At 63.2% G+C, this 57,671-nt stretch carries 36 protein-coding genes and 1 pseudogene (2 of these 37 cut by a window edge); 11 read left to right on the top strand and 26 right to left on the bottom strand.

Annotation, left to right across the window (positions count from 1 at the left end):
* Both EKO19_RS24880 and EKO19_RS24875 read right to left on the bottom strand, forming a co-directional pair.
* Positions 1–605, bottom strand: partial view of an efflux RND transporter periplasmic adaptor subunit gene (locus tag EKO19_RS24880; RefSeq protein ID WP_129779621.1) — the 5' portion only. 541 nt of this gene lie to the left of the window's left edge; the window shows 605 of its 1,146 coding nt (coding positions 1–605); it begins with the start codon at positions 603–605; its stop codon lies off the left edge, out of view.
* Complete coding sequence (locus EKO19_RS24875; protein WP_246038953.1) at positions 602–3,469, bottom strand: TonB-dependent receptor plug domain-containing protein; 2,868 nt, start codon at positions 3,467–3,469, stop codon at positions 602–604. Before EKO19_RS24875 ends, EKO19_RS24880 begins: the two co-directional genes overlap by 4 nt.
* Positions 3,470–3,833: 364 nt before the next feature.
* Between EKO19_RS24875 and EKO19_RS24870 the strand changes: the two genes are divergently transcribed.
* Genes EKO19_RS24870 through EKO19_RS24855 form a run of 4 tightly spaced genes read left to right on the top strand, consistent with a single transcriptional unit; the run spans position 3,834 to position 9,118 of the window.
* Positions 3,834–4,817: a LysR family transcriptional regulator gene (locus EKO19_RS24870; protein WP_175597178.1), complete on the top strand. Its 984-nt coding sequence runs from the start codon at positions 3,834–3,836 to the stop codon at positions 4,815–4,817.
* Positions 4,814–5,920: a HupE/UreJ family protein gene (locus tag EKO19_RS24865; RefSeq protein ID WP_129779615.1), complete on the top strand. Its 1,107-nt coding sequence runs from the start codon at positions 4,814–4,816 to the stop codon at positions 5,918–5,920. Before EKO19_RS24870 ends, EKO19_RS24865 begins: the two co-directional genes overlap by 4 nt.
* A gap of 22 nt (positions 5,921–5,942) precedes the next feature.
* Entirely contained in the window at positions 5,943–7,760 is a 1,818-nt protein-coding gene (locus tag EKO19_RS24860; RefSeq protein WP_157995427.1) for a VWA domain-containing protein, read from the top strand.
* 11 nt (positions 7,761–7,771) lie between these two features.
* Complete coding sequence (locus EKO19_RS24855; protein WP_129779611.1) at positions 7,772–9,118, top strand: hypothetical protein; 1,347 nt, start codon at positions 7,772–7,774, stop codon at positions 9,116–9,118.
* A gap of 43 nt (positions 9,119–9,161) precedes the next feature.
* On the opposite strand, the gene EKO19_RS24850 is transcribed toward EKO19_RS24855, so the two are convergent.
* From EKO19_RS24850 to EKO19_RS24805, 11 genes and pseudogenes are all read right to left on the bottom strand, one after another.
* Positions 9,162–10,724: a M81 family metallopeptidase gene (locus tag EKO19_RS24850; RefSeq protein WP_407676664.1), complete on the bottom strand. Its 1,563-nt coding sequence runs from the start codon at positions 10,722–10,724 to the stop codon at positions 9,162–9,164.
* Between the two features lie 62 nt (positions 10,725–10,786).
* Complete coding sequence (locus EKO19_RS24845; protein ID WP_246038952.1) at positions 10,787–11,830, bottom strand: VWA domain-containing protein; 1,044 nt, start codon at positions 11,828–11,830, stop codon at positions 10,787–10,789.
* Positions 11,831–11,840: 10 nt separating this feature from the next.
* Positions 11,841–12,734 (bottom strand): DUF58 domain-containing protein, encoded by an 894-nt coding sequence (locus EKO19_RS24840; RefSeq protein WP_129779607.1) that lies wholly within the window; start codon positions 12,732–12,734, stop codon positions 11,841–11,843.
* A gap of 13 nt (positions 12,735–12,747) precedes the next feature.
* Positions 12,748–13,758, bottom strand: a complete 1,011-nt coding sequence (locus tag EKO19_RS24835; RefSeq protein WP_129779605.1) for an AAA family ATPase — start codon at positions 13,756–13,758, stop codon at positions 12,748–12,750.
* The gene (locus tag EKO19_RS24830; RefSeq protein ID WP_129779603.1) at positions 13,751–15,007 is read right to left on the bottom strand and encodes a dicarboxylate/amino acid:cation symporter; all 1,257 of its coding nucleotides are present in this window, start codon (positions 15,005–15,007) and stop codon (positions 13,751–13,753) included. Before EKO19_RS24830 ends, EKO19_RS24835 begins: the two co-directional genes overlap by 8 nt.
* The gene (gene cuyB, locus EKO19_RS24825; RefSeq protein ID WP_129779601.1) at positions 15,007–16,464 is read right to left on the bottom strand and encodes a cysteate racemase; all 1,458 of its coding nucleotides are present in this window, start codon (positions 16,462–16,464) and stop codon (positions 15,007–15,009) included. The genes EKO19_RS24830 and cuyB overlap by 1 nt, the downstream gene beginning before the upstream one ends.
* Positions 16,465–16,477: 13 nt before the next feature.
* Positions 16,478–17,878, bottom strand: a complete 1,401-nt coding sequence (locus EKO19_RS24820) for a CapA family protein (RefSeq protein WP_129779599.1) — start codon at positions 17,876–17,878, stop codon at positions 16,478–16,480.
* The gene (locus EKO19_RS24815) at positions 17,879–20,959 is read right to left on the bottom strand and encodes a TonB-dependent receptor domain-containing protein (RefSeq protein WP_129779597.1); all 3,081 of its coding nucleotides are present in this window, start codon (positions 20,957–20,959) and stop codon (positions 17,879–17,881) included. It lies immediately after the preceding gene.
* Between the two features lie 165 nt (positions 20,960–21,124).
* Complete coding sequence (locus EKO19_RS40175; RefSeq protein WP_456107272.1) at positions 21,125–21,790, bottom strand: RluA family pseudouridine synthase; 666 nt, start codon at positions 21,788–21,790, stop codon at positions 21,125–21,127.
* A gap of 303 nt (positions 21,791–22,093) precedes the next feature.
* Positions 22,094–22,918 (bottom strand): annotated as a pseudogene (locus EKO19_RS40170) (sulfurtransferase); the annotation flags it as partial.
* 155 nt (positions 22,919–23,073) lie between these two features.
* The gene (locus EKO19_RS24805) at positions 23,074–23,337 is read right to left on the bottom strand and encodes a hypothetical protein (RefSeq protein ID WP_129779593.1); all 264 of its coding nucleotides are present in this window, start codon (positions 23,335–23,337) and stop codon (positions 23,074–23,076) included.
* Between the two features lie 144 nt (positions 23,338–23,481).
* Between EKO19_RS24805 and EKO19_RS24800 the strand changes: the two genes are divergently transcribed.
* A complete protein-coding gene (locus EKO19_RS24800) occupies positions 23,482–25,437 on the top strand; it encodes a rhomboid family intramembrane serine protease (protein WP_129779591.1) in 1,956 nt (651 codons plus the stop codon).
* A 150-nt stretch (positions 25,438–25,587) separates the two neighbouring features.
* Here EKO19_RS24800 and EKO19_RS24795 read toward each other — a convergent pair whose 3' ends face one another.
* The 3 genes from EKO19_RS24795 to EKO19_RS24785 all read right to left on the bottom strand — a co-directional run bounded on the left by EKO19_RS24795 (position 25,588) and on the right by EKO19_RS24785 (position 30,132).
* Positions 25,588–26,271 (bottom strand): TerC family protein, encoded by a 684-nt coding sequence (locus tag EKO19_RS24795; RefSeq protein ID WP_129779589.1) that lies wholly within the window; start codon positions 26,269–26,271, stop codon positions 25,588–25,590.
* A gap of 85 nt (positions 26,272–26,356) precedes the next feature.
* Complete coding sequence (locus tag EKO19_RS24790; protein ID WP_217705560.1) at positions 26,357–28,936, bottom strand: M14 family metallopeptidase; 2,580 nt, start codon at positions 28,934–28,936, stop codon at positions 26,357–26,359.
* A gap of 83 nt (positions 28,937–29,019) precedes the next feature.
* Entirely contained in the window at positions 29,020–30,132 is a 1,113-nt protein-coding gene (locus EKO19_RS24785; protein WP_217705559.1) for an acyltransferase family protein, read from the bottom strand.
* Between the two features lie 243 nt (positions 30,133–30,375).
* Here EKO19_RS24785 and EKO19_RS24780 point away from each other — a divergent pair, with 243 nt between their 5' ends.
* The 4 genes from EKO19_RS24780 to EKO19_RS24765 all read left to right on the top strand — a co-directional run bounded on the left by EKO19_RS24780 (position 30,376) and on the right by EKO19_RS24765 (position 37,562).
* Complete coding sequence (locus EKO19_RS24780) at positions 30,376–30,930, top strand: RNA polymerase sigma factor (RefSeq protein ID WP_129779585.1); 555 nt, start codon at positions 30,376–30,378, stop codon at positions 30,928–30,930.
* On the top strand, positions 30,923–31,981 hold the full coding sequence (locus tag EKO19_RS24775; protein WP_129779583.1) for a FecR family protein: 1,059 nt from the start codon (positions 30,923–30,925) through the stop codon (positions 31,979–31,981). Before EKO19_RS24780 ends, EKO19_RS24775 begins: the two co-directional genes overlap by 8 nt.
* Before the next feature lie 88 nt (positions 31,982–32,069).
* Positions 32,070–35,225 carry a TonB-dependent receptor gene (locus EKO19_RS24770; RefSeq protein ID WP_129779581.1) on the top strand — a complete coding sequence of 1,052 codons (3,156 nt, stop codon included), beginning with the start codon at positions 32,070–32,072 and terminating at the stop codon, positions 35,223–35,225.
* 9 nt (positions 35,226–35,234) lie between these two features.
* Positions 35,235–37,562, top strand: a complete 2,328-nt coding sequence (locus EKO19_RS24765) for a S9 family peptidase (protein ID WP_129779579.1) — start codon at positions 35,235–35,237, stop codon at positions 37,560–37,562.
* Here EKO19_RS24765 and EKO19_RS24760 read toward each other — a convergent pair.
* Both EKO19_RS24760 and EKO19_RS38410 read right to left on the bottom strand, forming a co-directional pair.
* Positions 37,544–39,907: a serine/threonine-protein kinase gene (locus tag EKO19_RS24760; protein WP_129779577.1), complete on the bottom strand. Its 2,364-nt coding sequence runs from the start codon at positions 39,905–39,907 to the stop codon at positions 37,544–37,546. The two genes, EKO19_RS24765 and EKO19_RS24760, sit on opposite strands and share 19 nt — an antisense overlap.
* Positions 39,908–39,919: 12 nt before the next feature.
* Complete coding sequence (locus EKO19_RS38410; RefSeq protein WP_157995426.1) at positions 39,920–40,504, bottom strand: ECF-type sigma factor; 585 nt, start codon at positions 40,502–40,504, stop codon at positions 39,920–39,922.
* Between the two features lie 214 nt (positions 40,505–40,718).
* Here EKO19_RS38410 and EKO19_RS38405 point away from each other — a divergent pair, with 214 nt between their 5' ends.
* The gene (locus tag EKO19_RS38405) at positions 40,719–41,597 is read left to right on the top strand and encodes an aspartyl protease family protein (protein ID WP_175597176.1); all 879 of its coding nucleotides are present in this window, start codon (positions 40,719–40,721) and stop codon (positions 41,595–41,597) included.
* Here the strand turns inward: EKO19_RS38405 and EKO19_RS24745 are convergent.
* The 8 genes from EKO19_RS24745 to EKO19_RS24710 form a co-directional block, all read right to left on the bottom strand.
* Positions 41,571–48,164, bottom strand: a complete 6,594-nt coding sequence (locus EKO19_RS24745; protein ID WP_129779573.1) for an Ig-like domain-containing protein — start codon at positions 48,162–48,164, stop codon at positions 41,571–41,573. The genes EKO19_RS38405 and EKO19_RS24745 overlap by 27 nt on opposite strands.
* Positions 48,157–48,750, bottom strand: coding sequence for a PEP-CTERM sorting domain-containing protein (locus EKO19_RS24740; RefSeq protein ID WP_129779571.1), 594 nt, complete (start codon positions 48,748–48,750; stop codon positions 48,157–48,159). Before EKO19_RS24740 ends, EKO19_RS24745 begins: the two co-directional genes overlap by 8 nt.
* A gap of 352 nt (positions 48,751–49,102) precedes the next feature.
* Positions 49,103–50,686: a serine hydrolase gene (locus tag EKO19_RS24735; RefSeq protein ID WP_217705558.1), complete on the bottom strand. Its 1,584-nt coding sequence runs from the start codon at positions 50,684–50,686 to the stop codon at positions 49,103–49,105.
* Position 50,687: 1 nt separating this feature from the next.
* A complete protein-coding gene (locus tag EKO19_RS24730) occupies positions 50,688–52,679 on the bottom strand; it encodes a serine hydrolase domain-containing protein (RefSeq protein ID WP_217705557.1) in 1,992 nt (663 codons plus the stop codon).
* 147 nt (positions 52,680–52,826) lie between these two features.
* The gene (locus EKO19_RS24725; protein WP_129779569.1) at positions 52,827–53,081 is read right to left on the bottom strand and encodes a hypothetical protein; all 255 of its coding nucleotides are present in this window, start codon (positions 53,079–53,081) and stop codon (positions 52,827–52,829) included.
* 2 nt (positions 53,082–53,083) lie between these two features.
* A complete protein-coding gene (locus EKO19_RS24720; protein WP_129779567.1) occupies positions 53,084–55,018 on the bottom strand; it encodes a serine hydrolase domain-containing protein in 1,935 nt (644 codons plus the stop codon).
* A 98-nt stretch (positions 55,019–55,116) separates the two neighbouring features.
* A complete protein-coding gene (locus EKO19_RS24715) occupies positions 55,117–55,827 on the bottom strand; it encodes a LytR/AlgR family response regulator transcription factor (RefSeq protein ID WP_129779565.1) in 711 nt (236 codons plus the stop codon).
* Complete coding sequence (locus EKO19_RS24710; protein ID WP_157995424.1) at positions 55,824–56,906, bottom strand: sensor histidine kinase; 1,083 nt, start codon at positions 56,904–56,906, stop codon at positions 55,824–55,826. Before EKO19_RS24710 ends, EKO19_RS24715 begins: the two co-directional genes overlap by 4 nt.
* A gap of 225 nt (positions 56,907–57,131) precedes the next feature.
* On the opposite strand from EKO19_RS24710, the gene EKO19_RS24705 reads away from it, so the two are divergent.
* Positions 57,132–57,671 carry the beginning of a CocE/NonD family hydrolase gene (locus EKO19_RS24705; protein WP_129779561.1) on the top strand. Its footprint extends 1,371 nt past the window's final position, so the window shows 540 of its 1,911 coding nt (coding positions 1–540); the start codon lies at positions 57,132–57,134; its stop codon lies beyond the right edge, outside the window.

Here is a 57,671-nt window from a genome sequence, read left to right as displayed (position 1 = left end):
TCGTCGCCGACTTGCACCAGATTGCCGGGATCGATCCGGCGAATGCCGACCCGACCGCGCACCGGTGAGCGAATCTCGGTGAATGAGAGCTGCACCCGTTGCGCCTCGATACGCGCTTCACTCGCGCGAATCGCCGCTTTGAGTTTCTCGACCAGCGCCGCCTGCTGCTCGAGCGTCTGGCGCGGCACGATACTGCGATCGTTCAGGCCGTTGTATCGCGCCAGATCCAGCTCCGCGATGCGCAGGTCCGCCTCACCGCTCGCCTTCTCCGCCTGTGCCTGTGCCAGCGCCGCCCTGATGGTGCGATCGTCGATCCGTGCCAGCAAAGCACCGCGCTCGACCAATTCGCCCTCGTTGAACAGCACCTCGGTGATCGTGCCGGTGACCTGCGGTCGAAGCACGACGGTGTGCAGCGACTGAACCGTGCCGATCGCCGCAATGCGCTGAGGCACATCCCGCCGCTCGACCTCGGCCACGGTCACGGGCACGCCGGAGCCGCCCGCCGGTGCGGCGGCGGGCTTTGCAGGCGTTCGTGCGTAGAACCAGATGCCAGCGGCGAGCAGTACGACCGCACTGATCGCCGCCGTCCGAGATCCGTTCGTCATGAGCCCCAGTCGATACGAAAGCCGATGCGGAAGGTGCGACCGAGATAGTCGTAGAGCGCGCGATTGATGCCCGGCTCGACGTTGCTGCTGTCGCCAGGTCCGAGCCCGACCACGACCGGATCCTTGTCGGTGACGTTGTTCACCTTGAAGAAGATCTGGTTGCGCAGGCTCTCGGTTTGCAGGGTCCACGCGATGAAGGCATCCAGATAGAACGCGCCGTCGATGTGATTGGTGTTGATGGTGCGAGCCAATGCCGTCGACTGCGGACACCCCGAGGTGCACTCGATGTATGTATTGTCGTACGTGCCCGAGCTGATGCCACGTCCGGTGAGCTGCACCGTCAGCTGATCCAGCGTGTACGCCGCCGACAATCGATACTGCCAATCCGGCGGGCCGCCGTTGGTGTTCTGCCCGGCGCGGTCGGTCTCCGGATCGACGCCGTTGTTCGAGGACATCTCGATGTAATGTGTGGCCAGCGAACGCAACGTGACATTGCCCGGCAACGAGCTGCCCAGATCCGACAGCGCGAAGCGATAGCTGGCCTCCAGATCGAGGCCGCGCGCACGCTCGGAAACGAAGTTGAACGGGCTATTGGTGATGATCAGCTCGTTACCCGTTTGCGAGGTCGGATCGCGCGTGAAGGCGCCGCAGAAGGTTGGATTGCCGTCATAGCAGCGATCGACGATGTCCTGCGCCGTCACCATGCTGATCGCGTCGTCGATCTTGATGTCGTAGTAATCCACCGACAGCGCCAGGCCGGGCGCGAACGACGGCTGATAAACGACACCGAGCGTCAGTGCATCCGCCTTCTCCGGCTGCAGCCCGGTATTGCCGATCGTCGTTTCAGTAAAGCGTTGCGCGATACCGCCGAAGAACGGATCCGACAGCGAGTTGGTACGCCGCCGCCCCGCCTGGTACAGCTCTTCCAGGTTCGGCGCGCGAATGTCGCGAGACAGTGTCACTCGCGTACGCAAGTCCGCAAGCGGCGACCACGCGAGGCCCGCTTTCCAGGTCGTCACGAAACCGGACGTGCTGTAATCCGTGCCGCGCGCCGCACCGTTGAACTCCAGGTGCCACGGCAGCGAAACGAGTGTTTCGAGGTAGGCCTCGCGCACGTTGTAGTCGCCGAAGGTGGGCAGGAAGTTACCGACGATCCAGCCTTCCTGATATTCCGGCGCGACGTAGCCCGAGATTTCTTCGCGTCGATATTCGACACCGAAAGCCACGCCGATGGGATCGAGCCAGGGATTGCTCACCTTGGTGCTGAAGTTCAGCGCCGCCACGTCCTGCTCGAACTTCTGCGTGCGTTCCGGATGGCCCATGAAATAGGCCAGCGCCTCGGGACTGTTGACGCCGATGCCCATGCGATTGAAGGGCACGCAGCCATTGCCAGGATTGGCGATCGAGGAACGACAGACGATCTCGCCCGTGACGGGATGGAACACCGCGTCCTGCGCCAGACGCAGCCGTGCGGTGTTGGCCGAGTACAAGCGCTCATCGGCGTCGGTGACGCCATGCTGATAATAAGTATCCCACTTCCAATCGCTGCCCAGCAGGAACGAGCCCTCCGCACCCAGCACGAAGCGCTTCACCGTGCGCTCATTGTCGCTCTCGCGAGTCGGGATGTCGGCGTTCGAGGAGCCTAGATTGAATTGAGTGATGTCCGCGGACGGCAACGCGTTGTATTCGGCGATCCGCTGGCGCACGGACGCCGGGATGAACGCATTGTCCGCCATGATGACGATCGTGCCCTTATCCGATTGCACGCCACCCCACTGCTTGGCGCTGTTCCGATTCCACGATGCCTCGGCGAACACAGAGGTGCTCTCGGTCAGCTCCCACGATAGACGAGTGAACACGCCGTCGCGATTGCTCTCCGGTTCGAGCGACGTGAGCTGGTTCGATTGTCCGAGCTCCCAGTCCCCGCCCACCGTCCATGGGTCGCGTGTGGCGCCGTACGCGAATTGATTCACCGAGCCGCCCACGCCGAAATACGTGCCACGCAAAGCGGTGTTCGTGATGATGCCGCCGGGAGTCATGACGCTCTGGCCGGCATGGTTGGTCACGAAGTACTCAGGCGCGCCGTTGCCGGCCTGGTAAGCCGGATTGTTCACCATGTACCAGCCGTCGTCCGCCCACTCGCGATGCATGCCGTAGACGCCGTCGCGACGCGCGGACTCCGCATTGAATAAGAGATGCCCGCGGCCGTCGGCGAACGGCACGCCCGCCGTCACCGTCGCCTGCCAGTTCTGATCGTCGCCATACGAGGTCTCGCCCCCCTCGATGTTGAATTTCACGCCCGTGTAATTCTTGTCGAGAATGAAGTTCACGACGCCGGAGACTGCGTCGGAGCCGTAGGTCGCCGACGCACCGCCGGTGACGATCTCGATGTTCTTGATCAAGCCCTGCGGAAACGTGTTGATGTCCACCGTGCCCTGGGCGAGAGAGCCCACCGAGCGACGGCCATCCAGCAACACCAGCGTGCGTGCATTGCCGAGCGAGCGCAGGTTCACGGAGCTGATGCCGGCCGCGCCATTGCTCAAGCTGCGATTCGCAGTGGAAGGAGCGCTGCTGCCCGCCACGGACGGCAACTCATTGACGAAGTCGGCGATGTTCGGCTGGCCGGAGGACAGAATGTCCACCTCGCCGATCACCGTCACCGGTGTGGGCGTTTCGTAGCCGGTGCGCGCGAGGCGGCTGCCGGTGACGACTACATCTTCGATAGCGCCCTGCTCATCGGTCACCGGCGGAGTCGTCGTGACTTCCTGAGCGGCGAGCGGCGACGCGAGGGCCAATGCAAATAAAACATTCAGTCCTTGGATGGGGCGACCGATCGTCCTGATCTTTGGAACTGAGTCGAGCAACGGCGCAATCCTCTGGTGCAAGTGGTACAGCTACAACGCTAGCAACACTCGCGCCAGAGCGGCATGAAAAGGCAGGTCGAGTGCATAACGATGGGTTATACGCACCGTGCTTGCGCTTGCCGCGCGCGCCACGCACTGTTTGGTCGCAATTTCGCGCGACGCCAGGACTCCAAACAGTGCACGATCCGGCGCGCCACGAATTTTTCGGGGCACGTTCAAAAAATCATGCATGCCGCGATGTTGTGACAATGTACGGACCTCTTTAGCGCGAGCCTCGACGCACGATCTCACCGCCACCTTGCTGCGTGGCATGAAAGCTGCAACTTCGCTCGCCGTTCCCACTCGCGGCAATTCGGGGAGTTGCATGCAATCGACATTGCGCGATACCAACGCCGACCTCGCTCCATTGGGGGTCATGCATCTGCGCTACATCGAAATGTTCCAGGCCATCCTGCAGGCGGGAACGCTGACCGATGCGGCTTCGCTGTTGAATATTTCTCAGCCGGCGGCCACCAAGCTGCTGAAGCAGGCGGAGCGCCGGCTCGGCTTTCCTTTGTTCGTGCGTTTGAAGGGCCAGTGGCACCTCACGCCCGAAGGCCGGCTGTTGCAGGGACAAATGGAGCGAATCTTCGAAGAGCTGCGCGATCTGCAGCGGCTCGTGTCCAACATCGCTCGCGCGGACAAGTATCCGTTGCGCGCCATCAGCACGCCGACGCTGGCGAACGCCATCGTTCCCAAGTCGCTGGCCCGGCTGCGTCAGACGCTCGGGCAAACCTCGATCGAGCTGTCGACGCAGCACTCGCCCGAGATGCTCAAATCCATCATTCTTCGCGAGGCCGATGTCGGCATCACGCTGCAAGAGCTGTCGCATCCGGACATTCGCTGCGAACATCTGTGCGAAGGACCGCTGGTGCTGATCGCACCGAAGGACACCTGGTCGCGAACGGCCGCCGTACAGCCGATCTCGATCGACTCGCTGGCGAACTCCACGCTGTTGGGCATTACGCGCGCCGATCAACTCGGCCGCCAGTTGCAGGCCTATCTGGAGCAACTCGACCCGCCGGCACGCATCTCGACCTGGGTGCAGACCTATCAGATCGCCAAGGACATCGTATGCAGCGGCGAAGGCCTGGCACTGGTCGATCCGTTCACTGCCGTGTCGGCAGGCGCGGAACTGCAAACTCGGGTCGTCGAGCCCATCATGAACATCAACCTGTATGCGGTCTATCGCGCCGAGGGGCCGCTCAACAGCGTGCAGAAGGCGTTCGTACAGTCGGTCAAGACGATCGCCACGGAGCTGATCGGCTTTCTAAGGAACAGAGAGCGTCGCCTGCACTCCGTGCAATGAGTCGTCTGTTCGCGATTCTGCTGCTGTCGCTGACGGCGGCTGTCGTGCACGCCCAGTCGTCGCACGAGTCCTTGCTCACGTTGCACGTCGATCAGGCGCGCATTCGCGGCGAGTGGCAGGTGCCGTTGCTCGATCTCGACGCGGCCCTCAGCCTCGATAGCAATCGCGATGGCGACATCGCCTGGCCGGAGATCGAGAATCGCCGCAAGGATATCGAAGAGGCCCTGGACGCGAACCTGCGCGTCCTGGCGGACGGCGCCAACCCTGGCGTGCATTTCGACAAGCTCACCTTCGGCACGCGCCAGGGCGAACCGTTCGTGATGTCCGAATTCTCCGCCATCGCGCCCCGCCCCATCGAAGCCCTCGATGTCGACTACACACTGCTATTCGAGCAACGGCCCGAGCACCGCGCGTCGTTGAAAGTCATCTGGGAAGGCTCCGGCTCGCAGCGCGTCGAGACCACCGCCCCCGGCGGCGCCACGATCTTCTCGCGCGCCAACGTGACCCGGACGCCATTCCCCGCTCTGCTCAAATCCGGCGTCTGGCACATCTGGATCGGCTACGACCATGTGCTGTTCCTGCTGGTGCTGCTGATTCCCGCCGTGCTCAGGCGCACTCCGAACGGGCGCGAAGCCGCCACGGATTTCTCCGGATCGTTTCTGCGCGTGATCGTCATCGTGTCTGCGTTCACCGTCGCCCACTCGATCACGCTGAGCTGCGCGGCCTTGGGTTGGATCGTGCTACCCGCCCGGCTGGTCGAGTCGGCGATTGCCGCATCGGTATTCGTCGCCGCGCTCGTCAATCTCCTGCCACGGACTGCCGGCGCGAGCGGCGTCTGGATCGCCTTCGGATTCGGGCTGTTGCACGGCTTCGGCTTCGCCAATGTGTTGAGCGAAGTCGGTGCGGAAGGCGAACCGATCCTGCGCACGCTGCTCGGGTTCAACCTCGGCGTGGAGCTCGGGCAGCTCGCGATCGTCGCGGTCTTTCTGCCCATCGCTTACCTGCTGCGCGGGACTCGTTTTTACCGGACCGGCGTGGTGTATGGCGGCTCGTCCGCGGCCGCGGCTTGCGCGATGTTCTGGCTGTGGCAACGCGCGTTGTAACGATCGATAGAGGATGAGTGCGATGAGCTGGGGAAATCCCTGGATGCTGCTGACGCTGGTCGTGCCGGTGCTCGGATTCATCCTGCTGCGCCGGGCGACACGAAGCGGCTCTGCGATGCGCTGGCCTGCCATGCGACGCGTGGCAATCTCAGGCAATACCGTGCGCCCTGCTCCGCCTGAGAAAACTCGAGTCACCGTGTTCGTGATACTCGCGATTGCCTTCGCTCTGCTGGCCATCGCGCGGCCCCGCTGGGGCGAAGACTCATCGCAGTCCTTCAGCCAGACGCGCGAAGTGATGATCGCCGTCGACCTGTCGCGGAGCATGCTGGCTGAGGATCTGCCGCCTTCCCGTCTCGATCGTGCCAAACAGCTCACCGAGAACCTGCTCGACAGCTTGCAAGGCGAGAGCGTCGGCTTGGTGGTCTTCGCCGGCACCGCGTTCGTGCAGGTGCCGCTCAGCCCGGACTATCGAATCATTCGCGAGTTCCTTCCCAGTCTCGACACCGACTACCTGCCCCGCGGCGGCTCGGACTATTCGAAGATGCTCGATGCGGCGCTGGACGGCTTCAGTGAAGCGGCGGACCGCGATCGTTATCTCATCGTGCTCAGCGATGGCGAGAGCAGCACCGAAGGCTGGGAGCAACGGCTCGGACGCATGGCGGAGCGCGAGATTCACGTGGTCGCCATCGGCCTCGGTACCGCAAACGGCGCGTTCGTCCCCGACTTGCAGAACGGCGGCTATCTCGCCGATGCCAACGGCGATGCCGTGCACTCGAAGCTGATGCCAGCAACCTTGGAGGCACTCGCGCGCAGGACGACAGGCAAATATGTCGATGCGACCTCACTGACCGACAGCGACGATGTGAAAGCACTGTTGAAGCAGACCGTCGAGACTGGCCGCAAGGGCCGCGTCGCCAATGCGGCGGGCAGCGCCGGAATCGAGCGCTTTCAGTGGTTGCTGGTGCCGGCGATTCTTTTCGGGCTCCTCAGTCTATTGCGCGAGTTCCAGCAGCGTCCGCAGCCGCGTCAGATCCGCAAAGACAACGCCGATCGCGAAGAGCCGCCGTCCGAGGTGCCCAATCGCCTCGCCGCCTGTCTCGCGTTCGCCGTGGCGCTGAGCCTCGCGATCCCTCCGTCCGCCCGCGCTCACTTCGATTCCGAGGCGGAGTTTCAGGTGCGCGAAGAGTTCGACAGCAATCCCACGCAGCGGCTGCGCGCGATTGCGGACCACCTGGCGCAGCGTGGCTACGATGCGTTCGATCTGCGCTTGATGGTCGAGGCGACCCTGCGTTATGGCATCGATGCACAACGCACCGGCACCGCGGTCGCCGAAGGCGTGATTCGCGATGCCATCGAGGCCACACAACAAGGTGAACGGCTCAACACCTCGATCGCGGACTGGTCGTACTATCGAGGTCAGCTCACCGCGATGCTCGAACCGCCGGCGTCGGAAGCCACGGAAGACAAGTCGCAGGCACCCGACGCGGTGATGGACGAAGAGAACGAGCGGCCGGTCGTGACTGGCGACAGCAGTCAGCAATCGGCGAACGACTCCTTCGGCGAAGGCGCCTCCGCGAAAACAGATGCGACGCTGGGCGATCTCACCGCCGAAGGCCAGCCCGAAGCACAGCGTGGCAAGAAGCCGAAGCCTCCCAGCAATGTCCGAGCCGCGGCCGTCAGACCGGCGCGCTCCAGCAGCCCCGGCGACGCGGAAGATCCGATTCTCAAGCTCACTAAAAAGAATCTGGACGAAGCCGCGCGCCGGGATTCTCCCGGTCGACTGCATCAGCTGATGTCGGCCGAAGAGTCGCAGGCGGATCCGAATCAGTTCGATTGGTAAGAGGTTTTCACATGCAACCGCTGCCCGTGGGCGAGATCGCCGCGACGCCCTGGTCGCTCAATCCGTTCTGGTTCATCGCATTGGCGCTCGCCGTTCCCGCGCTGCTCTGGCTGGGGCTCGCGTGGCGGCGCGCATTGCTGGAGTGCCCGAATCGCGTCCGGCGAGCCGGCATCAAGGAACTGCGACGCTTGTTGAAATCGCTGGGGCGCATCGACACGCCGCCTCGTCCAGCACACTTGCACGCATGGCTGCGCGCGACCGCTCGCGTCTGGGACATTCGCACCTCGGCCCCGTGCGTCGGCGAAGTATCACAAGCGGCACATACGCTCAGCGGCGACTCGACAGTGAGCTCCCGCTGGCGCGAGCTGTGGCAAACGACAGAGCGCGGCTTGTACGGCCCGGATGCCGACCCAACGCGTGAATGGCTACAGCATGCAACGACCGTCGCGGCCACCGTCGACATGCCGAAGCGTGAACGGCTCTTTCCGAATCGTCTCGGACATTGGCTGCCGTCCGTGGCAATCGCGACGTTCGTCGTGATAATCGGATCGCAGGCGATCGCCGACGTGCCGTGGTCGGCGCCGCCGGAGTCAGGCAGTCCCGCTCCGGCCTCCGGATTGGGCGTTCCTCCGGCGCCGACGTCCGAAATAGCGATACCGGCCGAGCCATTGGCCCCAGAAGTCGCGGAGCACGCGCAGGCCGCGCTGGTAAACAATTGGAACGACTGGGCCGCGCATCGCAACCTCGCGGCCTATCAAACCGAACAGGGCGAATTGAATCTCGCCATCGCCCACGCGGCCGCAGCTTTCGTTCAGCATCCAACCGGCTCGGATACTCGCGACGCCTTGCTCGCCGCGCTCGGAGAGACGGAAACGATCGATAGAAGCTTGCGTCGGTTGCTATCCGGCGCCTGGTATCAGCGCGCGCCGACACTGCTCTCGCCCGCCGGCTGGCAGCGTCTGGCACTGTTCGCCGCGCTCATCACGGCGGCCGGATTCTGTGTCATGGTGGTCTCGCTGTACTCACCGGCCCACCGACAGCAAGCGTCACGAGATCTCGTCGTGTGGACCGGTCGCAGTGTCACCGCGCTTGGTGCGATCGTTCTGGTCGCATCGGTCGCGAGCTGGAACGCCTATGGCGCGTTCAACCAACCCGAAGCGGCGATGCTCGTGCAGAACGCGAATGTGAGTCCGGTGCCAACGGATCTGGTGCCGACGGAAGAAACGTCGCCACTGTCGGCCGGCTCGGTGGTGATCGCCGGCCGCAGCTTCCTGGGCTGGCGCAAGGTGGAAGGAGATCGGGAGATTTCCGGCTGGGTTCGCGGCAATGCTTTGATGCCGCTCTACGCGAGCCGCTGACGAGAGAGTGCCGCGGTGAGACCCACCGCGGCACCCTTCAAACTCAAGTCTTCGACAGCGGATAAGTCACGTTCTTGCCGTACGGATAGAACTTGTCGAGCTTCAGATACTTGTAGTTCAGCGCCTCCAGGCGCACGGTGCCGACGAACGGCTCGTCCGGTTCGACCAGCAGGATGGTCTTCGCATAGCCGCTGTCGTAGAAGCCACGACGGAAATGCACGCGCGACTTGATCGCGAATCCCTTGAACGTATTTGGATCGATGCCGAGCTGCGTGAACGACTGTGGCTGCACGATCTGGCTCAGATACGGGCTGATCACGACCACGTTGCCGTCGCCGAACTTCACGCTGACCCACAGCTGTGAACCGCCGGCCTGACTGCTGCCTCGGCTCAAGCCGCCGCTGACCGTGTGCACCTTGCCAACGACGCGCACCGGCTTGCCGGCGGACACATCGAGCTTGCCGCCGATCTCCATGTCGAAATCGTCGCCGACCTTCACGCCCTTCTTACGCAACGCATTGATCGCATCTTCATCGGCGATGGTGCCGATCAAACAACCGCTGAGTTTCTGATCGATGATCTCCTGGAGCAGCCAGGTCGCGGCCCCGGTGCGGTCGCTGTGGTCGGCGAGCACGTACGGCACGGCGCCCTTCTGCAGCGCCTGCTTGGCGAGCGCCACGCCTTCCTTGTGACGATACACCTTGGTGCCGTGAACCAGTTCGTCGCGCAGCCGCCAGGCGGTCTGTGCCAGATCGTTGGCGACGTGCTTCGCCAATTCCGGATCGCCGTTGGTCATGACCTGGAAGGTCATGCCCGCATCGGCCGCGTCCATGAACGCGAAACCGTAGTAGAAACTCACATACACGTCGGTCTCACGCGCTTCCCATACCAACGCGCGCTGAACCAGATCCATCCAGGGCGATTGGCCGGTCCATTGCAGTACCGACGGCGTAATGATGGGCGGTTTGGCAGTCGCGGTGGTCGGTTTGTAATCACCCCGAATGCAGCGAATGAGCGTACGGGCCGCGCGCTCGCCCTGCAGGGCACCGTCGTAGTGCGGGTAGTATTTGATACAGAACGCGAGATTCGCGTAGCGCAGGAACTCGTCGTCCTCGTTGCCATGCGGATCGAACGTGCCGGCGATGAAGCCTTTCGGTCCAATGACCTCCCGCACCCGCCGGGCCAGCGTCGCCTCGGGTTTGGCGACGTCACGAACGCCCATCGCGCCGTGCAGGGACAGATAAGCACCATCGAACGGGCCTTGCGCCTTCAGATCGGCGATCATGCGCTCGGTGAAATGCTCGAAGGCTTCCTTGGTGATCCAGCCTGAGCCTGACCCCTTCTTCGAACCCAGCGGCGACTCGATGCCCACCAGCTCGACGTTCGCATGCTCGCGCGCGACCTTCACGAAACCGCCCATGTACCCATCCGGCGAAGAGGACAACAGCGCCTCACCGCGTGCAGGCGAGCCTTCGTAAATGAAATCTTCCGTCGTGGTTTCATACGGGAGGAACGTCACCGTCTCGTGCGAAAAATGCATGCACGCGATGCGGATCTTGCGCGTGGCCGCGTTGGAGCGGGCAGCGTTCTGCGCGCCCACGGCCATCGGCAGCGCCGCGGCGGCCGACCCCAAACCGAGGCCCGCCAGGACCTCGCGTCTCGAAATCTTCATGGTTCGATTCCTGTATGAGTGGTTGTGGTGGAAGAAGTGACGCGGAAGTGCGCCTCGTACGACGCCAGCGCAAGCAACACGACGCCAATCAGTGCAAACACGTGGAACAGCTCGCGGCTGACCAGCGGCGGCGACGCCGCGAATTGAATCTTTTGCGCCTCATCGATGCGGGCGAAAGCATCGCGAACGGCATTGGCATCGGTCGCGCGAAAGAACAATCCGCCAGTGCTCTCGGCGACATCTCGTAACAGCAGCGAATCGATCTCCGACTCACGCATCTCAGTGCCGGTGCGATTGCCGGCGTAGTCGAAGATGGGCGTGGGCACCAACCCTTCGGCGCCGGCACCGATCGTGTAGATCACCACGTCTTCATCCGCCGCGAGCTGCGCCGCCTGACGTGGATCGAGCGACCCCTTGTTGCTCGAGCCGTCCGTGAGCAGCACGATGAACGATCCCGTTCGCGGCTGATCTTCCGACCTGCCCTCGCGCAAGCGGCGCAGCGATACGCCAATCGCATCGCCGATCGCCGTGCCGTCTTCGATCAGACCAATGGACAGCCTTGCGCTCTGCTTGCGCAGCCATTCGTGATCGAACGTCAGCGGCGCGAAGGTGTAGGCACGCCCGCCGAACACGACGATGCCGATGCGATCGTCGGGGCGTTCGTTGATGAACGCGGAGATGATCGGCTTGACCGCCTGCAGTCGATTGACCGTCGCGGCGCCACGCTGGAAATCTTCCGCATACATGCTGGTGGACAGATCGATGGCAACCATGAAGTCGTAGCCGCGTCGCTGATGGTCGTCCAGCGGAACCAGCACTTGCGGCCGCGCCAATGCGAGCGTGAGCAAGACGATGCCGAAATAAGCGCAAGCAATCGGCCAGAGCGCTGAGGTAGTCGCGCCTGGCGAATGCCATTCATGCGCGCCGGGCACGACCAGCGCGGGCACACTGCGTCGCCGGCGCAGCCAGGCGACGACGGGCAACAGTAACAACAGCAGCAGCCAGAGCGGATCGTGAAACGTTGCACTGGATATATTCACGTCCGCTGCCTCAGGCCCGAGCGCCGCCGTGACGATGACGATGGAACCAAGAGATCAGGCTTTGCAGCGGATCGGCCATGTTGTCGACGATCAATCGATCGTCGCTGCGCGGAAACATTTCCGTGAAATAGGCTTCGCGCCGCTCGCGCCAGGCGGCGTGCGCCTCGCGCTCCGCGCTCGACGCCGTATTCAGCAGAGTCAGCCGACCCGCTAGCGGATCATAGGCAGAGAACTTCGCGTTCCTCGGCAATTCCACATCCCAGGGATCGTCAGCTCGCACGCCGACGGCTTGGTATCGTTGCTGGAGCTCACGCCACGACTCCGGCATGCCTTGCGGTGCGAACGGTCCGAACCAGAGCAGTACACTGCCTCGCGTCGCGCTCTTCTTCACAAAGGGCCACGGCAGTGAACATGCGGTCGGCCCGTCGAGCGAGGGCGCCGGCTGATCGAGCAACGTCGCGGCAATTCGATTGATGCCTTTGCGCCCCGGCAACGCGCGCTGAAACCATGATTTGCCCGGCGCGCTATATAACAAGCCGACGCGATCACGATTGATCGCACTGATCATCATCAACAGCGCCGCGGTCTCCAGCAGCGTCTCGCGCCGCGTGCGTCCGTCGGAGCCAAATTGCAACGCGGGTGAGTCCTCGAAAATGAACATGATCGTGAGATCACGCTCTTCGACGAATCGTTTGCGATAGGGCTCGCCGAGGCGAGCGGTGACGTTCCAGTCGATGTCTCGTGGATCGTCGCCCCACTGGTACTTGACGACTTGATCGAACTCCATGCCGCGGCCACGAAAGGCCGAGCGATACTCGCCGCTCACTGTCGTGTTGACGGCATGCCGTGCGCGCCACTCCAGCCGCTGCAGTAACGCAGTCGGCGCCGTCGGCATTGAAGTCATTTGCGCCGACATCTCAGGCACCGCGCGCCGCGCTCTCCGGTACCGCCGTCTGATCCAGAATTTCCCTGAGAATGCCGTCGGCAGTAAGTCCCCGCGACTCGGCCTCGTAGCTCAACCCGACTCGATGCCGCATCACATCCGCGAAGACTTCTTGCACCAACGCCGGCGTCACGTAATTCGCATCACGCAGCCAGGCCAATGCCTTGCTGGCTTGGAACAAACCGAGACAGGCTCGGGGCGAGGCACCGTACGAGAGGGTCTTTTGTGAGCCCGCCGCGATGGCGCGCGTCGCGCGCACCAGCTTGACGACATAGGCCTGCACCGACTCCGCCACGTGAACGCGATCGACTTCCTGCCGCAAGCGCAGCAGCTCATCGCCGCTCGACACTGCGAACAATTCCGGATGCGAGGTGACCGAGCCCCAACGCTGCACCATCTGCAACTCGTCGAGCTCGCTCGGATAATCGAGCAGCAGCTTGAACAGGAAACGATCGAGCTGCGCCTCAGGCAATGGATACGTCCCCTCCTGCTCCACCGGATTCTGCGTGGCCATCACCAGGAACGGGCTCGGCAATGGATAGGTCGCGCCGCCGAGCGTCACCTGCCGTTCCTGCATGGCTTCCAGCAGCGCGCTTTGCACTTTCGCGGGCGCGCGATTGATTTCGTCGGCCAGCACCAGATTCGCAAAGATCGGACCGTGATGGGGCGAGAACCGGCCGTCGCCGGGCGAGTAGACCATCGTGCCCACGATGTCGCTCGGTAGCAGGTCCGGCGTGAACTGGATGCGCTCGAACTGCATGCCCAGCGCCTGGGACAGCGACTTCACCAGCAGCGTCTTCGCCAGCCCCGGCATGCCTTCGAGCAGCACGTGCCCGCCGGTCAGCAGCGCGATCTGCAGTCGCTCGACGATGGTGAGTTGGCCGAGCACCGCCTTGCCGATCTCCGTGGCGACCCGGCTCGACCATTGCGCTCCGCTCTGCTGTCCGACTTCGACGTGCACGTGACTGACTCTTTCGCTACGCATTGGTGGGTCTCACATCAGCTTCGAAGTTCCGCAACTCACCCTCCCACTTGGAGACCACGGCGGTTGCGATGCTGTTGCCGACGACGTTGGTGGCCGAACGGCCCATGTCCAGGAAATGATCGATGCCCAGGAGCAGCAGCATGCCGGCCTCGGGCAGATTGAATTGAGTGAGCGCGGCGGCAACGACGACCAGCGAAGCACGCGGCACGCCGGCGATGCCCTTGGAGGTGAGCATCAGCACCGCGATCATGGTGACCTGCTGCGCGAGGCTCACCTCGATGCCGTAGGCCTGCGCGATGAACATGATCGCGAACGTGCAATACATCATCGAGCCGTCGAGATTGAACGAATACCCGACCGGCAGCACGAAGCTCGCCACGCGATTGCTACAACCGAAGCGCTCGAGCTCTTCGAGCGTGCGTGGATAGGCAGCCTCGGAGCTCGCAGTGGAGAACGCGAGCAACACCGGGCCGCGAATCCCCCGCACCAGACGCAGCACGCTCGGACCGACGAACACCACGCCGAGCGTTACCAGAATTCCCCACAGCACCGCGAGCCCCAGATAGAACTCGCCGATGAACAGACCGTAGACGCCGATGATTCCCAACCCCTCTTTCGCCACCGTGCTGGCCAGCGCGCCGAGCACAGCCAGTGGCGCGAAGATCATCACGTACCCGGTGACCTTGAGCATGATTTGGGCCAACGCATCCAGGCCCTCCAGCACGACCCGGGCACGCTCGCCCAGCGCCGCCATCGCTGTGCCAAAAAATAGCGAGAACACCACGATTTGCAGAATTTCATTGCGCGCCATGGCGTCGATGGCGCTGGTTGGCAGCGTGTGCTCGATGAAGCCCTTGAGCGACATGCCGCTGGCCTGCATGCCCGAGCTTGCCCCGACATCGGGCAAAGGCAGGTTCAAGGCCCGACCCGGCTCGAAAATCTGCACAATAATGAGGCCGAGCAGCAGCGAGATCAGCGAGGCGCCGACGAACCACGCCAGCGCCTTGCCACCGACGCGGCCCACCGTTGCGATGTCGCCCATCTTCGCGATGCCGACCACCAGCGTCGCAAACACCAGCGGAGCGATGATCATTTTGATGAGTCGCAGGAATGCGAAAGGCAGTAGCCCGATGCCGTCCGCGAAACGGGTGGCTGTCGCCTCGGAGGCGCCAACGTGCACGCCATAGCCAAGCACGATCCCAAGCGCCAGACTAGCGACGATCAGTGTAGTGAGCCGCTTGGAGGTCATCAGCGTCTCGACCACATCATCGCCGCGGATACGCAGCGCTTGGCGAGGATGTCGGTCGGATCGACCAAGGTGACGCGGTTGCCCTTGGCAGTGACACGCTCGGGCTCGGACATCAGCAACGGCAACTCGGTGCAACCGAGCACGATGACCTCGACGCCTTGCACCGCCAGCTCATCGATCGCCGCATCGACATCCGCCACGCTCTCGGCACTGGTGAAACCCGCCTTGACACCTTGCGGACCGTAGATCGCATTCATCACCCGCCCTTGCAGCGGCGGCGAAGGCACGACTTCCTGCAGACCGTGATCTTCCAGCGCCCTTCGGTACACGCCGCTGGAGATCGTTCCGCTGGTAGCGAGCAAACCGACCTTGCGCAACGCTGGAAACATTTCCCGGATGTGCTTCACCGTGACGGTGAGCATGTTCATGATGGGGATGTCGAGCTCGGATTGAATCGCCTCGACGAAGGCGTGCGCCGTGTTACAGGGAATCGCGATCAGATCCGCCTCGCCCGCCTGCAGCTTCTTGCAGGTCGCATACAGCGCAAGTGTCGGATCCATGCCGTCGCCGACCAGATGCTCGGTGCGATCCGGGATCTGAGGATTCTGCTCGACCAGCAGCCGCAGATGATCCTGGTCTCGCGTGGCCGGCGTGTTGCGCACGACCTTGTCGAGAAAATCCACCGTCGCCGCCGGCCCGACGCCACCCACGACGCCCAGCTTGAACGGCCGCTCCACCTCGGCCGCGGGATCGGCAACGAGATGCTGTGCATACACCCGATGTGGATCGAGCAGCGGCACAGCTCCCTGCGCCAACTCGTTCACCACCAGCGCGAGCTCGGTCACGCCAGGCAATAGCAATTGCGCGCCCTGCCCGATCAGATCGGCACAGGCCTCGCGCAGCAGCTCGATGGAATAGCCGCTGCGACTGCCGCTCTTGATACCGTTCTTGCCGTAGACGGCCTCGGTGACCAGATCCAACCCGTCGCGAGGACGCGCGTAGAGCAGCTCGAACTCGTCGGGTCCGAAGTAACGTTCGAACAAGGCGCTCTCACGCAGCGGCGCGGACGTGAGCACACCGATGCGCCGTCGCTTCGGTACCATGCTGCGTACGTGACCGCGCAATACTTCGATCATGTCGGCGATCGGCAGCGGCGAGTTCTCCTTCAGCTCCTCCATGAATGTGTGACTCAGGAAGCACGGCAGAACCACGGTGCCGATGCCTCGCGCCTTGAAGCTGTCGATCCGGTTGAAGATGTACAGCATGCGGGCCGTGTCCGCGGCGCTCGGCCCATGGGACCGCGCGAACGGTCGTTGTTCGAACACGATCTCGAACTGCCCCGCATCGGGATGTCGTTCGGTCGCCTCGATCAGCTTCGACAGCAGATCCGCATCCGCGATGGGCGACAGGCCGCCGATGATGCCGAACGACCGTTCGCGCCTCACTGGTAAACTCATGGAACTGTTCGCGTCACTTCTTCCAGGAGATCGTCCCGACACCGTTCTTGTAATTGACGGTGGTCCCGAACGGAGCGCTGACTTCCGAGAGGTCCTTGAAGATCTGCTCGGCCTCGGCCGCCGGCGACGGATACGGTTGACCACGCTTGCTGCGTGGCTGACCGAAACCCATCGACACCGGATGCAAACGCACCTCCTGCAGCGTGCGGTCGTTGTCGTAGACCACTTGCGCGACCACCGACTGCCAGTACTTGCGATCCGCCGGGAAGCCGACCGTGTCGTTCTTGGAACGTTTGCTGAAGTAGTCGCTGGGCAACGAGTCGTTGCTCAGTCCGGTCTTCTCGTAATTGTCGGCCGGCTGCAGCTCGACCAGATCGTTCTCGAAAATGAAATTGGCGAGCGAATAGAAGATCGGCTTGCCCTTGTACACCTCGATGCCGCGCAGGATGTGAGGTCCGTGGCCCACGACCATGTCGGCGCCGGCATCGATCATCGCGTGCGCGAACTCGACGACGAACTCGGCGGGCATCCACTGGTCCTTCGGATTCGCCGCCTCGTGCGCATGGATGCTCACGACCACCCAGTCCGCCTGCTGATCCGCGTCGCGCACGCTCGCCTGCAGCTCGGCCAGATCGGTCTTGTTCGCCTTCGAGCTGATCTTGATCTCATCGCCGACCACATATTCGGCGCCGCCGAAGACCAGCTTGTCGCCGCCGCCCTCGCCCATGTTCGACCGCTGCGGGCCGCGCAGAGTCATGAGCGTGTCGTAGGCGGCCTGCGGCACGGTGTAGGTCACTGTGTGACGCAACGGGTTCAAGCCCGGTCGCCCAGGCATGTCCTTGCGCTGCGCGCCGGCGACGATCGGCGCGGGAAAGCTCGAAGACGTCGAGATCAGCGCCACCCGGCCCTTGGGCGTGTCCAGAAAGCCCGGCTTGCGGGCCAGCGCCAGATTCTCGCCGACGCCGGCATACACGAAGTTGGTTTTCGCCAGGGCGGCAACGGTGCTGCGCATGCCGTCGACGCCATAGTCGTTGACGTGATTGTTCGCCAGACCGAGCAGATCGAAGCCCGCCCACGCCAGCTCATCGGTGATGAAGCGCGGCGAGCCCATGTAGGTACCGCCGCTCTGCTGCGCGCCCGGGATGGTGAAGTCGTGAATCAACGTTTCGAAGTTGGTGAACGCGACGTCGGCCTGCCGGATCACGCCGAACATGTCGTCGACGCCCGGCGCACGGAACGTCGACAAGCGTCGATTGATGATCGCATCGCCGGTCAGCGCGAACACGGTTTTGGTTTCCTGGCCGGCGGCCGATTCCCACCCCTTGGCCGGACGCGACGGCGACGCCGCGTCCGCCGCTTGAGCGGCCAGCAACCCCAGCACCACAGCCTTGGCAATTCGAGTCGTGTGTTTCATTTAGAAGTTCTTCGTGAGTCTCAAGGTCCAGACGCGTCCCATGGCGACGCTGTTGTAGACGGCCGCGTCGTAACCGGCGGGATCCGTGGTCAACGGCGCATCTTCATTGGTGAGATTCTTCACACCGACGCGCACGTTCAGATCGCTGAGCCAGCTCTCGCCCGCGGGCTGGAATGTGTAGGCGCCGAACGCGTTGAACGTGACCGAGTCCTCGACACGCCAGAAGTACACGCCGTCGATCGGATAGACGTAGCTCGGCCGTCCCAACGATTCGTAAGTGGCCGCGTTGATGCTGGCGCCGGTGTCGGCGTACGCGCCGATGTAGTACGCGCTCAGACCTGCCGACCAGACGTCGTCTTTCGACCAGAACAGGTTGAGCGCCCCTCGCCACTTGGTGGCGCCGCTCTTACCCAAGCGCGTTTCGACCGCCGCGTTCGGTCCCGCCTGCCGTTCGTACTTGCTCAGATAAGTCGCATCCGCCGTCACGCCCAGCCGACCCCACGACAGGTTCGGCGAGTTGTAAGTGACGTTGAAGTCATAGCCCTCGATCGTGGCCGACGCCAGGTTCGAGTACGGCGTGTATGTGATTTCGAGAACACCGACCGGCGCGACCCACTGAGATTGCGGACGGCTGGCGTTGTATGTGTCGAACAGCGCGCGCTCCTCGGGCGTGATGGTCGCCGAACGCTTGATCAGCGGATCGCCGGCATAAGCGCCCTCGATGCCGCTGCCGAGATCGATCTGATCGTAAGGAATGCCACGAGCCAACGCGGCCTGGGTCGCAGCCAGCAACATGGCGGCATCGTTGTTGCGAATCTCCTCCGCGTTCGGACTGGCGATCAGGTTTTCCTGATCGATCTTCCAATAGTCGACCGAGACGCGCAGGCCTTCGACGAACGGTACGTCGAGCACGAAGCCGAGCGTACGGCCCTCGGAGGTTTCCGGCACCAGGTCCGGGTTGCCTTCGATACCGGTCTGGCGCTGGAACTGACCGTCGACCGGCAGGTTCGTGACCGGACCGCGATAAGGATCGAAGCTCGAGCCCACGGTGAAGCGCGTGGGATAGTTCATCACGCTCAGGTTCGGCGCGCGGAAGCCTTCGTTGTACGAGGCGCGAATCATCAACGGCTCGAACGGCCGCCAGTCGAGCGTGAACTTGGGATTGGTCGTGGAGCCGAAATCGCTGTATTCCTCGTAGCGAATCGACGCGCCGAACTGCAGACGCTGCGACCCCGGCAGCGCATTGGCCGAACCGAAGATCGGCACCACCGTTTCGGCGAACGCCGCGACCACCGTGCGATCGCCGATCACATCGCCTGCCGCCGAGGCCTGCACGAAGTCGTTATTGGTCGGATTGAGGCCGAGATTGTTGGCTCCGTTGACGCCGGCGAACTGCGGACGCACCAGCTCGTAATCGTCCCAGCGATGCTCGGCACCCACCGCGATGGCGATCGGGCCGGCGCCCAGATCCCACAGCTCACCGTTCACCCGCGCATCGATGCTGCCGAGAATGTTCCGACCTTCCTGATGGAACTTCTGGACGAACGCCGACGTGACCGATTGCGGATTCGTGTACGGCGTGGTCGCGACCACCGCGCCGTTCTGAACAGCGAAGTTATAACCAAACGGATTGTAGGCACTGCTGTCGGTACGCAGCGCCTGTGCCAGCAATGCGCTTTCGCGCACGGCATTCAGCGAGTCGTCTTTGGTCTGAGCCCGCGAGTACACCGCACCGGTTTCCCACGTCCAGCCAGGGACGATGTCACCTCGCAGCCCGGCGGTTGCCGTGATCGACGTCGTCTCGATGTCGATGGTCTCGGCGCCGATGTCGGTAAAACGTTTGGAAAGGATGGTGACGGATTGCGGCGTTCCCGTCAGACGTGCGGTACCGTCCGCGTTCGGCGCACCCGTCGGGCTATAGAACCGCGAGCCGTACGGGTTGTAGGGATTGTCGGCCGACACGACCAATGGCGCATCGGAGTTGATGCCGTAGGCCACCGGCGGCCGGACCATGGTCGAATTGGCACGATACAACGCCAGGTGACCGAACGCGGTCAGCTTGTCGTTGATCTTGAAATCGAGCGCGTTGAACCAGTTGAAACGCTCGGTTTCCGGGACCGAATAACCGTCGGCGTTCACGTCGTAGTAGTAGCCCAGCTCGGCACCGGTACGATTGGGCGCCGTGTTCTTGACACCGACGACGCCGCCTTCCATTGGAGTGAGGTAACGGGTCGCGGTGTTCGAGCCGATACGGAATGACGGAAAGGCGCTGGAGGCGTTGCGATCGAAGAATGGACCGTTGGAAGCGTCGAAGCCCGGCGGCGCAACGGCACGCTTGTCGGAGTCGCCGGCATTCGGCAGATCCGACGTCTTCAGCTCCTCGCGCGTCAGGTAGTCGAACGTGGAGATCCAGTGCAAGCGTTCGTCGAATGCATAGTTGCCGTGAGTGAACGTGACGCCGATGTCCGAGCCCGAGCCGATCTCGGTGATGCCCGTCTGCACCTGCATCTCGTTGCCGACGTAACTGCTGTCGGTGACGAAGTTGATGACGCCGGCGACGGCGTCGGAGCCGTACACGGCCGAGGCACCGTCGCGCAGGATATCGACGCGCTCGAGACCCCGCGTCGGCAGCGTGTTCACGTTGACCGACATCTGCGGCACGCCGTCTTCCTGGGAAGAGATGCCATGCGCAGCGACTCTGCGGCCGTTCAACAGCACCAGCGTGTTGCCCGAGCCCAGGCCGCGCAGATTCACCGAAGCGATGTCGCCTCGGGCATTGACGCCGCCTTGATTGGAATCGTTGATCGGAACGTTGACGACCGCCGGCATGGCGGTCAGCAGGTCGACGGGCGTCGCCGCGTCGCGCAGCTCCATCGCTTCCTGACTGACAACGGTGACCGGCAGCGCTGCGTCGTCGGTGCGCTTGATGCTGCTGCCCGTGACCGTGATTTCTTCGAGCGGCGGCGCATCCGTGGTGGCGGCTGCGTCCTGCGCACGAACGGCTTGTGCATGACTGAGTGCGGCGATGACGGCCAGCGCAATCAGGTTTCTGGAGGATAAAGGCTCAGTAGCTCTCAACACGGCGTTGCTCCCCAAGTTTTTGTGTTAGCCCCCGTGCTCAAGCTAACCAAGGTCATTGGGGAGTGGGATGAAAAGGCGCGGCCTGTCTATAACCTCACGTTATTCTGCGGTCAGGATTGCCTCATGGTGAGGCGGGTCGCGAGGGGACGCGACCTATTTGAGTGCTCAGGCTGCAGCAGCCCACGCCGGCGGCGGGGCCCGGAACGTCACAGGCTGGCGGCTGACAGGATGTTTGAATGTGATTTCCGAGGCATGCAGACACAACGGCGGCGCGTCGACGCTGAGGGTTTGCACGTCGCCCAACTCGCTGCCCGCCAGGTAAGCAGGATCGCCGCACACCGGCCAACCAAGGTACGCGGCATGAATTCGAATCTGGTTGGTACGCCCGGTGCGAGGACGCGCTTCGAGCAGCGCCGTGCCATCGGAGAGTCGGCGCAGGACCCGAAAGTCGGTGTGCGCCGGCAACCCGGCCTCCAGATCGACGCTGCGTGAGCCGAGCTTGCCCGGTTCGTTACTGATGGGCGCCTTGCAAGCGAACTCGTCGGCGCCAGGATGTCCGTTGACCCGCACCAGATACACCTTCTCCACCTGCAGCTGTGCAAACTGATCCTGCACGCGGGCGGCAAAATGCCCCGTGCGCGTGAACACCTGCACGCCCGTGGTATTGGCATCGAGCCGATGCGCCGGGCGCAGCTTCTGCGGTGAGTACACGTCGTATAGCAACCACTGCAGAGTGTTTCGATAGAAACGTCCGCCGGAATGGATGGGCAGCGGCGCCGGCTTGTTCACGACGACCAGCGCCTCGTCCTCGTAAAGGATGCGGACATCCATATTCACATCGGGCTCGATGACCGCGGGCAGGCGATGCAGATAACGCTCGCCCGACTTCACCCGATGAGTCGCGGCAACCGGCTGGCGATCCGCGGTGAGAATCAATCCGTCGGCACATTTGCGTTCCCAGACTTCCATGGCAATGTGCCGGACCACGCGAAACAACGTTTCGACGATGGTCGAACCATCGCAGTCCACGGGCACGTTCACCGGTTTGAAGTGATCGTACGGCTGGCTGCCCGGCAATGGATGCGCGAGCTGCCGGATGAGCTCATGGCGCCGCTCGATGCTCGCCTGCATCTGCTCGGCCGGCGTCTTGAAACAATACGGGCACGACTTGCCCCATATATAGTGCGGATGCTCCTGCTCCGCCGGCGTCAGCGGCGACTGGCATTGAAAGCATTGCGTCGAACCGGTCTCGTGCAGCTTCGGATCGAGCCCGACGCGCTGATCGAATACGAAACATTCGCCGTCGTAGTGCTCGGCGCCGACCTCTTCGAAATATTTCAGGATGCCGCCGTCGAGCTGCAGGATGTGCTTGAACCCCACCTGCTCCATGTAGGGCCCGGCCTTCTCACAGCGGATGCCGCCGGTGCAGAACATCACGATGGTCTGCTCTTTCATCGCCTCGGGCAGCTTCGCCACGGCCGCTGGGAAATCGCGGAAGTGATCGACACCGATAGGCAACGCATTCTTGAACGTACCGAGCTTGACCTCGTAGTCGTTGCGCGTATCGAGCAGCGTGATCGGACGCCCCTCGTCCAGCCATTGCTTCAATTGACTCGCGGCCAGCTTCGGCGAGGTGCGACGCGACGGATCGATGCCGGGCACGCCGAAAGCAATGATCTCTTTCTTGATCCGCACCAGCATGCGACGAAACGGCTGATGCTCGGTATGGCTGATCTTCGGCTGCAGATCCGCCAGCCCCGGCCAGCTGCGCAGCTCGGCCAGCAAGCGTTCGATCTGCGGCCCGCCCCCCGCGACGAACAGGTTGATGCCTTCGGGACTGAGCAGGATGCTGCCTTTGAGCTCCGCCTCCGCGCACAAGTCCTGAAGCCGCGTGCGCAGCGGCTTCAGGTCGGGAAGAGGTAGGAATTTGTAGGCGGCGATATTGACGACGGGGTTCATGGAACCGCGCATCTTAGCCGATCAGAACGCCCCCCGCACGGTCAGCATGAAGCTGCGAGGCGCGCCGTACCAGTTGCCGCCGTTAATAACGCGATTTGTTTGTTAGTTTTTTTGGCGGGAGGGGCGGAGGCCGGTCGGCCTCCGCCCGGGTGAGATCAAACGCGGACGAAGTGATCCCAGTAGCTGTACTCGGTCTGGGTCCGGGTGCGCTTCCAGCCTTCGTAGGTCTGACGGGTCAGGTAACCGTCGTGGAACGTCTGGCCGACATAAGAGCTGAACATCTGAGTGTAGCCGCTCCACGAGCCGGTGCTCACGAACGAACTGCGCAATTGCCAGTCGGCGCCGCCGGACAGCTCGGTCATCGACTTGCGATCCAGCGCCTGGGAGAGGTTGAGATCGGCGAGGTTCAAAGTGGTCATGTCAGTATCTCCGTCGAGTGTGTGAGAGGTTGCTATCAAGCGCGGTGCGTTGGCGCTTGATCGAGGAATAGCAGGCGCCGTGCCAGGGCCCTGCGGGCGGCACCCAGGATTTCTCTAAGCCACTGGAGTGACTGGGAAAATAACTTGCGCGCGAAGAGCGCCGCCGCGCCAAGGGGCAGCCGCAGGGGCGACGATCGTTGGACCGCAACCAACTACACCAGCGCCATCGAAGGGGCCCACACCAACATCCGTAACAGCCATCAAGTATCGTCTGCGCCCATTGCATCGACGAGGCGCACGAACATTTCCGACGCGGCCACCAACACCCGAACTGAAGGACTCGATGAGCGCGAGCCGGAGCTACGCGCATTCAACGCTGCGCTTCAAGCCCGTGCGCCGCGTGCATGGGCGACGCCCGCCCTGGTCGTCGTGAATGTGCTCGTGTTTATCGCCTGCATCGTTGCAGGCGCCGGCAGCTGGGCGCTCGATCCGCAGGCTCTCACTCGATGGGGTTCGAACGCGGGCATGCTGGTGATGGGCGGCGAATGGCATCGACTGTTCACCGCGATGTTCCTGCATGGCGACCTGCTCCATCTGTCGTTGAACCTGTGGGCACTGTGGAGCATCGGCAGACTGGTCGAGCGCCTCTATGGGACGTGGGCGTTTATTTTCATCTACATCGTCTCGGGCGTGGTCGCGGGATTGGCGAGCATCGCCTGGAATCCTCATCAGAACAGCGTCGGCGCTTCCGGCGCGATCTTCGCCCTGCTCGGCGCGCTCATAGTTTTCATGTCGCGCGCCTCGACCCGTGTTCCGAAGAGGGTTGTTCGCACGCATGGTCTCACCGCGCTGGCCTTCATTCTGTACAGCGGCGTAATCGGCATGCTCAGCGACAAGATCGACAACGCCGCGCACCTCGGAGGACTGATCTGCGGCGGTCTGCTCGGCTGGTCATTGGCGCGGCCGTTGGATGAGTCGACTCGCTTGTCGTTTGGTAAAGCAAGCGCTGCTGGAATAACTGCCTTGCTCGTGCTGGGTTTGGGCGTGGCACAGCTGCACGCGTTGAGTTCGAATCAATCAGCCGTACAACGTTACTGGGCGAATCATCCCTGGCTGCTGACAGGCCAGAACGAAGCCCTGCGAATCGACGCCGACATGCAAGCTCGCGCGGCCGCGGGCAAGATCGGCGAAGCTGAGTTCCTCGGCATCATGGAACAGAAGCTGCTGCCGTTCTGGAAAGAAGCCGAGACCCGGCTGGCTGCCGAGCCCCCGGTCCAAGACGAACAGCAGCAGAAATTCGCGGCGGCGATGACCGAGTACGTCAAGCTGCGACACGACGCGATTCGCACTGGCTACGAAGGCGTCAAGAATCGCGATAAAGAACGGTTGCTCGCCAGTCGGCGCTTCGCCCAGCGAGCCGACTTCGCATTGAGCAACATCACGCGACTGGAGATGCGCGCGGAGGCCGACCGGATTCGTTCCTGGTCGCGGGCCCAGCCCGTAAGACAGCTGCGATATGCGCTCGCGGGCTTGCGCCGGAGGTGCGAGCAATCGCAGACGCTCACGGCCTCCGCCGATGGGCATCGCGAATCGAACGCCGGTTTGCCGGGAAAGAGTGCCGGTGGCTGTGCCGCTCAACGCGCCTTCAACACCGGTGATTACGCAGCTCTCGATGCCATGTTACATCCCGCGCAGGCAAGTGCCGACGACTCGCAGTTCGCCGGCATCGTGACCGGCATGCAGGCCCTCTTCAACCAACGACAGTCGCTGGAAAACTCTTTATCACAACTTGCGGAGTGGCGCCGCCAACGTCCCGACTCGGACGGGCCCGACCTGATCGAGGCCATCCTGTTGCGGAGTTGGGCGTGGGCGGCGCGCGCTGACGGGCTGATTTTCCAACAGCGTATCGCCCTGGCACAGGCAGCTTTGAAGGATGCCTATCGCGCAGAGCAGTCGAGCCCCGTGTGGCATCAGCTGAGACAACTGATCGACCAGGATCGCGCGCAAGCGACGGCTGTTACTTCGCACTCCCCGCGTCGAAGTTCCACCGGAATGACAGCGTCACCGACTGATCTTCCAGATCGCCCTCGAAGCTCTTGAGCCCATACTGCTCGGTGCCGACGTCGGTGCGTCCGTTGCTGTCCATGTCCCACTTGCGGTCGGGCGCATAGAAGTAACGATAGCTCACATCCGCCTGCAAGCGATCCGTCAGGCGAATCGCGAGCCAATCGAGAAGCTGGCGCTGTCGCGCTACTTCGTGGTGCTGACGCCGCGACCCAACGAGCCGGCGAGCACGACGACCGCCGCACCCAGCGCCCCGGCGACGTAAGTCCACCAGTGGGGAATGCCGGCGATCACCGGCTGCAACACCACGTCGTGCAACAGCATGCCGCCCGCGATCCAGCCCAGCAGCCCGGCACCGATCGTGATCACCCAAGGGAAGCGGTCCATGAGTTTCAGCACCAGCTTGCTGCCCCAGACGATGATGGGCACGCTGATGGCGATACCGAAAGCGACCAGGCCGATGTCGCCCTTGGCCGCCGCGGCGACCGCGATGACGTTGTCGATGCTCATCACCGCGTCAGCCACCACGATGGTGCGGATTGCGCCGAACAGATGGTCGGCGGCGTGAACGTCATGATCGTCGCCTCCCTCCTCTCGCAGCAGCTTGATACCGATCCATAACAGCAGCAGCGCGCCGACAATCTTCACGTACGGCAGCGCCAGCAGCTTCAGGGCGAAAAAGATCAGGACGATGCGCAGGGCGATGGCGCCGAACACGCCCCAGAAAATGCCCTTGTTGCGCAGGCGCTCGGGCAATCCCCGACAGGCCAGCGCGATCACCACCGCGTTGTCGCCACCCAGCAGGATGTCGATGAGGATGATCTGCAGGACGGAGACCAGCAGGCCACCTTCGAGTGTCAGTTCGTGCATCCGGGGCTGAAGGACCAGGGCAATGGAGGGCGCGCAGGATAGCGCACCCGCCTGATCCACTTCACCCCTGCAAAAGACGGATGCCCTAGAAATTCAGCAGCGAATTGAACACCAGCTTGAATGTGCCATGGGTCTGATCCCGGTGCTGCGGCCGGAAACCGAGCAGGACCACCCGGCCCTCGCCATATTTCACGGTCATGACGGCGGCCTTGTTGGCGATGACCCCTTCGCCCAGCAGCCAGCCGCTCTGCAGGATGTCCCGGTCCAGATAAGTGGCGGGGATCTTCACGTCCTCGCCCTTGTCGTTGACCGCGACCTCGTAGACCTCGCCGCCCATCAGCAGCGCCAGCCCCTGCGCCGGCATGCCGTAGGCGATCGGATCGTGGCGGTCGAAGCGGACCCGCAGCGTCGAGCCGGGCGACCAGAATTCCTTGGCCGGCAGGTTGGCGATCACGTTGCGCACCGGCAGTTTGAACTTGCCGACCGGCAGCTCGCCGGAGCGGCCGAACGTCACGAGCGTGCCGCCCTTCTTCACGAACTCCTGCAGCGCCTTGGTGCCCACCTTGCCGAAGCCGCTGCGAAACTCAGGCGGCCGGGTCAGATCCTCGTCGCCATCCGCGAGCTTTTCATCGTTGCCCTCGCCGAGCAGGGTCTGCGCCTTGTCGGAGGGCAGGATGATCACGTCGAAGCTGCGGTTGAGATCGCCCTTCTTCAGTCGCGCGTCCATCAACGTTGCATAGGGCACGTCGAACTGCTCGAACATCAGCCGCGTCCAGCCCTCGTCGGCATTGCCGCCATCGTAGCGCTGAAACAAACCAACGCGCGGCTTACGCACGGCGTAGGTCCCCGAGGGCGCCTGCTTTAGCGCGACGAAATCGACGCCGGTCCGTTTCGCGACCTCGAGCAGTTGCGCCTGGCTCGCGCCGGTCACGACGAAATCGCCCGGCGTGAAACCCGGTGCGTCGGCGATGCGCTGAACCTTGACGCCCTGCCCCAGCAACAGGAAGGCAGCGCGGAAACTGTCGTTGAGCTTCGTGCTCAGGACATAGCCATGGCCGGCGTCCGCATCGACGTTCCCTTGGGGAGTCAGCGGTGTCGTCAACGTCGTCGCCTCGACCGCCACCGGCACGCCGACCGGATCGGCGCGCACGCCCATGAACTCGTTGAACGTGTCCGTCGACATGTCGTACGGCGTGATCGGGTTGTTCTGGGTGTCGCGCGTGAATGCGTTATCCGGATAGAACGTGCGGCCGAGCATCCATCGCACCAGCCCCTGCTTGGGTTGCGCCATCGACACGACGAACGAGCCGGCCCCGTAAGCGCGACCGTCCACGACGAACGACGCCTTCGCCTGTTGCACCTCGACGCCCGAGCGCACGAACATGTTGACCAGTTTCTGCACCGTCAGCGGATCGTGCTGGGCGGCTTCGATCACATAAGCCTTCACCTCCGCGTTCGCGCCCCGCTCCACCTGACGGACGCCCTTCAAGTACATGTCCCACAACAGCGTCTCGCGATCGCGTGCCGCCAGATCGACGATCGACCAGGCCACGATCTTCTGCTGTTCGACGATGTCCCGCACCCGCCACCAGCCGCCGGGCCACACGCTCGGCATCGCGACCTGCGATTGGTACGTCGGCATGTTCCGATCGCCGCCGCGCAACTGATCGGGATGCATATAGATAGGAGTGGCCAGCCGCGCGCCCGCCGACTCGGCCAGCATGCCGGCGATGTTGTGAAATGGCGTGATCCAGTGGAAGCCCATGTGGCCCCAGCCGGAATACACGGCCGAGCCGATCACGCCGGTCTTGCCGGCCGCTTCCAGCCTGGTGCCCATGTGACCGCCGAACCAGGTCATCTCCCGCCATACCAGCGGATCGGCATCCGGCCGGATCGGCTCAGCATACGGCGGGATGACCAGACGCGCGCCATTCACGCCCTGCTGGTGATGATCCATGTAGGCCTGCGGCACCCAGTCGCGATACATCAGCTTGCCGAGGTGTTGCGACTCGACCAGGTTCAATGCGAAGCCATCGCGGTTGTTGTCGTGACCGGCGTAGAGCTGATACAGCGAGGGCGGGCGCGCGCCTTCGTACTTGGTGCCGACGTACTTCGAATACCAGTCGGCCAGCATCTGAGTGCCGTCCGGATTGATGGACGGCAGGACGATGTTGATGACGTTGTCGCGAATCCTCGCTGCTTCGGCGTCCTCGCGAGCGATGCTGTCGTAAACGAATTCGGCCGCCGTCTGGGTCGATGCGACTTCGGTGGAATGCAGCCCGAACGTCTGAATGATCACGGACCGCGCCTGCTCGACGACCTGACGGGCCTGCGCCTCCGGCAAGCCGCGTGGATCGGCCAACCGCGCATTGAGCTCGCGCAGTTGCTCGAGCCTCGCCAGGTTCTGGGGCGAGGAAATGAAGATCGCCACGAACTGGCGCCCTTCGCTGCTCTTGCCGAGCTCGACCATCTGCATGCGGTCGGACGCCGCATCGAGCTTCCGGTAGTACGCGTACAGCTGTTCCCATCCCGCCAGCTTGCGATCCGCGCCCATCCGGTAGCCGAAGAACTGCTCCGGGGTCGGCAGCGACTGCTGTTGAGCGAAGCCAGCCTGGGCCGTGGCCACCAATAACAGGCCGGCGATGAGTCGAAGGGATCGGGTCACGCTCAAGGGATCAACCTGCAGTGGCGCCGCCCGCACTGGCGGCGCGCATAGGCGACCAAATTTTCCGACCGCCGACTTAACCTTCAGGCCGGGCTTCTTTGCATACGGGCCGGAGTCGATCGGGGCGCCAGGGAGAACGGACGTTCGATGGTGAAGAACAGCATGGCGGAGGGCACCAGGGTCAGCGCCAGCATCGGCAACAGCAGGATCCAATGCAGCACCGACTGCTCGCCCGTCGGCGGCAACACCCGGGACAGCAGCATGAATCCGCCTTTGAGCACCAGGCCGTGCAACAGGTAGTACGAGTAACTCATGTTCCCGAGCCACCGCAGCGGGGTCCACGAGAATGCTACCGGCAGCCAGCCCTGCGACGCGCGCAGGCAAGCGAGGCCGAACACGAAGAAGCCCACGAACATCACCGCGACCTTGATCGACTTGCCGAGCGGTTCCGCCAGGGGCCAGAGCGAGAAGAACAGCCCGACCAGCAATGCGTGCGCGCCGAGGCCGCCGCCGATCCTCAGCTCACTGTTGTTGATGGCCTCATACAACGCGATGCCGGAGATGAACATGATCAGACGGACCGGACCGCCATTCAGCGCGGTATAGATCGAGAACGCCACCGCGATCGACAGGAAGAACGTCACCCGCCAGGTGACAGAACGATCCCGCAGCTTGAACAGCGCGATCAGCAGCGGCAACGCCAGGTAAGAGAACATTTCATAACTCAACGACCACGCCACCGTGATCATCGGTTGGATCGGCCACAGGTCCGGCAGCAGCAGATAGTTGGCGATCAGGAACCACGCCGCCCCATCGTCCGGGATCTTGCTCTCGGAGGGCAGCAGGATCGACAGGGCGAGATACATCACGAAGACGGCCGTGAACGCCGGATAGATCCTGCGCAGGCGGCGCGCGAAGTATTTCGGGAACGATTGCTGGCCTTTCAGCAGCGAGCCGTAAATGAGATAGCCGCTGAGCAGGAAGAACAGATCGACCCCGTTGGAACCGACCGTCTCGATGGCATGAGCCAACGCGAGCAGCGATGCGTCCTGCGCGATCCAGGGCGCCAGCAGCGATTCGTAATGAACCAGAAACACCAACAGCACCGCGAAGCCACGCAGGCCTTCCATGGGCCTGATGGTATGTCCGTTGCCATCGCGCTCGAACTCGAAACGTTCTCTAAGCCAGTCGAACAAAGCCCCGGACCCCGCTCCCCCGTGCAATCTTGAATTTTTTATAGGGTAGGGATTTGTACAGATGCGCTTCGTGCACCGCAACTATTTTTGTTTCAACTGTAACGGCGTTCGACAATGAAGCGTATGTGACAGCTGTATGACGCGCGTCGGCCCACAACCCGAACCGGTTCTGGATTTCTTTTTTAGTGGCTTGCCTTGGACGACGTCGTTGGGTCATCGTTGACTCATCACGACGGCGAACCGATGGCCTCCGTTTCCAACACCGCCCCCAGCACGCGCGAGCGGCTCGATGAAATCGTGCGACGCTACTACGCGCCGCTGCTGAGCTTCTTTCGCAAGCGAACCCGCAATTCGCCCGAGGTGCCGGATCTGGTCCAGCAGGTCTTTCTGCGGCTCGCGCAGCGCCCGGACGCGCACACCGTCGATAACCCCGATGCTTACATATTCCAGACCGCGTCCAATGCGTTGAAGGATCACTATCGCCGGATGTCGGTTCGCGAGCGGCACATCGAGGCCATCGATGGCGCGGACCAGGCAACCGAACAGGTTCCCTCCGAGCTGTCCCCCGAGCGCGTAGCCCTGGGGCGCGAGGCGATCGCAAGATTGTCGAGCGCGTTGCGCGAGCTGCCGGAGCGGACGCGGGATGTTTTCATACTCCGTTGCGTCGAGGGATTGAAACATGCAGAGGTGGCTGGCTTGCTCGGTGTCTCGGTACGTGCCGTGGAGAAACATTCGGCGAAAGCGCTCGCGCACCTGAATAGTGCGTTGACTGACGAAGGAGTGTCGTCCCGTGAGTGACCACGATCTCATCGAGCGCGCGGCCCGGTGGCTGGATGAAACATCACGGTCCGCTTCGGCCGAGAAGCAAGCGGCACTCGAGCGCTGGCTCGATGAATCCGAAGCGCACCGCCAGGCCTATGAGCAAGTGAAAAAGACCTGGGCGCTGGCTCAGCAAAGCGCTCAGGACTCACAGATGCTGTCCCTTCGTCATGAGACCGCCCTGCGAATCACGCGACGCTCGGCGCGAACGACTCGACAAGGTTGGCTGGCCGCCGCAGCGGCCTGTCTGGTGATCGGCGCCGCCGTGCTGCTCGGCCAGATGCCGCAGCTCTCTTCTCAGACCGATGCATTGCTCGCCTCGTTGGGCGTTGCTCGCGACGGCACTTATGCGACCGGCGTCGGCGAACGATTGGTGATCAATCTCAAGGACGGCTCGCAGGTCACACTCAATACCGACTCCTCGGTGGAAGTCGCCTTCTCCCCTACCGAGCGTGGCCTGCGTTTGTTACGCGGACAGGCGTTGTTCGAAGTGGCCAAAGATCCCGCGCGTCCCTTCGTAGTCACCGCCAATGATCGGCGTCTGGTTGCCGTCGGAACGGCCTTCGACGTCCGTCTCGATGGCGCGCGCATGCAAGTGACGATGGTAGAGGGCACGGTCCGCGTGGAACGCGTCGCCTCCAACCGCACAAGCGACTCGACACCACCGGCTACAAACATGCCCGCGCGGATCGCAACGATCACCGCCGGCGAACAACTCACCGTCGACGACGTACAGCTCGATCGGATCCGCACCGCCGACCCCGAACGCACCACCAGCTGGCAGCACGGACAACTCCTGTTCGACGACACACGTCTCGCCGACGCCATTGCCGAGATGAATCGTTACAGCGACCGCCGGCTCGAGCTCCGCGACGCGTCGCTCGCCGACCTGCGCATCAGTGGTGCGTTCTCCACCAGCCGGCCCGCAGTGTTCGTCGAAGCCCTCACGATGTATTTCCCGATCACAGTGGACCACGCCGATGAGCAGACGCTCACCCTGATCGGGCGTGCTTCCTCTGCCACACCATAATCTTCGCTCGCGTTCGGCTTCTGTCAGCACGCGCGTCCTACTTCCCATAACGCGTCCGATCCAGAGACGCCATGGGGAGTTCGTCGCAATGCTCAAGCTGAGATCGAAGACATTGGCCGCCGTGGTCGCCGCGATGCTGGCCGGTACGGTGCACGCCGAAGAAGCCGCGTCACGCGCGTTCAACATCAACGCCCAGTCGCTTAACGCCGCGCTGAGTGAATTCGCACGGCAGAGTCAGCAGGAAATCCTGTTCACGCCCGAGATCGTCGCGAAGAAATATTCCAGCGGCGTACGCGGCACGCTCAATCCCATCGAAGCGCTCGCCGTCCTGCTCAAGGATACCGGCCTCACCTTCGCCACCACGCCGCAAGGCGCGATCCTGCTGCAGCTCGAGAAGACCACCCACTCGGCAAAGGCATCGCTCATTCGTGTCGCGCAGGCGGACGCCGGCGACGATGCGGCCGAGACCGAACGGACCGCGCCCGGCGCGGATCCTTCCAGCATCACGGAGGGAACATTTCGCGTCCCCGAAGTGCTCGTGACCGGCGCGCGACTGCTCAACACCGACATTCGTCGCTCGCAAGACGACCCGCAGCCGTATGTGATTTTCGAGCGGGCCGTCATCGAACAATCGGGCGCGGTCGACATCAACGACTTTCTGAAAACGCGCCTCACCATGAGCGCCACTGGCGGCACCAGCGCGCAGACCACCAACGTCGCGGGCGCAGTCAGCGGCGTGAACCTGCGCGGCCTGGGCGAAAATCAAACATTGATTCTCATCGACGGCCGTCGCGCGGCCAAGACCTCCTCCGGATTCTCGCCGGGTCAGCCCGACCTCAATGGCATTCCACTCGCGGCCATCGAGCGCATCGAAGTGCTGCCGACCACCGCCTCCGCGATCTATGGCGGCGCGGCCACCGGCGGCGTGGTGAACGTCGTGCTTCGGCGCGACTACTCGGGTCTCGAAGTCAGCGCGACCTACGACAACAGTTTCGACAGTGACTCCTCCAGCCGTCGCATCGACGTCGCCAGCGGCTTCAACTTCTTCGAAGGCCGCACCAACGTACTGCTGTCCGGCAGCTACAGCGAGAGCAATCCGCTGGAACTGCACGACCGCGATTTCATTCAACGCGGTCGTCAGCGAATCTCCGCGAACAACCCCAACTGGCAACGCACGCTGACATTTCCTGTCTCCGGCGCAGCCGCCAACGTGCTGAGCTCGAACGGCCAGAACCTGGTGCTCGACGATGGCACCCCCTTGAATGCGAGATTCACCAGCGCGCCGCTCGGCTATGCCGGCGTTGCCTCCGACGGCGGTCACGCGCTGGTCGCCAACGCCGGTCAGTACAACCTGGATCTGAGCAATGCCGCGAACTTCAACGCCGGCAATGGCAGCTTCGGCCCCACCCCGAGCGTGAAGGCCATCAGCGGCACGATTCGTCACGAATTCACCCAGCGCCTGCATGGATTTTTCGAAGCCTCGCATTCCGAGAACACCAGTCGAGGTCCTGGCTCCGCCGCCTATTACGGCACGCTCGCCGCCGATGCGCCGACCAATCCCTTCCAGCAACCCATCACGGTGGTCGGCGCCACCGGCCAGTTCAACACCACCGATATGATGGAGAGCAAATACGACCGCCTTGGCGCCGGCCTGATCGTGCAACTGCCGGCGCAATGGACGATGTCCGCCGACTACACCTTTACCCGCGCCGAATTGAGCTATCAAACCGGTCTCTGGGTCAACGCGCGCGTCAATGCCGCGCTGGCCGATGGCAGTCTCGATCTGCTACGCGACGCCGATGCTTCCGGCGATGACTTGAGCGGCTACATCGAGGGTCCGCAAACGGTCGGCATTCCCGTCACCTCGACCACTCGCAACCCGGCGCTGCGGGTGAGCGGTCCGATCGGATTCGGCTTCAAGGCCGGCGCGCCGCAACTCTCCTTCCTGCTCGAACAGCAGGACGTGAAATACGGCAGCGGCGATCAGCTGGTCAGAAACAGAACCATCGGCGCGCACTTCCCGGAGCGCACGCAGAAGATCGACAGCGCCTACATGGAAGTGCGCGTGCCGCTGCTGTCGGCAAACAACGGCCTGGCTTGGGCACGATCGCTGGAATTGCAGCTCGCGGCACGCTGGGATCGATATCGCAGCCGGAACGCCAACTATGTGAGTTACAACCCGCCGGCGGCTCCCGGACCGGCGATCTATATCACCAACGACGCCGACGACGTGAATCCGCTGGTGGCATTGCATTTCCAGCCGATCGAATCATTGGCGCTGCGTGCCAGCTGGGGCACGGGCTTCATTCCGCCGGAGATCAATCAGCTCACCGCTCCCCGACAGTCGATCGCCAATGGCTCATACATCGATCCACGACGCGGCTACACCGGCTCGCCCGGGCCGTGGACCGCGATCTCTGGCGGCAATCCCAATCTGCAACCCGAATCTTCCATCAGCTGGTCGGCGGGCTTGATCTGGACGCCGCGCGCGCTCGAAGGGCTGCGCGTTTCGCTCGACTACACCAGCATCGAGAAGGAAGACAACATCGCCACGTTGAGCGATCAGCAGATCATCGACAACGAAGCCTATTTTCCTGGCCGTGTAACGCGCGGCCCGAACCTGCCGACCGACCCCGCCGGCTGGGCCGGACCGATTACCGTGATCGATTCGACGACCATCAACTCGGCGTGGGCCAAGCTCGAAGCCTTCGATCTGCAGATGAGCTACGACCTGCCGCGCACCCGCTTCGGTCAGTTCGGCATGTTTGCATTCGCGACTTACCAACCGACCTACGACACTCGGCTCGCACAGGCGCTGCCGGTTTCGGAGCTCGCCGGTGTGGCGGCGTTCTCCCTGTCGATTCCGGTCAAGTTCAAAGGAAATTTCGGCCTCACCTGGGGCGCCGGCAATTGGAACGCCGGCTGGACCTCGCGCTACATCGGCTCGTACTACGTCGCCAACCCCGCCGCCGCCAGCAGCGCCGTCGTGTTCGTCAATCAAGGCGATGGCGGACGCGTCGACCGTCAGATCTATCACGATGTGTTCGCGAAATATCGCTTCGACGAAGCGGCCCACGCGGGCCTCGTGAGCCAGCTGCTCGGCGGCCTGGAAATCCAGGCCGGCGTGCGCAACCTGTTCAACAGCAAACCGCCGTACGACACGGTCAACGGCTATCAGTTCTACAGCTGGCTCGGCGATCCCCGCCTCGCCACCTACTACCTCACCGTCAAGCAAAGCTTCTAGGAGTCGATCATGCGCAACTTCGCGTTGGCAGCGGTACTGCTGCCAGTGCTGGCCTCGGCCGCCCAGAATCCGGACCCGGGCTTCAGTTATGAGCTCGCCTTCGATCCCATCGAGGTCCTGTATTACGACACTTTCGGCCTGACTCGCGACGATCGGCGTCTGACCTATACGGTGCAACGCAAGCCCGCGAGCCTGCCGGGTGAACAGGAATTCGATCCACGCAAGACGCCTGGGTATTTCCTCGGCGCGAGCATCCAGCTGGCCGAGCGTCAGGATCGCACCGGCCGGATGACGGCTCGACCGCTGTGCAATCTTTCCGGCAGCAGCTGGAGCGCCGCCTGGTCGCACGATGAAAGCAAGATCGCGTTCTATTCGGACGCGGGCGGCCGGCCCGGCCTGTGGCTGTTCGACGGCACTGCCTGCAAGGAGATAGGAAACATTCTGACCGGTGGCGTGCTCAGTGGGCTGCCCTACTGGTCGGCGGACGATCGCAAGTTGTATCTCACCTCGCCGGAAGACAAGCCGGCGACGGCGTCCGCCCTGACCAAAGCCAAGCCCGTGGTCACGGACACGCCCGCCATCACTGTGTTCAACACCGGCGGCGAAGGCGAGCCTCAGCAGGCCAACGCCCCGATCTCCTGGGCACGCGTCAAATATTCCATTCTCGAAGTCGACGTTGCCACCGGCAACGCCCGCACACTGGTGCCCGCCGACGCCGACCCCACGCCTCTGGCGCTGCAAGTGTCGGCTTCGGGTCGATGGTTGACTTATTTCTCCCAATCGATTCAAAAAGACTCGGCAGCCGGCTTCAGCAAGAGCCTGGTCGCGGTGTCGTTGGCGGACGGCACGCGCAAGGTTCTCGCGCCCGAACTGCGAGAACTGTGGCCCACCAACGGACGCGCCCACTACACCTGGCATCCGAGCGCGGATCGCCTGGTCTACTGGCATGACGGTGGCATTTATCTGGTGGACTTGTCGGGCACGACCCCGAGCGAGCCGCGGCGTCTCGCCCCCGAGCTCGGTCGCCTGGAATCGTCGGTTTATTCTTTCACGCGCGATGGCCGGCTGATCGTCGGCGTGGATCCCATTCATGCGGAAAAGAGCGACCGGCCCGACGCGACACCCGCCGGCCTCGCCGTGGTACCTCTCGATGGCGGCACACCGCTGCGACACAAGCTCTCGCCGACGGCCGAGTTCGTCTCGTTGCTGCTCGCGGACCAGCGCACCGCGTGGCAACCGGAGGCATGCTGTATCACCTATCAGCAACGCGACAAAGCCAGCGGGCAACGTCAGGTCGTGCGCGCCGACATCGTCACCGGTCGACAGGAAATCCTGTGGCAAGGCCATGCCGACTTCGGCAACAACTTCGTCGCCACCCACGATCACAAGTCGTGGCTCAGTGTGTATGAGGATCTGCAGACTGCCGAAAACGTCTCGGTGTTCTCAGCAAAGTTCGCACGCGAGCGGGCGATCGACATCGATCCGCGCATGGATGGCGTCCAGGTCGGCAAGGCGGAAACGTTCCAGACCATCATGCCGGGAGCGCTCGGCGCCATGGAAACCGTACGCAGCACCATCCTGCTGCCGCCCGGCGCAAAACGCGGCGATCGCTTGCCGGCCATCGTGATGATCTATCCCGGCGGCGATCTGTCGAATCGGATCGAGTCGTTCGGCGGCGGCGCCGGCAACACCATTCCGAGCCTCATCTACACCAGCCGGGGCTTTGCCGTGCTGATGGCGAACGTCAAACTCGGCGCCGAGAAAGCGCAGAACGATGTTTCCAAACAGATGGTCGACTCGCTGCTGCCGCAGGTCTATCGCGCCAGCGAGCTCGGTTACATCGATATCGAACGCGTGGCACTGAGCGGCCAGTCCTATGGCGGTTATGGCACGGCCTTGATCGCCAGCCAGACCAACCTGTTTCGTGCCGCCATTCCCGTGAACGGCGTCTTCGACATCGCCGGCAGTTACGGCCGCATCGACAACAACAGCAGCTCCATCAACGTCACCTGGTCGGAGCACAGCCAGGGCCGCATGGGCGTGCATCCGTGGGCGGGACTCACCCGCTACATCGAAAACTCGCCCTACTATCGCGCCGATCGAATCTTCACTCCCCTGCTGATCTTGAGCGGTGAAGGCGATCAACGCGTGCCGAGCGAAGAGTCGCGGCGAATGTTTACTGCGCTTCGTCGACTGGACAAGCCGGTACAGCTCGCGCTTTATGCCGACCAAGGGCACGTCATTTCGGAGTGGACCCGCGCGAGTGCCGTCGATGCCGCCCGGCGCAGCGTCGAGTTTCTACGCAAACATTTGCGAGTTCAACGCGATGCGCAGTGAGCCGCCATGCGCTCGTCCACGAGCCGCAGCGCGTAATCTTGATCGAGTTGGGAGAGATGCCCTGAGGCACGCATCTGCTCAGCCGTAGCGAGCACTTGGCGATAGTCGATGCAGGCCAGTCGTGTCTGGCCTGCATCGGCTCGCACGTCGGCAAGCATCGCGAGCGCGATCATGTAGTCGCGTGCCGCGCTCCAATTGTCAGCGGAGCCTGCCCAGATCTGTTGCCGAGTGGCAACCGATCGCTCCAGCACCGCGGTAGCCTCGGCAAATCGATGCAGCGTGGCCAATGACTGCGCGTGGGCATTCGCGATGATGCTCTGACCGCGAGCGAGCTCACGATCATCGGGTTCGAGCATCACGAGCTGTTCGTAGAGTGCATAGCCTCGCGCAAGAATGGGCTCCGCCTCCGGTCCCCGGCTCAATTCGAGCAACGTCGATCCGAGTTGCCACGCCGACATGGCGAACGCCCGATTCACAACCATATCTCGCGGCATCGCCGCCGCGACCTTCTCCAGCAGAACATGCTCGTCGCGATAGACACGTTCGGCAGCAACCGCATCCCCCGCGTAATAAAGACTCTCGGCGAGAATGTTGAACAGGCGCACCCCCTGCAGAATGATCGCGCGGTTCTCCAATGTGGGCTCCGGCGTGGCCGGCATGCCTTCGAGTGCCAGTCGCGCGATGCTCTGCGCTTCCGCGTACTTTCCCTGCCACTGCAACGTCGCAGACTCTTCAACCGCAATATCCCGACGTAGCGCATCGAGCTGCGGATCGCGACTCAGCGCCGGATCCAGCGCGGCGAGCAGCGCCTTGCTCGCGTCCACTGAACGTTGAGCTGCGGCGAAATCCTGATCGATGTACGCCGCGATCTTGGCGCGTGCCAGCTCGACGCGACCCAGCACCAGCGCTCGACTGACCGCGTGCTCACGGTCCGAAGGCAGTGCGAGTGCCAGCTCCGATGCCTTGTCGAGATTGGCACGTGCCTGCGGCAATTGATGCAGGCTCGCCCTGCCCGGCTCGGCCTGAACCTGCGCGAGACGACGCAAGCCCTCGATGACCTCCAGTCGCACCGCCAGCGGCGCAGTGGGATCGTGAGCGAGCCGGTTCAGATAACTCTGACCTGCCTCCGCGATATCACGTCGCAGAGTCAGCGCACGCGGTACGCCCTCCAGCCGCTCGTAAATATCGAACAGCACATAGTGCGAGAGCTGCCGCGCATCCGTGAAGCGCTGGTCGGCACGATCTCGCGCCTGTTCCGCACGTTCATACAAAACAACCAGTGCCACCGCGGCCACCAACAATGCCACCGTACCGATCGTCGCGGTCGTCGCGGCCAGTCGATGTCGGGACAGCAACTTTTTGAACGTGTAGTACCAGCCGCCCCCGTAGGCGACGACCGGTCGATGATTGAGCCAACGTCCCAGGTCCGCGCCGAGCGCTTCCACTGATGAGTATCGTTCGTCGGAGTTCTCGTGCCGGGCACGCTGCGCGATCGAACGCAGATCCGCTGGAACACGCGGCCACAATCCCAGCAACTCTTCGAGCAACACACCGAGCGAGTACACATCGTCCGCGGTCGTCGGCGCGTCGCCGAGACGACGGGCCGGACTCGAATATTCGTAAGTGAGCGCGAATGTCGCCGGCGTCGATTCAGTGCCGGCATTCACGACGCGTGCGACGCCAAAGTCCAGCAGCTTTACGCTGCCGTCGTCGGTCACGATGATGTTGCTCGGCTTGATATCGGCGTGCACGACCAGCCGCGAATGCGCGTAGCGAAGTGCCGTGCAGATCTGCATGAACAGCCGCATCGTATCCGCGACGCCGAGCTTCTCTTCCTTGACGTATTGAGTGATGGCGCGCCCCGCGACCAGCTCCATCACGAAGTAGGAATGTCCGTCCTCGGTGACGCCGCCATCGAACAGCTGAGCGATATTCCGGTGTTGTAAACGCGCCAGAATCTGCCGCTCGCGGGCGAACTGCTCGCCCGCCGCCTGCGACGACAGAGAGCGTCGGGTGAGTTTGATGGCGACGGTTTGCTCGAACACGCCGTCGTCGCGTTCGGCCGCGAACACGCGTCCCATGCCGCCGCGCCCCAGCAGCGTCCCGATTCGATAACGGCCGATGCGCACGGGCGGCGGATCGTCGAACTCCGCGGCCGCCATCGGCAACACCGTGGGCAGGTGATGATTGACGGTCTCCGTCGCACGCAACAGCTCGATTGAATCGCGCAGTAGCGATCCATCGTCGGCGGTCTTCTCTTGAAGAAATGCTTCGCGCTGCGCCGCTGGCAGATCGAGCGCGGCTTCAACGAGCTCGAGAATGGTGCGTTCGCGGACCAGATCCATCGGCGCGGAGCGCTATGAGGCCGGCGCAACGCGCGCTTGATTGATATCGCGCAGGAGCCAGGCGCGGGCCACATCCCATTGACGCTTGACCGTCGCCGCGGAAATCCCGAGCGCGTCGGCCGTCTCCTCGACCGTCAACCCGACAAAGAAACGCAGCTCGACCAGCCGCGCCCGCTCCGTCGACACCGCAGCCAGTCGCTGTAAAGAGTGATCCAGCTTTTCCAGGTCGAGCTCGATCGTGGCGACGCCGCTGTCGAACAGTGTCGTAAACACGGCTGGCAGCTGCCGTTTCTCGGCACGGAACCGTCGCACTTCGTCGAGCAATGCCTGCCGCATCACCGTCGCGGCGGTCGCGAGGAAGTGCGCACGATCGTGCCAGTTCATCAGATCCAGCTTGAGCACGCGAATCGCCGCTTCATTGGCGAGCTCGGTCGGCTGCATGCGCAACGACGCCGCATCTCCCGCCAGCATGCGTCGGGCGAGCCGGCGCAGCTCCGCATAACACAGCTCGAGCAATCGGTCGCGCGCCGGAACGACACCGTCCCGCGCCTCGCGCCACAGCCCGGTCGCTTCCGAAAGCACCTCCGCCTGGCTCATGCCGCGCCGTCCTGGCAATCGAACAGCGGATGGCACGGAGGATCGATATCTGCGGCGATCACGGGTTATGCTCTTCGACGTTCCTGGCGCACGATGGCGCGATCTCGGCGACATCGTAGCAGCGCCGCCCCGCCAATCGCTGCGAACACAGTTCACGAAAACGCCGACCTGGCCCGCTTTTCTCCGAGCGCCGTCGAATCCCTTTACAAACAACATGGCAGCAACGACGCGTCGGCAGTTCATCCGCTCCACGGCAGTGCTCGCTTGCGGCATTCCCACCGTGTGGGCGAGTGAGTCCGTTCTGGACACCCTCATTGCCAAGGACACTGCGGGGCGGCTGCTGGTACCGACATATGTCAACGGCCATGGGCCGTATCGTTTCATGCTCGACACCGGCGCCAGCCACTGCCTGATCGCGGCGGAAGTGGCCACGAGATTGAAGCTGCCACCGGCCGACTCCGCGACCGTATCGGTCCAGCGCACCACCGGGCGGTCGACGACACCCGCGGTCGCCATCGAATCTTTGGAAGTTGGCTCATTGCGCCTGGAGCGGCGCTCGATGCCCGTCATCGCCGAGCCCGGCATGCTCGGTGTCATTGGCGCCGACGCGCTGGTCGGCCAACGGATAGCGGTGGATGTGAAAGCCGGACGACTCCTCATCACTTCGAGCCCGGATGAGTCCATCGATGACACGAGGGTACAACAGCGTTTCGGTGGCTTGTTGCTCGCGGCCGGCACGGTTGGTTCGGTGAATTGCAAGTTCATCCTCGATACCGGTGCACAACGATCGATCGGCAATCTCGCCCTTGCCCGACGCTCGAACGTCGCCATCGACACGCCCGATCCGGTAATCGTGCAAACACCCGATGCAGCCGTCAGCGCCACGGTCGCGTTACCGACACTGCCGATCGAGATCGGCAGCGAGGCTGTCGTCAATCTGTCCATTGCCTGCGCCCGACTGCCGGTCTTTGCATCGTGGGAACTCGCCGAGGAGCCCGCGGTGCTCCTCGGCATGGATTACTTCTCACAACTGTCGAGTTTCGCCATCGACTACCGGCACTCCAGGTTATCGGTGCGGCAGGAAGGCCGGTGACCCCACCAGCACCTCGCCCGTCTCCTGGTTGACGACCACGAACAGGATGGGCGTCGGCAGGTTCAGCCCGAGCGACTGATACACGGAGTGGAATCCATTCGTGTACGTGATCGATGAGCACAACGGACCTGGCTCGAACAGACATTCCGACACTGCCGAGTGCGGCGATGGCGTCTGATACACGTTCTCCAGCTCCTCCGAGATGCGCTGTCCGGCACTCGTAGCCGCGTCCACCTGCTCCTTGCCCTTGCTGTAGAAATCGATCACACCGTCGTAGAGATCGTCGAGGTTGCGCGCCTTGACGACGTTGGACGCACTGCTGCGCAATCCGCCGAGCGCCTTGAGCTTCTCGATCATGTCGGTGAACACGTTGACCAGCTCGGGCCCGATCACCATCACCTTGTTGAGCGCGGGATGAGCGCCATTCAGGCCGATGCCTTCCAGGGTGCTGTATTCCGCCTCGAACACGTTGATCGACAGCGACGATGCCGTCGTCACCGTGAGATCCGCGGCGCCCGTCTCCGCCTTGATGTGATGTGCCGCAGCCAGAATCGCCGCGCCACCGATCGCACTCGTCGCGGCAGCCTGATAGAACTTGCGAACCGTATAACCATCGCCCAGCGCGTCGACCACGGCCTTGACCGCGATGGTCGTGAGTTGCTCGGCCAGCGTCGAGAACAAATAAACCTCGTTGCCACCGACCACTGAAGACGGCGCATCCCACTGCCGCGCGACGAGTGCTCTCACGGTATCGCCGTATTCAACGCCCGGATAGGCGCTCGCCAGCCCGGGGAACGGTCGCGACCGCGACGGCAGATGGAACGCAGCCGCTACGTCATCGACCATCGCATCGATCACTCTCGGGATCCGTTGCGACAGCAGCTCCGCATACAAACCCTTGGCATCGACGATTCCGTACTCGCCCGGAGCAACCGACCGGAGCCGTTCGGCCCGAGCATTGAAGTTGCGGAACAAGTTGACGATCTGCGAGTACGGCGTGTTCGGCGAACGCAACGCCGTTTCGAGCGCATCGAGATCGCTGGCCGCATCGGCGAGGATGCGCTTGTTGAGCACATCGTCCGCGGTCTGCGTCACACCGAACCCGGCCATCTCGGCGACCGACGGCGGGAAACCGTCTTCGGTGACGACCGGCACCGCGAAGCTCAGCCGATCCAGATCGAGCGCACGCCACGTGTTGACCCAGGAAGTCATCCTGGCTGTCATCGTCGCGGGGTCGTTCGCCAGTCGCGCAGCTTCAGCCTCGGCGAGCAGGTTATCCATCACAAGCAGCGTCGCTTCGAACTGAGCGAACTGCGCCAGCTGAGTCGGCCGCGCCGTGGTATTCGGCTGGACGACCACGAACTCGGCCACGGAAGTGCGCCCACTGCTCGTCACAGTGAGGCGATAACGACCGCGCGTGTTCGCTGCCGGAACAATCGAGCTGTTGGTAACCGATGGCGGCGCCCCTGTGACGCCGGCAACCGGGGTGACACTGAAGCTCGCATTCGGCGTACCGGTCGCATTGCCGTCGAGATCGGTTTCTCGCAGCGAGAACACGATCGGCTCATTGGCCGGCGTCACCGAGCGCGCCAGGCGCAGATCCAATCCGCTACCGGAAGAAACAACCAGCGTGAGCGCACCAGGCTGCGTCTCAGTACCGGCGGCAATGGACTGCGATATGACGACGCCCGCCTCCACCGTGTCACTGAATACGCGCGTGATCGCAGGCGTGAAGCCCAGCGATGACAGCGCAGTGGACGCGGACGCTGCGAATCGGCCGACGACATTCGGCACGAGCGCCGGCGCGGGTCCCTTCGATACCGTGATCAGAACCGTCGACTCCTGCGGCTGGGATGAGCCCGCCGCCGGTGTCTGGGCAATCACTGTATCGACCGGCTGACCGCTGTACTGCTCCTGCTGAACGATCGCGTTGAAGGTGATCGCACGGAGGGCCTGTACCGCTGCGCTCCGCAGGCTGCCGACGACATTCGGCACCGTGGCCGGCGTCGATGTTGTGACATTCACCACGAACGACTGCGTCGCCTGCGCACCTTGCGAGTCGGTCGCAGCCAGCACGACGGTCACCCGACCGTAGTCGCACGGTGATCCATACGATCCGCACGGCCCCGTATCGAAGCGCACCGCGCCCGTCGTCGCATTCACACTGACCCACGACGGCGCATTCAGGATCGAGTAAGTGATCGTGTCGCCCGCATCCGGATCGGTCGCGGCCATTTGATACAAATAATCTTCCGAGCTGCTGGCCTGGATGGCGGTCGGTGGCCGGGAAGTAATGATCGGCGGCTGATTGTCGGGCGCGAGCGTCAGGAACACCCGCGCGCCGTTCGAGGTACCCGAACCGTTGCTCGCGGCATATTCGAACGACGTTCCCGCCGCTTCACGAGCATCGCGAACCGTGCCGAGCTGACGCGGATTGCGGAAGCTGCGGTCGATCGACGCGTTGTACAGCACGCGACCGCTGTCGTCGCTGTCGCCCATCCGGTACTGCGACTGATGGAACGATTTGCCGGCCGGCAGCCAGTCGTTGTTCGCCGCGGAGATGACGAAGGAACCGGTGCCGCCCAAGGTGCCGTTGCCTTGTCCGAACGACACGATGTCGGCGTGACCGTCGTTGTTCCAGTCCGCGACGTAAGTGATGCGCATCGCCCGCGAGTTGGCGATTCGCTGGCCGGCATCGAAGTTCACCTTCGCCGTGCCATCGCGACCGTCGAGGATATGAAAGCCGAACAGCGAGGACACCAGGACTTCCTTCACGCCATCGCCGTCGAGGTCGTACACCTGCACGTTGGTCGCGGTGGATTGACGGAACTCGCGATACGGAGCCGGATTCACGGTGCTATCGGGCAACACGAACGTCCACTTGAGCACGCCTTCGATGCTCATGGCATACACCATCGCGTTGGCGACGATGAGCAGTTCCGGCACATCGTCGCCGTCGACATCCGCAATGGTCATGAAGCTGGAGATGTTGGCCGGTTGCAGCGGGATGCGCCGCTGCTCGACGCCATTGGCATCATAGATGACGAAGCCGGCGAAGTTCGGCAACGGCTCCCCGTTGTACGGGCCGACGCCTTCGCGGGAGTGGAACTGCACGACCTCGGCGCGACCGTCGCCATCCAGATCGGCCACGGCCACCTGCGCAGGCTCGAGCGCCGTCTGCCACGCCAGCGTCCATTGACCGTTCACCAGACGCCACACATCGCTGCCCGAGATGATCTCGACCTGACCGTCGCCGTCCAGGTCCGCCGTGAACGGCGGCAGGAAGTTGTCATAGAACGGCCCCATGCCCGCGAGGCCCGAACCATCGATTCGGCCCGGCGGTGCTCGCAACACCTGTTGCACGCTGCCGTCGACCGGCGAAATGATGAATGTCACGCGGCACGCCGTCGCGAGGTCCTCGTCGCGACCGGTAGCAAACGCGCAGCCATAGCTATGCCAGGCCAGCGGCCCCTCCGGCGTAGGCGACAAAGTCGAGCCGGCATCGGCAGTGATCGTCCGGCGCATCAGAATGACCGGCGCCGAATTCGGCGTCAGCCGCGCCACCGACGGTGTCATGCGAGAAAACATATCGTAGGCGACCGGCGCCGCCTCGGGCGGGCAATAGCCATTGCCGTACAGACAAGAGATCGCATCGTAACGATGCGTGGCCAAGGGCGAGACCCACTTGGTGTGACCGGTGCTATCGACGGCGACCAGTCGCGACAGGGAGCCACACTGCGAAGGAAACACATATTCGATCTGACCGTCGTCATCGATATCGGCGAGCAGGCGGTGATAGCCGCCGCTGAGCCAATCGAAGCAACCGTCCAGATTGGCGCGGTCGGCGTGCCACAGAATCGAGCCGTCCCGGCCGTTGATCGCGGTGTGCGACTGGTTGAGCCAGTCGTACACCAGGTCCGGATAGCCGTCGCGATTCAAGTCGCCGACCAGCGGCACCGTGTACAGGTCGTTGATGTAGATGCTGGTCGAGAGCGGCCGCGCCGTAATGGCGAGCGGCGCACGCGTATCCACGGTTGGCGCCGTGTACATGAAGCTGCCATCGCTGTTGAACGAAGTCAGCGTGCCCAGCCCCGGCTCGCTCAGTCGGATTGCCGTCAGCGCCGCGGAGTCGGCATCGGCGTCGTTCGTCAGCACGCCCGGCGCCGTGATCGCCAGGGTCTCGCCGAACTTCACCCGATAGCTGTCATCGCGAGCCACCGGCATGGAGACTGCGCCAACAGTCACTTTGAATACGCCCGCCGCCGTCGCCCCCGCTGGATCGCGGACGGCCACTTTCACGAAGTATTCACCGCTCTGCATGGGCTGCCAGCGCAATGTGCCGCCGTTCAGGCTCATGCCATTGGGCGCGCCGATCACTTCGAACGTCAACGCGTCGCCATCTGAATCGGTCGCGCTCAACGTCTTGCTGTAGTTCGCGCCCGTGCCGACGGTGTCGTCACTCAACGCTGCGAGCACGGGCGCGCGATTCGCCGCAGTCACGGTGACATTGAATGTTTTCGTATCGGACAAGCCAGCGGCGTCGCGCACCGTGATCGCGAACGGATGTGTTCCAACCTGCGTCGCGCCAGGCGTCCACATCAACGACTCGGGCGCACTGAGCGTCGCGCCCGCGGGGCCGGCATCGATCGACAACGACAACGTATCGAACGGATCGGCATCGCTGACCCCAAGATGCAGCGATAACGTCGAGCCCAGCGCAATCGTGCGATCCGCAATCGCGACCAGCGTCGGCGCGGTATTGGCCGCGGCAGTGACGACAATCACGACATCATCGCTGGCCGTCACAGCCCCATCGTTCGCGGTCAGTCGGAAAACATAGCTACCGATCGCAGGCAGATACACCGACGTGCTTGCGGCTGTGGCATTACCGATCGTAGCCACGATGGGACCACTCATCTGTGACCACGCGCTCGTGAGTCGTGCCGGCGCCGGCAGCCCATCATCGCTGACGGTTCCGGCGAGCGTGATCGAAGCCACCGCGCCGCTGTAAGGCAACGTGATGTTTTGATCGGCGCCCGCGTTCACGACCGGCGCTGCGTTCGCGGCGGCAACGACGGTCACCGTCACGATCGCGCTCGCTGTCAGCGAACCATCGGTCACGGCGTAACTGAACGTCGTGACGCCGGTGAATCCCGCTTGAGGAGTGAATCTCAGTCCGCCGGCAACTGCGGTGACAGCACCGCCGACAGGCTGCGTGAAGCTGGCAACCGACAACGACGAGCCCGCATCCGGATCGGTGTCGTTTGCCAACACGGCGATATCGACGGCAATACCCACGGGCGTCGACACCGCATCATCGATCGCCACCGGCGGTCGATTCACTGGTAACGGCACACTGACCACCGCCGTGTCCGGCAGGCTGTTCGCGAAACCGTCGTTGACGATGAGCTGACCGACATACAGCCCCGCCGTATCGGGCACGAAGCCGGCGACCGGTGTGTCGACCGCATTCAACACCGCATGACTGCCATCGGGGCGCGACTGCCAGGACCACGAGAAACTCAGCGCGTCGTTGTCGGCATCGCTCGATGCTCGACCGTCGAACTGTGCCGCCACGCCAATCGCTCCTGTTTGATCAGGTCCCGCGTTCGCCACCGGTGCAGAGTTTTCGGTGCTGACGATCACCTCGTCGGGCGTGCTGGTGAGCTGGCCATCGGACACGACCAGACGGAATGTATAACTGCCGGGCAGATCGAGCCGAATCGTCGGGCGCACGGTGGTCGCCGCGCTCAGCGCGGCGGTGCTGCCTTGGGGCGCGGCAGCGATGACCCACGTATAGGACAACGCATCGAAATCCGGATCCGACGACGCCGAGCCATCCAGCGTCACCAGGCTCGCGCGCGCCACGGTGCGATCCGCACCCGCGTTCGCGATTGGCGTGGAATTGACGGTGGAGATACGAACTTCATCCGCAACGCTGCTCGCGTGCCCGTCGTTGACGATGAGGCTCAGCACATAGGTACCGCCGCGATCGGGCGTAAACGTCGGCATGGCCGCGACGCTGGATGACAGGACCGCAGTGCTGCCGTTCGGACGAGACACCATCGTCCACGAGTAAGTGAGCGGATCACCGTCGGCATCGGTCGAGGCCGTGCCGTTCAATGTGACGAGCGCGCCTGTGCGGACCGTTTGATCCGGCCCCGCATGAGCCACCGGCGGAGTATTCGCATCGGCCGCGTTGATGATCCACGACAGCCGGGTTGGATCGAACGCGACGCGCCGGTCCTGTCGCAACGTGAACGTGTCGGTGCTGACAAAGGTGCTGCCTGCGGTCACGTTGCCAAGGATCACTTCGTTGTCGAGGATCGTGGTCGCCGCGGCCGAGCTGGTTACGCTCGCGGTGGCGTTCTCGAGCGCTCCGCCCTGATTCACCACCTGGATGCGATAGGTGAAGTCGGTGAGATAGCTGGAATAGCGCTGGCTCGAGACCAGCACCAGGTTGGTGACATACGTCGAGGGCGCCTGCGCGATGCTCGTGCCGGCCGCAATGAGCAGCAAGGCCAGCACGCACATCGTGCTGGCCCGCGAGCGAATGAAATTAACCATGGGCGCCGCTCTCCACACGCTCGCGGCGACGGCGCATCATTCCGAAGACGAGCAACGCGGTCCCGAACAACGCCAACGACGACGGCTCCGGCACGTTCGCCGGTGGCGCCAGCAACGTCGTGAAGCCGGATTCGAGCACGGTGAAGGACAGCGGATCGATGATGTCGAAGCGCTGCGCGCCCGGCGTACCTGCGAGCAGCCAGTCGAACACGATGGAGAAGCTGCCCAGGTTCTGACCCGGCAGCACGCCGCCGGACAGGGACAGCACATCGATGAAGCCGTCGTCCGGCAACAGTGGATCGGGCTGGGCAACGAAGCCTTCCCAGTCGGCGGGCGTGCCGAGGTCGGTCAGATTGGCGTACTGACCGAGCCCGAAGAAGATCGTGAACTCCTCGATTGGCGTCGCGAGGGTGTCGTTGTCGACCGAGTAGTCATAACGCCAGCTGGTGTCGCTCAGCTGGGTCGCCTGATACGTGATCAGGGTCGCAAAGCTCGGCGCCGAGCACAGCACCGCGAACACTCCGACCAACGCATGCCAAACCAGCCGGCGCACGGCGCCCGGCCGAAAACCCAATCCACTGTCCATCGCTCGCCTCCCCAGGCCTACAGGTACTAAGACCTATAGGCGCGGTGGCGGGCGGATCGGCTCAAAATAGGGCCTGTTAACACTCATTGGGTGGGCTGCGTTGCGCCTCCAATCGCCTGCAGCAAGGCACAAAGCGCAGCCCATATGTCGATATGGGCAAGCTTTGTAACGCAGCTGTGGGCGATTCGAGGCGCAACCCATTTAATGAATAAATATCATTAGATGGGACGAGCTATTGCGGTTCAGGACGTCGTTAGTCCTCCCTTATGTGCAGAGAGCACACGGCGGTCGTCCTGCCTAGCCCTGAACCGCAATAGCTCGTCGCAGCCCACCCAATGAGTGTTAACAGGCCCTAGTTCGCTACCGGCTTGAACAGCAGATCGTGAAAGTCGAAGCTGAAATCGGCGAGCGGCGAAATGGCCTTCAGGGTCATGGTGGCAATCGACCCGTCGGGCTGCAGGGTGAACGTCACATAGGCGTCTTCGGCCATCTTCGGATCGATCCAGCGAGTGCGGAACGTGTCGTAGCGGACATGTTCGAGCTTGCCGGTGAGCGCCGCTGAGTGCTCGAAGCGGATCGAGAGGCCGTCGGCACCGTTCTCGATGGCGGCCTGCCCATACCAGTCGTCGCGGTAACGGCCCGCATACTTCTCCAAGGCGAGCGACGGCCCCTTGCCACTCTGCTCCGGCGTGGCCTTCGCGGCGGCCAGCACTTCCAGCCCCTTCGCGACTCGCTCCTTGGACACGCCCGAGATGGCACCGACCCAGTCGGGGCTCTTCAGGCCCAGATAATGATCCAGCAAGCGATACTGGAGGGCCCACAGCGCACCGATCTCCTCCGAGTTGGTCAGGATCGCGAACGCGACGTCCTTGCCCGGCACGATCACGACCAGAGCGACGCTGCCCAGCACGCCACCGGTGTGCGAAATGATCGGCTGACCGCGATAGTCGCTGTATCCCCACCCAAGTGCATAGGCGCGGAAGTTCGCCTGTGCCAGTTCGAGCGGTTTGGGGTTCTGGGCGATGGGAATGAGCGTCTGACTGGTCCACATCTCACGCGACTGCGCTTCACTGAACAGACGCACATTGGTGCGCGGATCGAGGCCGCGCCCCAGTTGCAGCTCGAGCCAACGGGCAACGTCGGTGATGCTGGCATTCAACGATCCCGCCGGCGCCGAGTTGTCGAAACTCATCTGACCCGGCAATGGCGACATCGGTCCCTCGCCACGCATCTCGGTGGAGACGCGCGCGTGCGGCCAACCTTTGTTCGCACCGGGAGGCGTCGTCGACGAAGTGATCGTATGTTCCATCTGCAGCGGCGCGAGAATGCGCTTGCGGACCACATTCTCCCAGCTGTCCTTGCAGATCTCTTCGATCAGCTGGCCAGCCACCACGTACAGCAGATTGTCGTAGGCATAGCCGCTGCGAAAGCTCGTGGCGGGCTTGATGTAGCGCAGCTTCTCGACGATCTGCGCCCGCGTCAGATTGGTCTCCGGTACGAACAGCAGATCGCCCGCGCCGAGCCCCAAACCGCTGCGATGAACGAGCAGATCCCGCACCGTCATCTCGGCGCTGGTGTACGCATCGTACATGCGGAATCCCGGCAGCAGATCGACGACCTTGCTGTCCCACGACAGCTTGCCTTCATCGACCAGCATCGCCAGCAAGGCGCTGGTGAACGCCTTGGTGGTCGAGCCCATCGAGAACATCGTCTGTTCATCGACTTTGGCAGCCTCACCCAGACGACGCACACCGTACGTGCGGATGACCGGCGACTTGCCGCGTTCGGAGATCGCGATCGCCAGGCCCGGCGTCTCGAACGTGTCGATCACGCGCCTGGCATAACGATCGAGATCGCCCGGCGGCGCGGCGTGCGCCGATGCAAACACGAACACGGTCGTCGCAATCGCCGCACGCACGGAATTCAACATCGGCATGTCAGTAGTTCACATCGAAGGCAATGAGATGAAAGGCCAGCCCGACCCAGAGCACGACCAGCAGCGCAAGCGCGAGCACTACGGCCCAGGTCTTCGCCTGCCACTTGCGATCGCCACGCACGACGACGCTCGCGTTCCACACGCCGATCGCGGCAGCGCCGAAGAAGACGACCGCGGACAGCACCTGGACGATCATCAACAAAACATCGGACGTGGAAGAGCGAAGGCTTTCGCCCATGATCGCCACGACCGCCACGCCCCAGAGGACGAACAGCGCGATGACCGCAGTCGCAGCGATGCGGATCCAGCGATGCGCCGTCGCATCACGCCCCGTCAACGCGTAGCTCGCGCCATAGTGCTTGCGCGTCAGCGCGGAGATCGGCCAGGCGAGTGCTGTCAAAAGCAGCGCGATCAAGCCGGCAAACAGCGCGGGAGTGAGCCAGCTCGGTGAGATCGACGCCGGCATGGGCTCGAATATCATGAACGGCGATACCCATTCGAAGGCAAAGCGCCTGACCTTGCCGTCCGCGGCTTCAGCAGACAGGAAACTTTCACCATCGACGTCGCGCCACACGAACGGCTCGACCTCACGCCACTTGATCGGCTTGCCGACGGCGTTGGTCGCCATCGAGACGCTGATCGTGCCGTCGTCGTTCGCAAAGACTTTGGTGGGGCTGAGCAGTCCGAGCAGACTCAGGAAGTTCGTTTCCATGCGGCGCGAGACTTGATACAGGCCAGTCATCATGCGCGCATGCTCGGCGGCCACTTGCGGATCGACCTTGCCATCGAACGTCGGGCCCGGCAGATAGCGATCGGTGAACTGCTCGAACACGGCCTTGCGAATCTTGCCGGGCGCGCCCTCCTTGCCCGCGCTGTTCATGGAAATGAACAGGCCGACATTGTCGTCGAGGAACAGGTACAGATCGGAATGGAACCACGCCGAATCGCCGGCATGCGAAATGATGCGCCGGCCGTTGCGGTTCTGCTCGTAGAAGCCGAGCATCATGCGGTCCACGCGCGGCAGAATCGTGAGCGCCGTGGTATGCATCTGTTCGGCGGTTTCCGCCTTGAGAATGCGGTTATCGCCAAACGCGCCCTTTTGCAGATGGGCGATCATGAAGCGCGCCATGTCCGCGCCCGAGGAAGCCTGGCTGCCGGCGGGCGCGGCTACTACGATCTCAAACGGTTTCGCCTTGCCATCCGACGCCAGCGCATAGCCGCTCGACATGAACGGCTGCAAACGTTCGGGCAGCGGCTGACGGAACGTCGAATGCTCCATCCCCAACGGCTGCAGAATGTGCTGATCGACGTAGTCGTCGTACGAGAGACCCGAGACGCGAGCGACGATGTAACCGGCGAGCGACGTTGCATAGTTCGAATAGGCCGGCGTGGTACCCGGGGCGAAGATCCGCGTCGGCACCCACTTCTTGAGATACACATCCAGCGGGTCGAACGGCACGCCTTCGGCGATGATCAGATCCTTGACCCGCTCCTCGAACCCGGGCGTGTGCGTCAGGATGTTCCGTAACGTGATCGGCTGACCGTCGCGCGCCGGAATCTTGAAATCCAGATAGCCGTTCACGTCGGCATCCAGGTCGAGCTTGCCCTGCTCGACCATCTGCATCACCGCGGTCCAGGTCGTCAGCTTGGAAATGGAGCCTGGCCGAAACAATGTGGTGGCCGGATCGACCGGCTTGCGTGTCGCCACGTCGGCGTAGCCGTAACCCTTCTGCAAAAGGGTCGCGCCATCTTTGACGACAACGACGACTGCGCCCGCCACATCGCCGGTGGCCAGCGCATACGGCAGGAAACCATCGAGCCACGCTTCGGCATCCTCACGCGTCAACGGCCGAACTTCGGAATTCGGCACTTCGGCGGAGCTGACTTGAGGTTCCGGTGCCGGTGGCTGGGAGGAAACATCGCCGGCAGCCGCCGCGAACAGCGACTGCGAGCACAGCGCCATCGTCATCAATATAAATGCAGGTGCACGCATTCCGGTCCCCAAAGCAAGTTGTAGGAATGGGCGAAAACGATCCTTATCAGGACATCTTAGCCCTATATAGAGAATCGTCAACCACGCCTTCGCGCCCCTGGACCGGCCGGCCTCGGGCGTCAACGCAGACGACTCATCTCACCAACTTCATTTCCTGTGGCACGCGAGAGTGCCCACTGGAATCAACAACACATACGCCTGCTCGCATTCGTAGGTCAGCTTCTGTCCGCAGCCCTCGGCTTCGAACGCGTAGTCGCCCATATAGTGGCGCACCGTCTGCTGGACTTTGACTTGCGAGGCATCGCAGGCAAACGCACTGCTCGCCTGCTCTCGAACATTCTGCGGAGCGGACACACAGGCTGTGCAGAGCACGGCGGCCGCGGCGGCGATGAGTATTCGCATGATCAGTAGTAAAGATTGAGTTTGATCAGATTCAGAGTGAAGCCGATCCAGGTGATCGCGACACAGGACGCCGCCAGCACGACGCTCCACGACTTGCTCCCCCAGCCACGACGGCTCTGGAGCGAGAGCCAGGCATTCCAAAGCGCCACGCCGACGCCGGCCAGTCCGATGAAGCCGAGCAGATGGAGCACGAAGAACCAGGCGTCCATCCGGCCATCGAACAGCGCAAGATTCGCCAGGCCCGACTGGATCAGCATCATCCAGCCGATCAGGAAAACCAGATTGACGATGGCCGCGGCGATGACCAGCCGACGTGCAAGCGCCTGCTGCCTGGTCATTTCAAACGTCACGCCGTGACGGCGTCGGACGAAAGCGGCAACCGGCCACGCGATCACGGTCAGCAACAGACTCACCGCTGACAGCAGCACCACTGGAATCATCCATCCACCGGACATACCGGCCGGCACCGGCATGAAGACCTGCACACCGCTCGATGCGTCATGGCCCAGGAATCGTACTTTTCCGTCCTCGATCTTCGCGGCCAGACGCTCCTTGCCACCAACCTCGCGCCACACGAACGGGCCCACTTCGCGCCAGACTTTCGGTTGACCGTTCAGCCCCGTGAGCGGCGGAATCACCAGGGTGCCATCCGGATTTGCAGTGACCTCGAACTGACCGAGCATGCCAACTGCAACGAAGAATGCTTTCGCCGAACGACGCGAGCTTTGATATCGCCCCGCCACCAGCCGGCTGTGCTCGATCGCTGTCGACGCCGTCGGCTCATCCGGTACGGGCGCGGGGAAATATCGATCGGTGAACTGCTCGAACAGCGCGCTACGCACACCGCCCACCGCGCCATCCTTGCCCGTGCTGTTGAACGACATGAACATGCCGACGCCCTGGTCCATGAACAGAATCATCTGGCTGTGAAACACCTGCGTGTCGCCGCCGTGCTCGATGATGCGCCGACCGTTGCGATTCGCCTCGAAGAAACCCAGAGCCATGCCGTTCACCGGCGGCGTCGCTTGGAACACCGACGTGTGCATGAGACGTGCGGTTTCCGGCTTCAACAACCCGGCGGCGTCATGCAGATGTGCGTTCATGAAGCGCGCCATGTCGGCACCTGTCGCACTGAGGCTGCCGGCCGGCGCGGGGCCAACCAGCTCGAAATACAACGGCGGCGCCGAGGCACGCTCATAGCCCTTCGACATGTCGGCCTGAGACTTTTCGGGCAGCGGCTGCCGGAACGTCGAATGCTCCATGCCCAGCGGCGCGAAAACATGACGATCCAGATAATCGTCGAAGGTTTCCCCGGAAACGCGCTCGATGACGTAGCCCGCGAGCGCCAGGCAATAGTTGCAATAGGACGGCACTTCACCGGGCGGAAACAGGCGCGTCCGTCCAGGGATCTTCACCAGCGACTCCAGGGTGCCGAACCGCTTCGGATCGGAATGCATGAGCTCGCGCACCGACTCGTCGAACCCACCGGTGTGCGTGATCAGATTGCGCATCGTCACCGGCTTGCCGAACGCCGCCGGGATCTCGAAGTCGACGTATTGATCGATGGGCGCATCGAGGTCGATCTTGCCCTGCTCGACCAGTTGCATCACCGCCGTGGCCGTGAACAGCTTGCTGACCGACCCGACCCTGAACAACGTTCGCTGCGGATCCACGGACCGGCGTTTTTCGACATCGTCGTAGCCGTATCCTTTCTGCAGCAGGACTTCGCCATCCTTGACGATGACGACGACGCCGCCCGCGATGTCGCCTCGCTGCAGTTCATAGTCGAGAAAGCCGTCGAGCCAGGTCTCGGCATCCGCACGCGTGAGCGCGGGAGCCGATGTGACCGGCGCTACCGGTGCCGAATCATCCGCATGTGCCGCGCTCAACGAACCCAGGCCACAAAGGGCGACGGCGAGAATCCTGGCAAGACGCATACATTCTCCGGCAAGGGGCCTGTGCCGGAGAATTTACGGTGCCGGCGGGCCGGCCGGCCGATTTCGTGTCGAACGGTCCGATCCGCCGGGTGAGTGGTCTACACGCTCATCTGCAGACGGAACAATCTTGCCTGCCGGCGGGAGATATCGACCTCGGAGCCGCCCCGTAGCCTGGCGTGCAGTTGCCCGCCGATGCCGAGTTCCACGTTCTCGATGAAGTCGACGTTGATGATCTGCTTGCGGTTGGCACGAAAGAAACGCTTGGGATCGAGCCGTTGCTCCAGACTGTGCAGCGGCCGCCCGAGCAACGGGCGCTCCTGGCCCCAGAACAGCCGCACATAATTGCCTTCCGCCATCAGCATGCTGACTTCACGCAGCGGCACGAACCAGCAACGATCGCGATCGCGCACGAACAGCCGTTCGAGAACGTCGCTCGGTGGCACCTCGACCGCCCGTTCCTCGGGCGCCGCTCGCGCCTTGGTGAGCGCCGCCGCCAATCGCTGGGGCTCGATGGGCTTGAGCAGATAGTCGAGCGCATTGACTTCGAAAGCGCGCACCGCGTGATGATCGTACGCAGTCGTGAAAATAACGCGTGGCACGTGATCGAGTCGCGCGAGCAGATCGAAGCCCGAACCGCCCGGCATCTGGATGTCCAGAAAGATCAGCTCCGGCGCCAGCGCATCGACACGCGCCGCGGCCTCACTCACATCGCCCGCTTCACCGACGATTTCGACCCAAGGGAAATCCGCGAGCAAACGCCGCAGTTCACGCCGTGCCAGCGGTTCGTCATCGACGATGAGCGATTTCATGCAACGATTTCACTTGGAACCCGGATTCGGGCGATGGCCTGGTCCGGCTGCGACAGGTCGAGGTCGAGCGTGGCGCGCGACCCGAACAGCAATCGCAACCTCTCGGCCGCATTGTACAGCCCCGAGCCCGGCTGCTCGCGTGGCGTCGGATTCGTCGGACGCGGATTGCTCACATCCACGTGCAACACCTTGTCACGAAGCGCCGCCGAGATTCGCAGGACACCGCCGCCCGGCAGCTCCGCGATGCCGTGCTTGATCGCATTTTCGACCACGGTCTGTAACAGCATCACGGGAATGCGTATTTCTTGCGTGCCGGCCGCGATGTCGAGCTCGATGCGCATTCGATCGCCCAGGCGCAACGATTCGAGCGCCAGATAATCGCCGACCGTTTTCAGCTCGCGCTCCAACGTCACCAGCTCCTCGTGATCCGACCTCAGCGTATATCGCAACAGGCCGGCCAGTTGCGTGACAGCGTCCCGGGCACGCGCAGGATCCTCGGCAATGAGCGCACGCACGCTGTTGAGCGAATTGAACAGGAAATGTGGATTGAGCTGAGATTTGAGCAGCTTCAGCTCGGCGGACTGCAAAGCCTGACTCAGCTGCGACTGACGCAACTCCGCCGAATGCCGGTCGCGCACCGAGGTAATGCCCATGTACAAGGCGATCCAGATGAAAAAGATCAGGCTCCAGTTGACGGTCCGGAGCGTCAGCGGATCCATCGCCACGATGAATCGCGGCAGCGCTTCGAGCGCTTCCTTGTCAGGGAGGGTTTCCAATCCCCACAGCGGCGCGACCGCCATGAAATGCATCACCGACCCCACCAGCAACCCGAGCAGCACGCTCGCTACCACACTGCGTGGTAACAGCTGGCGCAGACTCAGTTTTTTCCAGCCTCGGCGCCGCATGAAAACGCGTAGCATCTGAGTGAGGCCGATGGCGGCAACATTCAGCAATGCGATTTCCAGAACGATGCGCTCGAAGGGCACGGGCAGCGTGGCGATGGCGTTGGACACCTGGCTCGCGCCATACAGTCCCCAGCCGATGAGCTGGCAGGCCCAGTAGGTGCGCGTGGTGTTCATTGGAGCAAGCGGCTGTCTCATTCGCTCACTAAGCTAAACCAACGGCGGCCGCCGGACGAGATTGCAGGGTGAACGGTCTCGGCAACGTCTGAACGGTAGCAAATCGTGATGACTGGCATGACCCCGCCGCCGTCGCCGCACCGGACCGGCGATTGGATTTGAGAACCCGGGCCGCATTGGATAGCATTTTTCCATTCAGGACTACATTCGCGAGAACCCCTCAAGATGTCGAAGCGTGCCCTGCTCTCGTTGTTGTTCGCCGGCCTGCCGGCCGTGGCGCTGGCCAGTGCCCCCGCGCCGTCGAACCGCGTGGACTACTCGAAATACAGTGAAGAATCGCTGAAAAGCGAGTTGAAAGAGAGCGCCACCGACGAGCGCGCCGTGCTCGTGCCGATGCGCGATGGCGTCGGGCTCGCGACCAATGTGTTCCGTCCGAAAGACGCCAAGGGCGCGCTGCCCACCATTCTGTGGAAGACGCCATACAGCGAGCTGGGCATGCGCGGCGCGTCGCTGCGTTATGCGCTCGCCGCCGTCAAACAAGGCTACGCTTTCGTCATCCAGAACGAGCGCGGCCGCTACTTCTCGGAAGGCAAATTTCAGATCCTCGGTTATCCGCAAACCGACGGCTACGACGCGCTGAGCTGGATCGCGAAACAGCCGTGGTCCAATGGCAAGGTCGGCACGCTCGGCTGCTCTTCGTCGGCCGAGTGGCAACTCGCGCTGGCGGCTCAGAATCACCCGGCTCATGCCGCGATGGTGCCCATG

Origin of the sequence: Peristeroidobacter soli, from assembly GCF_004138485.1 — a bacterium.
GTDB classification, from domain to species: Bacteria; Pseudomonadota; Gammaproteobacteria; order Steroidobacterales; family Steroidobacteraceae; genus Steroidobacter; species Steroidobacter soli.
The sequence above is the reverse complement of the archived record's forward strand: the minus strand, read 5'-3'. Positions and strand labels throughout refer to the sequence as shown.

Excerpts from the sequence above, each read along its gene's own strand:
- EKO19_RS24870 (WP_175597178.1), top strand. The coding sequence starts at position 3,834 with ATGCAATCGACATTGCGCGATACCAACGCCGACCTCGCTCCATTGGGG.
- EKO19_RS24865 (WP_129779615.1), top strand. The coding sequence starts at position 4,814 with ATGAGTCGTCTGTTCGCGATTCTGCTGCTGTCGCTGACGGCGGCTGTC.
- EKO19_RS24860 (WP_157995427.1), top strand. The coding sequence starts at position 5,943 with ATGAGCTGGGGAAATCCCTGGATGCTGCTGACGCTGGTCGTGCCGGTG.
- EKO19_RS24855 (WP_129779611.1), top strand. The coding sequence starts at position 7,772 with ATGCAACCGCTGCCCGTGGGCGAGATCGCCGCGACGCCCTGGTCGCTC.
- EKO19_RS24850 (WP_407676664.1), bottom strand. The coding sequence starts at position 10,724 with ATGGCCGTGGGCGCGCAGAACGCTGCCCGCTCCAACGCGGCCACGCGC.
- EKO19_RS24840 (WP_129779607.1), bottom strand. The coding sequence starts at position 12,734 with ATGACTTCAATGCCGACGGCGCCGACTGCGTTACTGCAGCGGCTGGAG.
- EKO19_RS24835 (WP_129779605.1), bottom strand. The coding sequence starts at position 13,758 with ATGCGTAGCGAAAGAGTCAGTCACGTGCACGTCGAAGTCGGACAGCAG.
- EKO19_RS24830 (WP_129779603.1), bottom strand. The coding sequence starts at position 15,007 with ATGACCTCCAAGCGGCTCACTACACTGATCGTCGCTAGTCTGGCGCTT.
- cuyB (WP_129779601.1), bottom strand. The coding sequence starts at position 16,464 with ATGAGTTTACCAGTGAGGCGCGAACGGTCGTTCGGCATCATCGGCGGC.
- EKO19_RS24820 (WP_129779599.1), bottom strand. The coding sequence starts at position 17,878 with ATGAAACACACGACTCGAATTGCCAAGGCTGTGGTGCTGGGGTTGCTG.
- EKO19_RS40175 (WP_456107272.1), bottom strand. The coding sequence starts at position 21,790 with ATGGATGTCCGCATCCTTTACGAGGACGAGGCGCTGGTCGTCGTGAAC.
- EKO19_RS24805 (WP_129779593.1), bottom strand. The coding sequence starts at position 23,337 with ATGACCACTTTGAACCTCGCCGATCTCAACCTCTCCCAGGCGCTGGAT.
- EKO19_RS24795 (WP_129779589.1), bottom strand. The coding sequence starts at position 26,271 with ATGCACGAACTGACACTCGAAGGTGGCCTGCTGGTCTCCGTCCTGCAG.
- EKO19_RS24780 (WP_129779585.1), top strand. The coding sequence starts at position 30,376 with ATGGCCTCCGTTTCCAACACCGCCCCCAGCACGCGCGAGCGGCTCGAT.
- EKO19_RS24770 (WP_129779581.1), top strand. The coding sequence starts at position 32,070 with ATGCTCAAGCTGAGATCGAAGACATTGGCCGCCGTGGTCGCCGCGATG.
- EKO19_RS24765 (WP_129779579.1), top strand. The coding sequence starts at position 35,235 with ATGCGCAACTTCGCGTTGGCAGCGGTACTGCTGCCAGTGCTGGCCTCG.
- EKO19_RS24760 (WP_129779577.1), bottom strand. The coding sequence starts at position 39,907 with ATGGATCTGGTCCGCGAACGCACCATTCTCGAGCTCGTTGAAGCCGCG.
- EKO19_RS38410 (WP_157995426.1), bottom strand. The coding sequence starts at position 40,504 with ATGAGCCAGGCGGAGGTGCTTTCGGAAGCGACCGGGCTGTGGCGCGAG.
- EKO19_RS38405 (WP_175597176.1), top strand. The coding sequence starts at position 40,719 with ATGGCAGCAACGACGCGTCGGCAGTTCATCCGCTCCACGGCAGTGCTC.
- EKO19_RS24745 (WP_129779573.1), bottom strand. The coding sequence starts at position 48,164 with ATGGTTAATTTCATTCGCTCGCGGGCCAGCACGATGTGCGTGCTGGCC.
- EKO19_RS24740 (WP_129779571.1), bottom strand. The coding sequence starts at position 48,750 with ATGGACAGTGGATTGGGTTTTCGGCCGGGCGCCGTGCGCCGGCTGGTT.
- EKO19_RS24735 (WP_217705558.1), bottom strand. The coding sequence starts at position 50,686 with ATGCCGATGTTGAATTCCGTGCGTGCGGCGATTGCGACGACCGTGTTC.
- EKO19_RS24730 (WP_217705557.1), bottom strand. The coding sequence starts at position 52,679 with ATGCGTGCACCTGCATTTATATTGATGACGATGGCGCTGTGCTCGCAG.
- EKO19_RS24725 (WP_129779569.1), bottom strand. The coding sequence starts at position 53,081 with ATGCGAATACTCATCGCCGCCGCGGCCGCCGTGCTCTGCACAGCCTGT.
- EKO19_RS24720 (WP_129779567.1), bottom strand. The coding sequence starts at position 55,018 with ATGCGTCTTGCCAGGATTCTCGCCGTCGCCCTTTGTGGCCTGGGTTCG.
- EKO19_RS24715 (WP_129779565.1), bottom strand. The coding sequence starts at position 55,827 with ATGAAATCGCTCATCGTCGATGACGAACCGCTGGCACGGCGTGAACTG.
- EKO19_RS24710 (WP_157995424.1), bottom strand. The coding sequence starts at position 56,906 with ATGAACACCACGCGCACCTACTGGGCCTGCCAGCTCATCGGCTGGGGA.